The sequence below is a fragment of the Staphylococcus sp. 2S1 genome, assembly GCF_046721335.1.
Classification (GTDB): Bacteria; Bacillota; Bacilli; order Staphylococcales; family Staphylococcaceae; genus Staphylococcus; species Staphylococcus equorum_A.
Window position 1 is genome coordinate 749,730 of record NZ_JBEUUJ010000003.1, and the last position, 57,671, is coordinate 807,400.

The following is a 57,671-nucleotide window of genomic DNA, read 5'->3' on the forward strand; positions in this document are numbered from 1 at the left end:
CCAGTAAAAAGTTTACCTATCCATCACGTTATTGAAAATGCTGATGTCGATGGTCCAGTTCAAGCATTGGCAGAAAAAGTACACACTTTACATTTAAAGTTACACAATAGATAATTAAATTTCTCGCTAAAAATTTTAAAAAAGCGTCTTAAATTGGATGAAAATAGTTCTCCTCAATATTTGATGAATATTGAGGAGTTTTTTTATGTCTCAATTAGTCGCTGTTGCTATTACTCGATTTAGAAAGATGAAACTTTACTTAACTACTTTTGATGCTAATCCATTAGATTTTACTTTTTTAATAATTCAAACCACCTAGGATAAGTTTCTGTTTATCGACTGGTGATGAGATTTTTTCATGGGATACCATTTATTTATTTGATCAATTAATTCTCAAATTACTTATCTAACTGTATAAGTACTAGTTTATTTATTAAAAAATTCTTCCACCACTTCAATTTACTGGGATAATAAACCTTATAAACTTCATTAATTTCACTCAGACGCTTTGTTGGAATAAAACCTAGTTTTTCGTAATATCCTTCTATATATTCTATACCATCATACAGAGCCAGAGGGATTTGACAATTATCCGCAATCCCTTTTAAATACTCTAATAATAATTTGCCATATCCTTTTTTATAGGAGTGTAATTGATCTATTTCAATAAAATATTCATATTTTCCTATCAAAGTATTACTAACCTCTTCTGTACCGGTTCCGACTACTATAAAAAGACTAACAGAATTAAAATTCCTATCTATTACTAAAAACTCAAAAACATTTTTATTTTCATTAATAATCAAGTATACTTTCTCTTCTATAATTAAGTTCTTTAAGTGAAGAAATATACTGTTTGGTTTTTTTAAATGTGAATTTTTTGAAATAATATTATTAAGTACTTCTATTGAATTATTTTTATGACAAACGTAATTTTGAAAATTTATATCTTTTAAGCATTTTTGATATTTCTCATGAAAATCAATTGTATATTGGTTCACCATATTTTTCTCCCTATATTTTTAATTATTATTTTGTTCTATCTTACTCAGTTTTTTTATATACTTATCCTTTTCTCACCTCATTGAAGTAAGTATTCAAAAACATCCATTCAAAGTTCCGCAATCTTGCGTCTACTTTGAATGGAATATATAGAACTATTCAAAAGTGTTATCTATGAAATATAGGTGATTTTGAATTATATTATATATTAACTAGCCTATAATATATTCCACATTATAGCTAAATCAATTCATACTTTATGGCATTTTTATTTAACAAGTTAATCCCTGGATATTTGAAATCTAAGTTTAATCTTCCTATTAATGCTATTTGATATATACTATCTTCGTTTACTTTATCTTTTATATTATGTCTATATACGGTTGCACGAAACTTCCATTCTCCAACTTTGTCTTTTGTAAAAATCGTTAAAATGTAGAATTTGTAGTTTTTGTTATTTTTGCTGATTTTTTCTTCAACTGATAATTTTGCTTCACCATAGAATAAATATAAATCTGCTTCATATGATTTATCAATCCATCCTTGTAGTTTCTTTCTTCTAATTGCTTTTAAATCTCTTTGTTTTTTTGTTATATCCGAGATTAAATTAGGATTAAAAAATTTATTATTCTTTTTAATATAAGCATTGTTTTCAATATTTTCATTATCTTTATTATTAAACAACATATTCATAATAGCATTTAATTTATCTTGAACTTGATTATAGTTTAAGCTTTCAATATATTTTATTAGTAATTTTTGATTTGCGTATTCATAATTATAAGTACAATTTTCATAATGATTTGCTGATGGAATTTTTTTAAATGTGCTCGCCTAGTAGTTGTTTTACTAACATAAGTCAATTTAGCAACTTTACATTCTGGGCAGAACATCTTCCCTCTATATTTATTTATATTCCTATTATTTTTTTCAATATATGTATTTAATTCTTCAATATCAACTGTTTCATTATCTACATTATAAAAAAATTCTTCAAAGATTTTTGGTTTATTGACCATAAATTTCACCCTTTTATAATTTTAATAACTTGTCATTAAAATGATTTTTGAATTCTTTTCTTTTCGCCGAATCATCTGAATAGAAACATAATCCTACTAATCTAACATCTTCATTTTCAGCAAGTACTCCAATATCATTTCTTTCATTGATTGATAACATAAATTGCTCTTTCAATTTATCATTTGATAATAAATGTTTACCTTTAGGTTCTAAAAACACTTGGTAAGTATTTTCATTGTCTTTTAAGTACAATAAAAAGTCTGGCATAAAGCCTCTTACACCATCTATTTCTCTATACTTAATTTTACGTTCATTACGTATTAAATAAACTTCCTCGTATTTATTTTGTAAATCTTCCATTCCATTTAGTATCTTATTGATTTCATCTAATATGTTTGTACTTATGTTATCTCTCCATACATCGAATTTTAATATATATCATTATGATAATAGACTTTGTAATATAAATACACAGAGAATGTAATATTAATTAAACCTTTTATGATAAAAACCTCAACTAAATATAATGGTCCGACTTAATAAACTGCATCACTTATGATACGCTTCCCCTTATCAGTGATTTTGCTAAAATTTTTATATCGCTTAAAAAATAGGCAAGTTAGTATTTAAATAACTCGCCTATATGTTTGCAGAAATATCATTTAATTCAAAAATTATGTTATTTAAATTCTAAACTAATATTAAATGATAGGTTTCTGTTTACAATAGATTTATCAGCACCTTGCTTGGTTCCTCTATTTTTATGGGATGCTTTATATTCCTGAGACTCTTGCCAATGTTTGTAAGTCGCTTCGTCTTGCCAAAACGTAATGATAACATGATGTTCATGTGTACTATGTGGCTTTAGAAATAATAGATTTTCAAACCCTTCAGTATTCTCTAGATGTTTATCTCTATTTAAGAACACACGCTCGAAGTCTGCCTCTAAACCAGGATTAGCATATAAATGGTTTAAAACTGCATAACCATATTGTGGCAAATCATTAATTTGTTCTAATATAGTATAGTGATATGTCACATTAAATCTATTAATAGTTACCTCATTATTATTTTTGTCTAAATAAATACGATGTATTTCATTTTTCAACAAATGAATCACTCCTTTTTATTGGATGATATGTCAAAATTGCTTAAATTTATCCATAACATAATCTCTACTATTTTTATGATTCACGATAGTCTGTGGATAATCTTTTCCAATTTCAATATGATAAATTTCTTGTAACTTGTCTTTATATTTAGTTGGATCATGAATGTATTTACTGCTCACATCATTAAATATTTCTAGCTGTGTTTTAATAAAATACCCTTGCGCATCAAAACGCTCACTTTGACGTATAGGATTAAACATTCTGAAATAAGGCACTGCATCTGTTCCAGTTGATGCTGACCACTGCCATCCATGTACATTAGATGCATTATCATAATCTATCAAATACTGTCTAAAGTACTCCTCCCCCCAAGTCCAATCAATAAATAAATTTTTCGTTAAAAATTGTGATACGACCATTCGTAAGCGATTATGCATATATCCTGTACGATTCAGCTTCTTCATTGCGAGCATCAACGATTGGGTAACCAGTTTGACCTTTTTTCCATACTTCAAAATGTGTTTTATTATACGACCATTGCATGTTTCGATATTTTTCAGAAAAAGATTTAGTTGCCGTTTCTGGATACTGTGTCATTAACACATAATAAAATTCACGGAATAGAACCTCTCTTATAAAAGCTTCATAATTTTTTTCATCGCTCTCATAATCTTCAAGTAAATCATTTATAATTTCACGAATATCGAGTAGTCCATATGCTAAATTTTTACCTAATCCACTTACAAAATCCTGAGACACATCGTCAGTCAATTTATCATAATGAGCTATGTCACCATTTAAAAAATCATCCCAAGCTTTACGCGCTAACTTTTCTATATCTTTATTATTTTCAAATTTTAAGTCACTTTGATTTGAACCCTTTTCCGCAATTTGAGACAACTGCTTAAATTGATAACTTTTTTTAGGGGTGTGTACTAAGTCCTGACGATTTGCTTTATAAAAACTAGTAAATACTTTATAAGGCTGTTGCTGTTTATTAAAAGTCTTTGTTGGCTCAAAATAATGATTCACGCGCTGTCCAATTACTGTAACTTGGTGATTTTCAAAAGCCTTTTTTACATGAGGATAGTCATATATTTCTTTGTGATAACTCATAATATCTTTTGCTACTAATACGTGAGATAACGCCAATGTTTCTGCTAATTCACCTAGCTTTTCATATGTGACAATATAAGGTTGTATATCATGCTTATCTAAAGCATTTACAAATCCTTTTACAACTTTATGGTAATAGTCACGTTTTACTTCTGATGCGTCAGTTAAATCTTCTAAAGGTAAGATAAAATACAATTTATTTATCTCATTTTGATGCTTCACTATATATTGAAAAAGTGGATTATCTTTCGTTCTAAAAACTCTGTTAAGTATGACTCCTAAATGCATTTTATTGCCTCCTGACTTGTTTCATACAAATTCACTTTATAATTGTCCTTTAACTTAAGATTGTGTTTTCAATCATATACCCGTTTTAACTTTTGTATAATTCACTAAAAAATAAAATAAATTTTAATACCTTACATATTATAGGCAACTTCAGGGTATATTATTATCAGAGGTGATTAAATTATGAATAACGAACAATTACAAAATGAAATTGAAAATATATTAAATACATCAAAAATAGGTGTCCTATCTACTGCACATAACAATACACCTAATAGTAGATACATGGTATTTTATAATGATGGACACACACTTTATACTAAGACAAGCATTGAGTCTAAAAAAATTGCTGAATTTAAAGATAATCCCAAAGCTCATGTACTTATAGGTTACGATGAAACGAATAATCGTAGTTTTCTAGAAATTGATGCTAATGTTGAAATACTGAAAGATCAAGAGACTATTGATTGGATTTGGAACAAACAAGATAAGTCCTTTTTTGACTCTAAGGATGATCCAAACTTGTGTGTAATTAAAGTAATACCAAAATCCATAAAAATTATGAACGATAAAAAAATAGACACACCACAAACCATTACGTTCGATTAGTTAAAAAGGCGCTTAAAATCACTTTATCAAAAAGTAATTTTAAGCGTTTTTTATATACCATTATTAATATCTTCTAACATAGCATCAACTGTAATTTTAGCACTCGTCAGTACAATTGGCACTCCTGCCCCTGGATGAACACTAGCTCCGAGCAAAATACAAATTTTTGTAATCTCTGCTCACATTAGGCGGTCTGTAATAGTTACTTTGCGCTAAAGTAGGCATTAAACCAAAGGCTGCTCCAAATTTAGCATTATAATCTCCTTCAAAATCCTTAGGCGTATAAATAATTTCTGTCACAACTTGCTTTTTCAAATCTTTTAACGCTTTAATCGTAGAAAGCTTATTGTAAATAATATCTTTCACTTGTGTGATTGTTGACTCATCAGACCAATCCGTATCACCTGTTTTCAATTCTGAAACGGGCATCAGCACATAAATACCTGTTTGACCTTCTGGCGCTAACGACTGATCTTCCACACTAGGAGCGTATACATATATTGATGGATCTTGGGATATTTCCCCGGAAAATATTTCATTGATATTACTATCAAAATCCTTTGAAAATATAACATTATGTAACAAAATTTCTTCGGATAAATCTTTATCAACCCCTATATACATTAAAAAGGCAGAACAAGAATAGTCCATATTATCAATTTTCTGTGTCGTATACTTCTTAGGATGACGTTCATTTTTAATTAAAGATGAAGTAGCATATGGAAAATCAGCAGTACAAATCATTTTGTCATACTTTTCTATATGTCCGTTTACTTTTAGTCCCTCCGCACGCTTATACCTACTATCAATGATAATTTCTTCAACGTTTGCGTTGGTATAAATTTGAGTACCTAATTCTTCATTTAGCGTTTGAAGCGCTCTGACAAAGCTATACATACCACCTTTTATAAAGTGAACGCCAAACATTAACTCTATCATGGGTATAATTGAATACAATGACGGGCTTCGTTTAGGGTCGATACCTATATATAATGTTTGAAACGCTAAAATCTTTTGGATTTTTTCATTATCAACATATTTTTCAATTAAATTATCTGCTTTATCAAATGTTTTGAGTTTCATACCTTGATATATAGTAAAAGGATTATAAAAATCCGTAGGTTTCCTAAACGTACGTTCTAGAAAATATTTTCGTGCTATTTCGTATCTTTCGTATATATCTGTTAAAAAGGACATAAAACCATGTGTAGAGTTAGGTTCAATACTTTCAAGCATATCTCTTAATTGAGCAAGATCTGTAGGAACGCGAATTTGATCTGTTTCACTAAAATAAACATCATATATATGTGATAATTGTTTAATTTCCAAGTAATCATTCATATTTTTTTGAGCGTAATTAAAAACGTCTCGATAAATCTCAGGCATCATTACGATGGTTGGTCCCATATCAAATGTAAATCCATCTTGCTTGATCTGATTCATCCTGCCACCTATTTGTTGGTTCTTTTCATATAAATCTACTTGGTGACCGTTTGTTGCTAATCTTGAAGCTGCGGCTAAACCTGAAACACCGCCGCCTATAACTGCAATCTTCATAATGTTTCACTCCTATTATATTTCGCACTAAGTTCACGATAAATTTTCATTTTTTTCAATTTGCTTACATATACTTTCTTATGCAACGTATAGTTTGCCTTCCTTACTTCCACAAGTATTTCATGATAAGCTATCGCGACTAATTCGATAATGTAACGTACCTCTTCGTCAAAATAATTAATACCGTTTAATGCAATATCATATAACCTAACTGCCTCTGTAGCGTAACTTTCCCACAGTTCTATATAATTTGGCGTAACTCCTTCATAATATATAGAATATAGATTAACTCGATATTGAGCTAATTTTTCTACACTTAGATAAATTCTTCCATTTTGAAAATCTTCGCCGACATCTCTTAAAATATTAGTTATTTGCATTGCCTTGCCTAAAGCAATCGCGGCTTCTTCAGCTTGCTCGAAATTATTTTCATTTGATGAAGTTAATATAGGAGTTAACAATTCACCGACAGTACCTGCCACACCATAGCAATACTCATATAAATCTGAATCAGTTTTCATTTCTTTTAAAACTAAATCTTCCTTCACATATTGAATTAAAGATTCAAAAGGTTTTTTAGGTATTGAATATGTATTCAATGTATTACTTAAAGCATTCATAATAGTCGCATCACTTTGATACGCTTGAATATAATCACAATCGCTATAAATCACATCTAAATCTCTAGCTATGCCGTTTAATTGCTCAAGGTCTTTGTATTTATCAATACTGTCATCTATAATTCTGCAAACTGCATAAATAGCCCAAATTGCTTTTTTCCTTTTTAAATCCAAAAAATCAAAGGCATATGAGAACGTTTTTGAATGTTCTTTCATTATATTGTGACAATGGTTATAATCTCTCTCTAATTGATTCATTTATTGGCCTCCTCAGTAAGCCTAGAACTTCTTGACATTTGTATAAAAAACTAAGCTATAAATCTATTCTACGGCCTTTCCAATATATACGTTTGAATACATTGATATCTAACCATGATTTAAAAAATATCACGACAAAGCATATGAAGAGCAGTGGATGACATAAACTCGCAACGATATTAAAATTTCCTGTTCTTCGAATAAATATATGAAATTGTATCGCATATATAAAATATAGAGTAATAGCTAATAATATATATAACGAGCCTAAATTAATTGAAAAAATTATCGCTAAAACTGTTGTAAGTGAACCAAATAGCCATAAAAATACAAACGTAAGCGTAGACTTTTTAGTTACTTGAGAGCCAAGTGCAAAGTGTTTACTCCAACCCTCTAATAGCGCTTTATATCCTTGAGAATACATTCTAAAATTCACTACACCTTGGCCTTCATGCAAACTAACTGGCAAACCTTGCTGATTATATGCTTTACTTATTGCAAAGCCTTCAATGATTTGATTTTTAGCTTTCAAATGTCCTTGTGTCAATTTATAATCTTGCTTATTTGTCACAAGGACTGGTCCAAACGCGCCTTGCTCATTATTTGCTGATTTCGTGATTGAAAATTGATTCATACCTACGATTGTCATTAAATTAAAAATCGCCGATATATTTTCATATAGCTTTTTTATCTTGTGATAAGGTTGTATTGATAACAAACCTTTACCACCTTGTAAATCATATTGATTGGCTATATTTTGAATACTATCATCACAAGCAAACTGAACATCGAGCATCAACAAACATCAATAAATCATGCGTTGCATATTTGCTACCTTGCCAACAAGCATGTGACTTACCTTGCCATGTAGTATCATTTTCAACAGTATATACGCTCGCACCATAATATCTAGCAACAACTTGTGTCTCATCAGTTGAACCATCATCCATAACAATTACTTCTATTTCTTGCTCTTTACTTATACTGTTAAGTAATTTAGGTAAGTTCTCCGCTTCATTTCTAGCAGGTACAATAACACTGACGGCTGTCTGACCTCTTTCTTTTCCGGAGTTATTTATAATCGCTCGACGCGCATACATACACATTCCACTTATTAGTGATAGTATCGTCAATACTATTGCTATTATATAAAGTATCATTCAGCCTCAACTACTTTCTCCATTAATAATAGCTTCTGCTACTTGCATACCACTCAAAGTGACCATAGGCATACCAGCGCCAGGATTTACAGAACCACCTACAAAGTACAAATTTTTGAAGTACTGACTTTTTTTAGGAAACTTGAAACCTTTATTTTTCTTCTTATTAGAAACTACGCCATATATAGCTCCTTTATTAGAATTGTATGTATTTTCAATGTCAAGTGGCGTCCATATATCTTCATATACAATGTGCCTTCTCAAATCTTTTAAGCCCATAGACTCTAATTTATTCAATATACGTTCTCGGAATTGCAGATATTCTGCTTCACTAAATGACTTATTCTGAATGTATGGTATGTGTGGCAATATTTTTATATTCTCGTGTCCTTCTGGCGCCTGTGTCTTATCTGTTTTATTTGTATTCACTACATAAATAGTCGGATCTTCAGGCAAAACATACTGGTGAAAAACTTGATCATAATTAACTTTAGAATTACTTGAAAAGAAAAAGTTATGATGTTGAAGCTCTGGATAACTTTTGTCCACACCAAGATGCATGACATAACCTGAACTAGCTGGCTCAAATTTACGTTCCAATTTGTTTATTTGCTTTGCATCAAAATTCAATAAATATTTATAAACAGGGATTACTTCCATATTAGATATAATGTAATCTGCATATATTTCCTCATTACTTTCTATTGTTATCCCTGTCACCTTATTTTGACTATTATAATTGATATGTTTTACGGGGGTGTTAAAATGTATGCCCACACCTAATTTTCTCGCTAATTGTTCCATCGCTTCCGCTAACTTATGAATGCCACCATCTACGTACCACAAACCTTCCTCATGTTGCATTTGAGGTAATAAACTCAATACAGCCGGAGCATCATAAGATGAGGAGCCTACATATTTTATGAAATAACCTAGCATTTCTCTTAAATATGGGTTATCCACCCTTTTATTAATGGCTTGTTGCATTGTACGAAAATAATCGAATTGCTTTAAAGCTGAAAACGGACCATGATAACGAATAATTGCAAACATCGTATCTAATCCCTTACCAAAGTAGCTTTTTTCAGCAACTTGATGTATCTTTTGTGCGTAACTAAAAAACGAAGAAAGTTGCTCTATATCTTTATTTGTTAACGATTCATTATTTGTTAACATATCTTCCATGGATTCATATAAATCTAAAATTTGGCCATCTGGATAAACGTTTCTAATCTGTAAACTTAACTTACGAATGCTAACATAATCTTCTAGCCTTTCATCACATCGTTGAAATAGGCGTTGAAATACTTTAGGCATGGTTAAAATTGATGGACCGAGATCAAATCCATAGTCATCTATGTCTAACCTATTTACCTTTCCACCGATATGCTTATTTTGTTCATATAAATCCACTTGATAGCCTGCTTGAGCCATACAAATTGCGCTAGCAATCCCTCCCAAGCCACCCCCTATGACAACCACTTTCTTATTTCCCATTTAATCACCTTTTCTTTTTTGTAATTTATTATAAATACGTATTAACTTAGGGCGATTATAGCGCTGAACAATCATACAAGGCACATTAGCTATAATGACATATATAAAATTAATTATTTTAACGCTTTTTGACGCTTTAAAAAACGCAATAACAGGAAATATGGATAGCAGATGAACCACCTCTGCACGTCTAGTTTCTAATATAAATCGCTGTATATCATTCATATTTTTAGATAAATCGAAAATCGCTTTACTACTGATATTAGGGTTAAGATTTTGACCGTCTGGCAAATGATCTTTCCAATATTGCACTTTAACTAATTGTTGCCATAATTGACCCTCTTGCTCAATATTCCAACTTCGAAAATACTTATTATCTTTTTCTAAGAACTTATAACTAATACGAGTACCAAGTTGAGCAATAATCATTTGAACTATAAACCAATATAGCGCAATATATATAATCTTTTTCATCAATTTAATGCTCAGATTTCGCTGTATAGCTTGGGTTATCTTTATTTAAATACCAATTACCGGCTGTTAAATAAGTAGCAAAAGCGCTCCAAAGCATATATGGAACTAGTAAAATGCCGGCAACTTTTTTTACATTGAAAAATTTTACAGTTGTTGTAACTACCGCGCCCAGTAATACAACACTCTCTATCAACGCACTAAAGCGTAATTTATATTTGAAGTATAATATCGACCATAGATAATTCAGGCTTAATTGCGTGTAATAAGCACCTTTCAAATCCTTACTAGTAGATTTATTAGTCACTAATGCATAAGCTACGCCCATCGTTGTATAAAGTATTGGCCACACAATTGGAAAGACATAGCCGGGTGGTGAAAAAGGTGGTTTAACATTATTTTTATAATCTTTTCTCGCGTTTTTCACTGCAAATTTCCCTATAAATTTACCGCCTGTAATTGGTGTTATAACTTTTATGATTGATTTAATTATTTCATTTGTTTTCATAGTCAATCTCCTCTTTTTGTAAAAGTAACTAGCCTTTATTTTAGCCTTTACAATTCGGCATTGGACATGTTATTTTTTCTAGCTAAATACTTTTTCAATCCATATACTTTCAAAACAATTGCACCTGTAATAACAATTGGCAAAATAAACTTCTTCATATTAAAGTATTCTCCTTTATTAGTTTTTTGGCTATTAATCTTGAATTTAAAAAGATTCATTACACTTTTATGAACTTTTGCTTGGGTATACTTATATACCCACCAAGGTAACGTCGGTTCATATTCTTGTAACGCTATGATACATGCGTCACTATTAGGTAATCTTCTAAACTCTAATCTCGCATTACCACCATCTGAATCTAAAGCGAAATCTCCACCAACAATTCGATATAAAATTCTCTCATTATCAGAAGCTTTAAAATCTTTAATTAATAATAGTAAGTCCTTATTTAAACACGGCACACTAATCGTAAAGTTATCTTCATTAAAATCACTATTAACGACATTTAATGTGATTTTATTTAAAAAATTTGCATAGGATTCTGCCAATTGAATCATATTTACATCTTTAGGTAAGACTACCCTCGATATTGCTCTAACATCTTTAATATCGCCCTTACGTGATGGCTTCCCTTTCTTTTGTGTCTTAGTTTCTTCTTCCAAGGCATTACGCACACTTTCCTTATAATCAATCTTGCCTATAGAAATGTCTTTCACAATATTTTCATCATTTCTAATCATATCATGAATTAAGCTATCCATTAACGGATAAACCATTTCTTTTGGTACCCCAGAAATAAGTTTCACCCAATATTTACTTAACCAAATGGGAATAATAGGCAAATCTATCGTAGGTAATCGTTTATCTAGTACCTCTGCAGTTTGCTTGAATAAATCTTTATAAGTCATATGACTAGGTCCACCAATATCTATCGATTCGTTCTCATTTGGATTACGCTCTACAATTTTATATAAACCGTCAATCACGTCGTCTATTGCAACTGGCAATGTTGTATTATAAGCCCATTTTGGCAACAACAGGCCAGGTAATCTTTCTACTAATTTTTTTAATATAGGGTAAGAACTTCCTTTAGATCCTATAATCAAACCAGCTCTTAAAGTACTTACTGGTACACCATATGATCCTAAAATCTGTTCGCACTCTAAACGGCTTCTTAAATGTGGTGATAATTCACTTGTATTAGGTATCAAACCACTCATAAATACAATATGCTGAACTTTGTTATAACTTGCGGCTTTAGCAAAATTATCAGCTAATAATGCATCCATATCTTCAAAGCTCGCACGCGTCAACTTAGCTGAAGGCATCATAGAATGGACAAGATATATAGCGATATCAATGTCCTCCATTACCCCAGTGATTTCATTTAAATCAAACAAGTCAGCTGCCTTCCAAGTAACATTGTGTTCATTTGATTTATTTTCTATATTTCTAGAAATAGCTATAATTTCATAGTTATCTTTTAATTTATTCATTAAGTGACTACCGATATATCCCGAAGCGCCTGTTAATAATATTTTTTTCATATATTTAGCCTCCAAATAGAAAAAGATGAGCGAGGTAAACTTTACCTCAGCTCATCTTTTACGTAACGAGCTCACTTGCTCATTATCTTAATTGACAAGAGCTCCAAGTCTCTTACTTAATGTTGTACCCTTTTTAAAACTTTTCAATCTTTATTAGCACGAATTATGAAATAACTCTACGAAATTATCACAATTGTCTAAAAAAGGGATAATACTTGCTTTTTATCTATAGCAAATATTACATTAATATCATCTTTTTCTAACACTTCAATGTATTGCTTCTGATATAGCCTTTGTGCTTCATCTATTAATACAACATCATAATCATCTAAACTTACATTATAAAAATCCCTTATTGACCTAATTTCAAAACCTATAATATCAGATAAGATTTTAGAATTACTTAATTTAGCACATATAAACAATATAACTTTTTTATTTGTATTATAATGTTTTGCAATATCAAATAGAAGTAATGATTTACCTGTTCCTGATTCTCCTTCAATACATATCTTATTAAATGCAGAATTTAATATATCCTCTTTAACTTTTGATTGTAATTGATTTAAATAGTATTTATGATTAGAAAATTCATCTGGTTGACTGTATGGAGAAATTATTAACTTTGATAAATCTATATTTTCTAATTCATTAGACTGACAAAAACTCTCATCTAATAAACTTGATATTTCATTTTCGTTAGTTATTTCTAAAATCCCTTTACTGCTTAATTTATAAATTTCGTTACAATCCAATATGTAAACAAAAGAGAATATTTCCTTGCCTAAAGCTTTTAATACATACCTATGTCTTTTAAGTTGCTCCTCAACTTTTTTCATTCCATTTTTTGGTATTTCACTTTTTAATTCTATATTCAATACAGACCTTTCATTAAATCTTAGCAAATCAAATTCTTCATCAATATTATTGTTAATTTTGTAACCTAAAAAGAAACCAGATAATTTAAGGTACTCATTTTTCCCTTTTAATATTTCAACTAAATTATACAAAGCTTTTAGCTCTCTATCATCTCTACTAATTCCATTTTTTGTATAGTAACAATAGTGATACATTTTAAGAAATGACTTTAATAAATTTTCATTTTCTGTTTCATAAATAGTACTAAAGTACTTAAGATTAAATGGTTTAATAGTAAGCATCTCCTTTTTAAATATTACACAATCTATTTTTTAGTTTTATTTGTGATACGCTTCTCCCCTCATGATCTTAAACGCGCGGTAGACTTGCTCGATTAGAATGACACGCATCATTTGATGTGGAAAAGTCATTTTACTGAATGACAGGGCGCAGTTGTCGCGGTCTAAAACCTCTTGGTGTAGACCGTTTGATCCACCTATAATAAATGTAAAGTCGCTTTGGCCACGCGTCATGCGGCTTTCTATTTCTTTGGCTAATCCTTCTGACGTCAGCATGTTTCCTTTAATCTCTAAAGTAATCACTGTGGATTGTGGTTTTACTTTTGCTAGTAAGCGCTGACCTTCTTTCTCTTTAACTTGCTCTATCTCTTTATCACTCATATTTTCGGGTGCTTTTTCATCAGGTACTTCAATGATTTCTATTTTAGAATAAGCTCCTAATCTTTTTTCATATTCTGCTATAGCTTGTTTCCAGTATTTCTCTTTTAGTTTACCTACTGTGAGTATCGTAATCTTCATAGTTATCCTCCAAAAAATTGTGTAGTAGTTGATAGTTATTATACTTATCCACAAGTTATACACTTATTCACACTATTCCCTCTTATTATAACAGGAATGCATACTGTTTTTTAATAATGTTTACGGTTTCTACACAAAAATGAGTGAATAACCTGTTTATTTGTGGATAACTCTGTGTACAATGTGGGTACTTCCCTGTGAATTGTGCACATCTCTGGATAACTATGTATAATTCCGTGGATAAGTTCGAGGTTGTCTTACATACTTATTCACAGGATTTACATTATCTTCATACTATTTTTGCTGAATCCTTACTACATAACCATTCCACCAATTGTTATAATTATCCGTCAATTGCATATAGTTATTTTCAGTTAAGACATAGGGTTGTATGCCCATATATTCCTTCTTTTATCGAGTAAATTTTCCTATAAAAATACTCTCATTAAATGTTTTTCATCTAACATGTATGCTAGAAAAATGTAAAAAAAAACCGATACCTCCTATTGAGATGTCGGCTAATTCGCTTTGATATTGATCATGGATTACAGTAGCTTCCACTACTGCATTAAGAAAATCTAAATTTCAAAGAAGTTAAGATTTTCTATAATGTATATATCGGTGTTGCTTTGGCTTTATCGGTATCGCATAGCAATACTTCTTTTTCTGTGTCGATGTCATGATCATTGAGCACTTGTCCAACGCTCATGCGTGCCAAGTCTTTCATGTTGTTGTCTTGTGATAAGTGAGACAGGTAAATGCGTTTTGTGTTGCCTGTGATGACGTCTGTCATTGCTAAGCCCGCATCTTCGTTTGAAACGTGTCCCATATCACTAAGTATTCGTTGTTTCGTCTTCCATGGATAACCGCACATGCGTAACATATCCACATCGTGATTACTTTCGAAGATAAAAGCATCACTACCTTGAATCATACCTTTCATGCGGTCCGAAACGTAACCTGTATCTGTTAAAATCGTAAATTTCTTATAATTATTATGGAAAATGTAGAATTGCGGATCTATCGCATCATGTGAAACATTAAACGATTCGATATCAAATCCGGCAATTGATTTCGTTTCATATGGATTAAAAATGAATTTCTGATCCATTGGAATCTTACTATCTTTCTTTTCAATGGCTGTCCACGTTTTCTCATTCGCATAAATCGGCAAACCATATTTACGTGCTAACACACCTAGACCTTTAATATGATCTGTGTGTTCATGTGTAACTAAGATGCCGTTTAAATCTTTAATTTGTTTGTCTATTTGTCCAAATAGCTCTTCCATTTTTTTCCCTGTCAAACCCGCGTCGACAAGAATACTACCTTTATCACTTTCCACATAAGTGGCGTTCCCTGTACTGCCACTCGCCAATGCGCTCATACGTATCAAGCGATTCACCCTTTCTAATCTATTGCTTCTATTACTTATGGGGCAGTCTCCGGTTTATGTGCCATCAACATGCCCTCTGTCTAATTATTTATTATAATAAACTAATTTATTTAAGTTTTTGAGAATATGAAACGAGCTCTTTTTCAAAAATTAGCTTAAGCTATCTGCAAAATTCTAAGTATATGATACGCTTATGAACCATTTCATACTTCTTTAATAACTCTCATTAACAGTATTTAATTTTAACATACTTTTAGCTTTCGAGCATGTCCAAATTGTTTATTTAGATACTAATCTATCTTTTAAATTCCATTAATCACGTTCTAAAAAGTTATTTAATAATGATGCGTGACTTGTAAAAATTTTTGGCGAGACACCTGAGGAAACAACACGAGTCGAAGCTACAGGCTAAGGCAGTGTCCGCGGAAAGCGTGCATAAAAAAACTGCCAACAAAGTCGGAGACTTTGTTGGCAGTTTGAGCACACCTTACTCAAAAGGGTGTGCGTTTTAATTTCATTCTCAACTTATCCACAGTTATCCACAAGATTATTCTTCAATAATTTTCGGACTGTCCGCTACGGCTTCGACATAATATGTTTTAATCTTGTCGCCGTGTTTTACTTTGATTTCCCAATTGGCTTCAAGCACTTGAACGTTCGGCTCTTTAACAACAGTATAGTAGCCCAGTCTTGCATTGGTTACTTCGTCATTGCGTTTGAGATAACGATTATAGTAAAGGTCCTCGATGGCACTTCGCGCTGTGTTCACTTGCTTTTTATCGTTATTCGTACCTTCTGAAGGCTCGATAGATTTCATAGCAGTTTGTTCATAACTTGAAGCTTTGCCATTTTCAACGTTAAATTCCAATTTCGCTCTACTATTATTCATAATTGGATAATCATTATATGTTTGTTCAAATGTAACTTTTTCATCATCAATATGGCTCATTTCGTAGTCTTCACCTTTATAGACAGCGCCTTTGACATACGATTTAAGGTCGGTGAATTGATCATTACTGATGTTAATTGGGTCACTAATATCGCCTTTGGCTACTGCGCCTGAATGCTCGCTCGTAATACTTGGACGTGTCTTCGCATAAGATGAGAAGTCATTCGATCTTGCTGTCAGTAATTGCATTTTCAAACCATTCACACTTGGGAGGTTTTCTGGAATTTTAATTTCTTCTTGTTTAAAATTCACTGCATTTTCGTCTTCACTATCGCTAATTTGTGATTTATTCACTTTATCCACGTAGATAATAATCAGGCTAATGTTGACTAGAATAAATACGATAATAAATAATGTTTTTGCGCGTTTCCAGTTCATTTATTCTAGCCCCCCATCGTTGTATGCATGCCATTCGCCTTTATACTCTACATACCATTGTGGTTTGAATTCACTATTACGTTGAATTTCGATGTCGCTACCATCATCTTTATGTTCCATGTTGTATCCAATCGTCATGTTTGTTACTTCTTCAAAGTCGATTTCAGGATTATTTGCCAGTTCTGAACGGACTGTTTCAGCACCTGGTAAATCTATTTCATCTTCCCCGCTATCTATCGTGACATTTGATTTTAACAATGCACGTGCATAGCTGAAGACGCCTTTGTCGCTCCATGAGACTTTAATATTATTCAAGTCGTCATCATTGAAGGTTGGACGGCCGTTTAAGAACATTTGATATGTTAGTTCGCCGCCTTTATTATCTGTGCTTGAACAGTCTGTAATCGTCTGTAAAGCCACCATGATTGTTGATGTAATCATAAGTACTTGGAATACTGTCTTGCATGTTTGTTGAACGATCCTCATCTTCTGAGAGATTCGTGTAACGATATTTTTCATTATCTTCACTGTAGTTGGCGACGCCGGTGTTGTTATTGTATGTCGCTGTACCGCTTTTCGTGCTACGTACGACTACAGAGTCATTGAAGAGTATAGAATTCATCGTATCGACACTAATGCGATTATAAATCGTGTGGTATGATTTTAAACCTTTAGGTGCCTTCGGTGCAAAGATATGCGTAGCCTTATCGATGGTATCTTTATTGGTAATAATCTCTGTATATGGCTTCATACTTTTCTGTTGTTCTTTCATTTGTTTAGCCAATGAACTGATCTTCGCCGTCGTCGTCATACGTACGACATTATGACGATCTTTACTAACAGCATAGAGTTTAACTTTGCCATCTTGATTGTCATCAATTAATAAACGGTCGAATTTAAAGTTATTTGGTACTTTGGCATCGATGTTTAATACTTGGCCTAAATAGGTTGCTAGTGGCATGTCATAACTGAAATCCAGTACTAAAAATTCATCGCTTAAGTCTGGAATAATCAAATTATGATTACTATGCATTTGTTCGGCATGTAATACACGTTGGTTTTTCAAGGGACTAATCGTCTCTTCGACGTTGCCACGTGTTGCTTCCATACCTTCTGTATCTTCACCATTAGAGTGAATGACTTGATAAGGGGCAACAACTTTACTCATGCCTTGCTCGAGCGGTTTACCTATCGTATTTGCTTTTGCATCTTTATTGCTACTATCTTGTTGATCTACGCTCGCTAAGTCTGGTGAAAAGTTCCACGTCATGTATGTCAGCACAACACTCATTAATACTAAAAGGTATAGGATGATGGATTTGATTAACTCTTTACTCCGCATCCCAATCACCATCTTCTAGTACTTCACATGGCAGTGTAATGAAGATTGATGTGCCTTGTCCTTCTACACTGTTTGCCCAAATGCGACCATTATGTGCTTCAACAATTTCTTTGGAAATGGCTAAGCCTAAACCTGTACCACCCATTTTACGCGTACGTGCTTTATCCACACGGTAGAAACGGTCAAAGATTTTATCTACTTTATTGATTGGAATACCAATACCATTATCTTTCACACGTATCGTCATACGATTGTATAACGCGTTCTGTTTCACGTGAAACTCTACACGTTTATCGCCGCGAGAATACTTCATCGCATTGGTAATGACATTATCAAATACTTGTGTCATTTTGTCTGGATCGATTTCTGTGAAAATCGTATTATTAGGAATTTCACGGACAAATGTCGTTTCTTTATCGGACATTTCGTGACGGTTAATAATTTTGTTAATAAACATATTAAAGTCTATGATTTCTTTCGTAATTTGATCGGATTCGTTATCCATTTTAGATAATTGTAAGAGGTCATTTACGAGACGTATCATACGTTCTGTTTCTTCACGTGTTACGGATAGGAATTGTGGTGCAAGTTCTTTATCTTCCCAAGCACCGCTTTCTAACGCTTCGATGTAGCTGTTCATAGATGTCAGTGGTGTACGTAATTCATGTGAAACATTTGCTACGAACTCACGACGTTCACGTTCTACTTGTTGTTGCTCTGTAACGTCATGTAGTACGGCAATGTAACCTGTCACAAATCCTGTTTCTTGAACGATTGTACTAAAGTTCACACGTGCAATAATACCTTCGTTTTCATTAATATCTAATAAGAAACTATCATTATTCTCTTGAATTTCATCTAAAGAGAATTCTTCCTCTAATTTAAGGACGTTTAACATGTAGTCTCCGATAATATCTTCTTTTAGTGAGCCCATCATCGTCAATGCCATATCGTTAACAATACGTACACGACCACGGCGATCGGTCGCAATAATACCATCACTCATATGTGTGATAACTGAGTCTAAACGACGTTTCTCACTTTCGGTATTCGCTTGTGCTTCTTGTACACGTTTCGATAGATTATTAAAGGCAAGTGCCGGCTCACCAATCTCATCGTTACCGTATATTTTTACGCGTTGCGTATAGTTACCTTTAGACATCTCTGCGGCTTGGTTACGCATATCTGTAATAGGTTTCGTAATCGTACGCGCAATGAAGAAACCAAGGATGACAGTAATTAATAAGGAAATCCCTGTACCCACGATAAAGATTTGGTTGATGCTTGCTAAGTTGTTTAAATACATCGTTAATATCCGCTTCGATATAGACGTTACCTATTGTTCCGTCGTTCGATGTTTTAACTGGTAAGTTATATACCCATACACGTTGTTTGCCGTTACCGTAATCTTTTAACACGGTATGGCTATTAATTTCGCCTAAAGATAAAGCTTTTTGGATAGAGTTATCGTTTGCTTTTTGATTTATTAGACTACGCGTAGACTGCTTTGAAGTGGCCATAATAATCTGATCTTTATCAATAAAGCGGATTTCTTCTATTTCTTGTCTATTCGCATACTCATTTAATAAGTTTTGAACTTCTTTTTGAGCATTAACCGAATTGTCTTCGTCATAGACTTTTTCTATATTAATTTCGATTTGTTTCGCGTATTGCGAAATATTATTTTTAAATGTTTGTGTTAATTCTTTTTCTAGACTATTGGTAAAATATAAACCGATAATTTGCATACCGATTACAATGAGCAACACATAGACAATAACAAGTTTCGTGTGTAAAGACTGAAAATATTTAAGCCATTTCATTTATAAGCGTCCCCTAGTCATGTTGTTGGAGGAAATATCCAACGCCACGACGAGTTACTATATATTCTGGATGAGATGGATCATCTTCGATTTTTTCACGTAAGCGTCGAATTGTTACGTCTACTGTACGCACGTCACCAAAATAGTCATAACCCCAAACAGTTTGCAATAAATGTTCACGTGTCATTACTTGACCCATATGTTTAGATAAGTAATGGAATAATTCGAATTCACGGTGTGTTAAGTCAATTTCCCCACCACGTTTTTTGATAGAGTATGCATCTGGATAAATAACAATGTCTTTAATAGAAATTTCATTGGATGCATTATCTACTTCTTGTGCTTGGTTGTGAATAATGACGACGTAAGTTTGCTTTCACACGTGCAATTAATTCGCGTGTACTAAACGGTTTTGTTACATAATCATCTGCGCCAAGCTCAAGACCTAATACTTTATCAATTTCTGAGTCTTTTGCTGTAAGCATAATAATCGGCATTTCGAATTTTTTACGTACTTCACGACATACTTCCATGCCGTCACGTCCTGGTAACATAATGTCTAATAACACGATGTCGGGTTCTTCTTCATATATTAAATCAACTGCATCGTCACCGTCGTAAGCACAAAATACTTCGTAACCTTCTTTTTTTAGGTTAAATTCTAAAATATCAGCAATTGGTTTTTCATCATCGACTACAACAACTTTTCTAGCCATATTTATAAACCTCATTTCTAAATTGTAGTACGTTCATTTTTAAAAATTCTACGTCTTTCTCTCTAGTATAATTTACCATTTATAACCTATTAATTCTATTTTTCTAAATAGAAAATTATATTTGTATATTGTAAAATTATAACATTGTTCGTATTAAATGGGTACTTATCGATAAATCATAGATGCATCAAGTGTAAACAATATCAGCGTATCAATCGAACTTCTTGCCTATAACCCATATACAGCCTACATTTAAGCTCCATTTTAAGAAGCATGTAATACGCATACATCATCCATACCAAAATCAAAAAAAGTGATACATATATGAAGTAACGGGTCATGTATTCAGATTACAGCGAATAATGATTCATTCGCTCTAATTTCTACATGTATGCGTCGCTTATTTATATGTATCACTTATTATTTTTAGATTGTTTTCGTTTTTTTAACAAATAGAGACAGTATAAATCCAATTATCGTTAAACCTACTATAAAGAAGAAGGTATATTGGACACCATGTGCTAGTACAACTTCTTGTGCGGCATTTGGGTTAGTTGAACCGAATGACTTCATTGCCGTTGTATAAATTGTAATGGCAATCGCTGTACCGAGCAGAACCGCCTACTTGAATTAATGTCGTAATCGTTGCTGAACCATCTGCATAAAGTTGATGTGGCAACTGATTTAAAGCGTTGGTTTGTGCTTGGCATCATAACCATGGATATACCAAAGAATAGCACCATGAATGCGAGAATGATTGCCCATACAGGTGTAGACGCTGAAATCATGAACGCAAATGAGATTGCTGAGATAAACATAAGTACGAAGCCTATAATACCAAAGTATCTCGCGCCGAAGCGATCAAATAACGAGCCTATAACTGGTGACAATACTAAGTTCACGGCGTTACCTGGTAATAAGATTAAACCAGCGACAGCAGAACTAAATAATAGCGCACCTTTTAGATAGAGTGGTAATAAAATACCTGTAGATAATATACATAAAATCGTTATGAACACCATTGCCGCACCTAATATAAACATTGGGTACTTAAATACGCTTAGGTTAAGCATCGGTGAATCGATTTTAAACTGACGCACGATGAAGATTGCTAATCCAATGAGACCAATCAATAATGGTAACCAAACGATTACATCTGTAAACGCCGCTTCTGCCATTGAACTTAGTGAGAATACAAGACCTGCAAAACCAATCGTCGATAAGAAAATCGATAAAATATCAATTCTAGGTTTCGTAATTTCACCAACATTTTCAACATGTGAAAATGCCATCAATAATACGACAATATATAAAATTGCGCTAATCCAGAAGATGAAGTGCCAACTTGATGCTGAAATAATAATACCTGATAACGTCGGCCCAAGTGCTTGGACCTGCTGTGATAACAAGTCCCATAATACCCATCACTGCACCACGTTTTTCAATTGGGAAGATTAACATCAGTACGGTCATCATAATCGGTAACAAAATACCTGTACCTAATGCTTGTATAATACGTCCTAATAATAACAAACCAAAGTTAGGTGCAAGTGCGCCTACGATGACGCCTAATAAAGATAATAATATGCCTGTAATGACTAGAGACTTTGTATTAAACCATTTGATTAAATACGAAGATGCGGGAACTAAACAAGCCATGACGAGTAAATAACCTGTTGTTAACCATTGTACAGTTGTCGCTGAAACTTGAAAATCAGCCATGATATCTGTTAAAGCCATATTTAATGCTGTTTCACTAAACAGACCCATAAATCCACCAATCATTAATACGAGTGCGTACATTTTTGGATTTTTCACTATTACTTGTGTTGCCATTTGATATACTCCTTTTTATGGTAAACGAAGTATAAGTATAATTAAGAGATAATAAAGTGAGTGTTACCTTGAAGTACATATTCAAGTGTATAGCAATCGTGCTTTGTCGCTCATTTTATTAAATTCATCTCCACGCTTTACTACTTATTCCTATATTTCCATTTCATTTTAGTCTATATAAATTGAACATCGGTTTAGTATCACCCAGGAAATAATTTAAATCATGATGACAACAAACAACGTCCGCTCAATATGAACTTACTTACTGTACCAAATTTTCTGAAAAAATGTCAACCCAGTTGACAAATTTATTTTCGAAAAAATTAAGCATCAAACAATTGCTTCTGTTGTCTGACACCTAAGTATCTATTTATTCAATATCTTCTAAACGCCAATCTTGCTTTAGTACTTGTTTAAGTTGCTCTAACTGTGTACTACCAATCATTGTTTCTATATGCGCAACGAGTTGTAATTTATGTTCTACATACTGTTCAAAACACTGCAGACCTAATGTAGTTAAGTTTACGCATTTTTCTTTTTTATTGTTGGGCACAGCTTCAACTTGAACGACACCTTTGTGCTCTAATTGTTTAATCGCTTTATGAATAGCTTGGCGTGTAAGATGAATTTTTCTAGTAAGTTCGGCAAAAGTTGGTTTCTCATAATTGATTTTATCAATCAGATACCATTCTGAGTCGCTGAAGTGAACATCTTGTATTTGCTCTGAAGTTGTGGATTCCAAGGTTTGTCTAAGCGCACTGTGACGTTCACTAATTAAATCTATGAGATCCAATCCCTCTATACTTTTATCATTTGCCATACTTACACTCCTCACATTAATTTCATATGATGCTATGCCAATAAATGCTCATCGTCACTGGGACATCTCGTTATGTTTATGCTGAATATTGATATTGGTCTACCATATGCTCATTTATCATAAGCAATTTTTTTATCAAATTCAAATTAAGCTCATTTTATAGCTTCTATATGTAATAACACTAGTATAATCAAATGATAATGATAACAAAAAATGCCCATCCTATTGGATGGGCATTATACGGTCTCGACGGGAATCGAACCCGCGATCTCCTGCGTGACAGGCAGGCGTGTTAACCGCTACACTACGAGACCTAAAAAATGGTGACTCCTACGGGACTCGAACCCGTGTTACCGCCGTGAAAGGGCGGTGTCTTAACCGCTTGACCAAGGAGCCTGTCTTAAGCACAAGTTAAATTATACCAAGTCTCTAGAAGGAAGACAAGCTCTTTTTTTAATTTTATTAGTATAATTTTCTATATTAATTGTATAAAGTTAGTATTTAAAGATTTATTTTGAAAAAACTGCTATAAAGCCATTAATGAAAATGCAAAAAACTTCAAATTGATTCAATGCCATGTAAATAATTTATATTTTAAAACAAAACTATTCAACTTAAAATCTTTTTTGTTTTCAAAACTTTTTGCTAAACTTGTGTAATAAAATATATTAGGAGGCTTATCCTTGGCAAACGTATTATTTATCAACTCAGGATCACCCGGACATTTTAATCCAACTATTGCAGTATGTAAAGAACTCGTTGAACGCGGTGAAAACGTCGTTTATTATATATGCGATAAATATAAAGAGAAATTAGTCGGTACAGGTGTAGAAGTACGCACGTTACCTACTGATGCTATACTCGATCGTTTTAGATCTTATGGTCAACATCATTTATATAATGTAATGAACGGTTTATTGAAAACTGCGGATATCATTGTGCCTCAAATTTTAGAAGAAACGAAAGATGAGCATTATGATTATATGATTCACGATTCTATGTTTAGTTGTGGTCATATCATTGCGCAAAAATTAAATATCCCTTCAATATCTTCTATTACATCATTTGCACATAGTAAACAAAGTTTTAATGCATTTACAGAAAAATTAACAACAATGGTTGATGCCAATGAAATTAAACAAGCAGATGAAACATTTAATGAATTGAAACAACATCTTGAATCTACATATAACGTTGAGGTGCCCTCACGCTTTGAAGTGATGAATAATCCTGGAGATTTTAACTTATGTTATGTAATGAAAGGTTTCCAAATGAATTATGACCTGTTTGATGCGCAACGTTATGTCTTTACTGGTCCTTCAGTCATTCAACCGCAACCCTCTGGATTTATGGATGACATTGATCAAACACGACCAATCATTTACATTTCTTTAGGAACTATTTTTAATCAAAATATCGCTTTTTTCAATAAATGTTTTAAAGCATTAGCAGACATCAACGCATCAGTCGTTGTTTCTATCGGTGAAACAAACCATCTCAACGATTTCGATGAAGTACCGGATAATTTTATAATTAAAAATTATGTACCACAAACTGAGTTATTACAGCATACAGCGTTATTCTTAACACATGCGGGCATGAATAGCACGAACGAGGCTATGATGATGAATGTGCCAATGCTAGCCTTCCCACAGAGCGCAGACCAACCTATGGTAGCTAAACAGATTGCAGACTTAAATTTAGGTCATCACATTGATGCTTGAGACCATTACGCCTGAACAATTAAACTGTGCTGTATCAGAAATGTTAGAAAATCAAATGTATTATCAAAGACATATCGAAAAAGTAAAAAACGTGCAATCTGTCGATGAAGCGGGTTATGCATATGCAGTAGATCAAATACTCGCTTTTCGCAATAAAGTTTGCCAATTCAATTAAATAACAATTATTTATAAATAAAAATACCTTGTAGACGCACCCTTAATGGTGAACGCTACAAGGTATTTTTTCATCATTAGATTAGCGACCTAACTTGGTATTACTTTCCTACCATAAAGATTTTAATAAGTTTGTTTGATTACGGTCTGGACCTACTGAGAAGATTGAAATCTTCACATCACATAGCTCAGAAATACGTTCTAAATATCTACGTGCATTTGAAGGTAATTCTTCTAATGAACGACAACCTGTAATATCTTCAGTCCAACCTGGTAGTGTTTCAAAGATTGGTTTACAACGATTTAAGTCTTTCAAGTTTGCTGGGTATTCAGTAATTTCTACGCCGTCTAATTCATAAGCTGTACAAATTTTCACTTCTTTAAGACCAGTCAATACATCAATAGAGTTGATTGATAAGTCTGTGATACCACTTGCACGACGAGAATGACGTAATACGACTGAGTCAAACCAACCGATGCGGCGTGGACGACCAGTTGTTGTACCGTATTCACGGCCAACTTCACGGATATGGTGACCATCTTCATCGAATAGTTCTGTTGGGAAAGGACCATCACCTACACGAGATGTATATGCTTTACATACACCGATAACTTTAGATACGAATGTTGGACCAACACCGCCACCTACAGTAACGTTACCTGCTACTGGGTTACTTGAAGTTACATATGGGTATGTACCGTGATCAAGGTCTAACATAACGCCTTGAGCACCTTCAAATAATACTTTTTCTTCTGCTACAAAGGCATCATCTAATACTTTAGCAGTGTCTACTACGAAAGGTGCGATACGTTGCCCTGCAGCGTAATATGTTTCAAAGATTTCATCAAAAGTTGGGCATGCTTTACCAAACATACCTTTGAAGTAATCATTTTTATATTCAATGTTATTTTTTAATAATTGTGCAAATGTTTCTTTGTCCAATAAATCTGCCACACGGATACCGATACGTTGCGCTTTATCTACATAAGCTGGGCCGATACCTTTTTTCGTTGTGCCAATTTTATTGTCTCCACGGCGTTCTTCTTCATATTCATCTTGTTTTAAGTGATAAGGTAAAATAACTTGTGCACGATTAGAAATACGTAAATTATCTGTTGAAATACCTCGTTCATTTAAAGCATCTAATTCTTTTAATAGTGCAACTGGATCTACGACTACACCATTACCAATCACTGATAATTTTTCTTTATAAAAAATACCAGATGGTACTAAGTGCAATTTATAAGTTTCTCCACCAAATATAATTGTGTGGCCCGCATTATTACCGCCTGAAAAACGTGCAATAACATCTGCTTGTTCTGCTAGAAAATCCGTAATTTTACCTTTACCTTCGTCTCCCCATTGTGTCCCAACGACTACTATTGATGACATATGAGCACCTCCAAGTTTTTCTCAATTAACCAATGAGTATTCTACCAATACCACAACGATATTGCAAACAAAAATCGAACATTGATTTTTCGTCATTTTTCTAATTCTCATCAATATTCAAACGCTCCAATAAATGTGATAAACATAGTAACACCAATGTTTTCATTGTATTTTACATTAAAAAAAGATACATACTTACATTATGATTCAAGAATAAAATACAAACAAAAACCGTACAATAAAACAAAAGTTTGTATTATTGTACGGAAAAATTAATTTTATCTTTTTTCTAACCCATCATATCCGCATGGGCATAATCTATATCTGTAAACTTATTATATTGTTTCATAAAGTGAAGCTTCACAGTTCCTGTAGGACCGTTACGTTGTTTGGCAATAATAATTTCGATATCACCATTATCATCATTCGTTTGTGGTTCATAGTTCGTGTCATCATCGTCTTCTTCATCTTCGCCTTGATTGTAATAATCATCACGATAAAGGAAGGCAACGATATCGGCATCTTGCTCAATCGAACCAGATTCACGTATATCACTCATCATTGGTCGTTTGTCCTGACGTTGTTCAACGCCACGTGATAGCTGACTTAGTGCGATTACGGGACACTCAAGTTCTCTGGCAATTGCTTTTAATGTACGAGAAATCTCAGAAACTTCTTGTTGTCTGTTGTCTGAAAAACGTGAACCACTACCTGAAATTAATTGTAGATAGTCGATCACTATCATGTCTAGGCCGTGCTCTTGTTTCAAGCGGCGACATTTCGAACGAATATCTGTAATACGGATACCTGGTGTATCATCAATAAATATCTTCGTACGCGATAATTTACCTACTGCAATTGTAAAACGATTCCAGTCTTCTTCAGTCATTGCACCTGTTCTTAATCGGTTGGAATCGACGTTGCCCGAACTACAAATCATACGTGTCGCTAATTGGTCAGCACCCATCTCAAGCGAGAAGATACCAACTGAATAATTACGTTCATTTGTAGCTACTTTCTGCGCAATATTAAGCGCGAAGGCAGTCTTACCTACAGAAGGACGAGCAGCTAAAATAATCAAATCATTACGGTTAAACCCTGCTGTCATCTGGTCTAAATCACGATAACCTGAAGGAATACCTGGTGTCTGACCACTGTTTTGATCTAATAATTCTGCCGTCTCGTATACTTCACCAAGTACGTCTCTAATGTCTTTGAATCCATCACTTTCACGTGTGGATGATAATTCTAATATGCGACGTTCCGCGTCGTTTAGTATTACATCTAGTTCCAGTTCATCATTGTAACCATCATTCGCAATACTATCAGCTGTTTGTATTAATTTACGCTTGGTTGCGTGTTTAAACACGATTTCTGTATAGTACTGAATATTACGTGTGGTTGGCACATTACTAGATAGTTCAGCTAGATATTGTGGACCACCCGCTTCATTCAATCGTCCTTCTTGTGACAATTGATCCATGATTGTTACCACGTCAATATCTTTGTTGTCTTCGTTGAGGTTCATCATGGCTCTAAAGATGTGTTGATGTGCACCTCTATAAAAGGACTCAGGAAGTAATACTTCCTGAGTTGTGTTGATCAATTCTGGATCTATGATAATGGCACCTAAGACAGACTGCTCAGCCTCATTACTGTGTGGCATTTGATTTTGTTCATACATTCCATCCATTACGATTACACCTCATATCTCAATCCGTTATTATTGTTCAACTGTGTGTACACGAATAGTACCTTCGACTTCTTTGTCTAATTTAACTGGCACGTTTGTGTAACCCAATGCATGGATACCATTTGGTAAGTCCATTTTACGTTTATCAATCTTGATGTCGTGTTGTTTTTGTAATGCTTGCGTGATTTGCTTTGTACTTACTGAACCAAATAATTTGCCGCCTTCACCTGTTTTAGCAGATACTTCGACTTCAATATTACTTAATTGTTCTTTCAATTGTTTAGCGTCTTCAATTTGTTGTTGACGCTCAGCTTCAACTGCTTTATTTTTTTGTTCTAATTGTTTTAAGTTACCTGGTGTTGCTTCCACCGCATAATTTTTCTTTATTAAGAAGTTATTTGCATAACCTACTGGTACATCTTTAACTTCGCCTTTTTTACCTTTACCTTTTACATCTTGTGTGAATATTACTTTCATGAATTTTCACTCCTACTCATTTGTTCTGTTATAGCTTGTTGTAATTTTTCGATTGCTTCATCGACAGTCACATCTTTCATTTGTGTAGTCGCATTTGTTAAATGACCGCCACCGCCAAGTGCTTCCATCGTTAATTGCACATTAACTGCACCAAGTGAGCGGGCAGACATACCTATGAGATTATCTTCTCGTCTCGCTATTACATATGAAGCCTCTACACCATCTAAACTTAACAGTTCATCGGCAGCTTGTGCAACTGTAACAGGATGATAGATTTTGTCATTAGAGCCATGGGCAATTGCTACCCCATTCTCTTGCAGTTTCACCGTTTGAATCAACTCAGTACGATTGATATACGTATCAAGATCATCTTTCAAGAAATGCTGAGTCAATATCGTATCGGCACCATGTGCACGTAAATAACTTGCGGCATCAAATGTTCTAGACCCTGTACGCAATGTAAAGTTACGTGTATCTACGATGATACCGAGCAAACATAACTGTTGATTCTAAACGTGTCAGACGTTGTTCTGTCGGTTGATACTCTAGTAATTCTGTAACAAGTTCAGCTGTCGAACTTGCATAAGGTTCCATATATATAAGCAATGGACTAGAGATAAAGCTTTCACCACGTCTATGATGATCAATCACGACTTTACGGTTTGCTTTATTTAAAATATTTTCATCAATGACCATTTCAGGTTTATGCGTATCTACGATGACTAATGTAGTCTTAGATGTCATAATATCCCATGCTTCATCTGAAGTAATGAAACGATCTTTTAGTTCTGGCTTTTCATTTACTGCATCCATGACACGACGTAACGTTGGATCGATATCTGATTCATTTAATACAATGTAGGCATCTAAATTATTCATCATTGCAAAACGGGATACACCAATTGCTGCACCGATTGCATCTAAATCAGGACGTGTATGTCCCATAATGATTACTTTGTCGCCTTCCATCAAGATATCTTTTAAAGCATGTGAAATCACTCGTGCTCTTACACGTGTGCGTTTCTCCATTGGGTCAGTCTTACCGCCATAGAAGCGTACATTACCATTCATGCTCTTAATCGCTACTTGGTCGCCACCACGACCGAGCGCTAAATCTAAGCCTGACTGAGAAAGTTCACCCAGGTCGACGAGATTTTCAGAACCTTCACCGACACCAACACTTAATGTAAGTTGGGCACGGTAACCAACACTCTTTTCACGGAGCTGACTTAAAATACTAAAATTAGATTCTTCGATATCTTTTAAAATACGTTGATTCAAGTACGCCACAAATTGATCAGAACTATAACGTTTGAAATAAATGTTATATTCTGTTGCCCATCTACTGATTACACGTGTAACCATAGAGTTGATTTCTGATTTTTGTGTATCGTTCATATTTTGAGTGATTTCATCGTAGTTATCTAAGAATAGTGTCATGATAATCGGTTTAGATTCTTCATATAATTCTTGCGTCTGAATTTCTTCTGTAATATCAAAGAAGTATAAAACATGTTCTTTTTCAGAATAGCGAACACGATAATGGTATTCATTTTCTTTAATTTCAATTTCTTGTGTTTTTTCTAATTGCTTTAAGATATTAGGATATACTTCGTTTACTGGGTCGGAAATGACATTACGATCTAATCGTTCCGACATAAAATGGTTCATCCACTCTATGTTTTCATTTTCGTCTAAGATAATCATCCCAATAGGTAAATTCTTAATTGCGATGTTGCTACCTTCAGAAATATGACCACTCAGATCATCTACATAGCTATCTAGTTTTTGTAAAGCTTGTCTTACCAAAAATACTGTCCCTATAATTATAACCACTAAGACAATCGCGGCGATGCCCGCCATAATTTGGTTGAAAACGAACCATATTACAACAAGCGCAATTGCTGTGAGCGCCATTATGATAAATGGCAAGAGCAAGGCTTTTTTAGTGGATTGACGATTCATTTTTCCACCTCAAATCATTTTTTAATGATACGTTTTAAGTTAATACATAAATCTATAACACCCAGGAGGCTTACAATATGTGTAAGTGGCATTAGAATTGTCCCTATTGCCATTAAAATCACAGTAAGTGTGAGCGGCATTGATTTTGCCTTTCCGAAAAAGTGAATCACACTTAACCCCTGAATATACATACATAATGATAACACAATTTCGAAGTTTAATACGATACTTTGGAACGCACTCGGTTCGGCAGTAAACATAACACAAAGTAGGACAATCATATACATCCATAGCAATGAACGCTTCATTTGCCACGCATATAATGGTTTGAATATTGGTGTAGCAATTTTGAATTTACGTAAAATTGGAAAAGTAACTAGTAAATTGATTAATATAAGTATAAATACTGCAATGATTACATAACTTGGTAATTGAACTGATAATTGACGGAATGTTTCTTCAAACATTTGTTTATAATCTGCACCAACACCTGCATTAGAAATATAATAATGTATTTGATCTTTCACAGGTTTCATTAATGTTGTTGATGTTGGTATTTTATCAAATGTTTGTAATGCCATAAATGCAATTAACGAGATCATACTCACGTATGTAGTTGTAATATAAAGTATACGCTCTTTAGATGTACGTTCTTTTAATAATTGGCCAACAACGAAACTCACTAAGAGTACGAGGACCATGATACTTAATACGAATATATTACCTAATAAAGTTGTTAAAACAACTGTTACGACTGCTGTTAAACCAAATGATTCTACAGACTTATGCCATAAAATAATGCCTGGAATTGTCGCAAACAAACTCAATACAAGCCCAAGCGGTGGTAATATATGTAAAGCTAAAGCTACTACGACTAGCGTGATTATACTAAGTATAGTTGCCTTAGGATATATTTTTGAAAACAAATTCGCCACTCCCATACTATTTTTGACTATAACTTTTATTTTAACCTCTTTAAAACTTTTATACAATTATTGCCAACTCATTTCTATAGAAGTTAAACATACGCTACACATTCAACTATTCGAAGATAAACTAATATTCATCCTTTCAGTTGATATTGAGACAGCTAAATCCCCTATTACTTCACAAGATCACAGCTATTTCCATGTGTTTTCCCAGAAAAAATAGGACCTACAAAGCAGTCAGTCTACTTTGTAGGTCCTATTGGTTATTCTGATTCTGCTGTGTCGTCCTAAATTTAACATTCTATAGTACAGTCACGCTCATTTACGCTTGATTTTATAAACCTTTAAGAAATGGTATAAATTAGGTGCCCAATCATTAAAATTAACTAAAAACCCATCATGCCCTACATTGTCAGGTACAAAGAAATGTTTATGGTATTTGAATCGTTGGCCAACTGCATAAACAAGATCATCAGGATAAAGTAAGTCATCCGCAAAGCCCATTGTCATAATCTTAGTATCCAGTCTGCTGAACACTTCGTCCACGTCATCACGCCCTCTATCCACATCGTGGCTGTCTAAGACGTCAAGCAGTGTTAAATAACATGCATAACTAAAGTGTTTCATAAACTTATCGCCTTGGTGCCTTTGATATGCAACCACTTGATCTGGCGAGAAGCGTTGTTCATAACTTTTAGACGAACGGTATGTTAAGAAGCCGAGTTGTCTTGCGATACTCATACCTTGTTCATGGTCTAAATGAATCGCTTGTCTCGCAATTTCATTAAATGCACGACTATATGAAGATGTTCTCTGTGTAGCGACAAGTATAACTGCTTTATCAACCTCAAATTTACGGTTATATAATAACTCTACTGCTTGCATGCCACCTAAAGAGCCACCTATAAGTATATTAATACGTTCAAAGCCTAAATGCTCAATACCTAATTCAATTGCACGCACAATATCACGCAAAGTCAGTTGTTCTGGGAAGTCTTCATCCGTAAGCGCAGAACTAGAGCCAAATGGACTACCAATTACATTGAAAGTTAAAAACTGATAATCATTAATCGGCATATAACCACCATCAATAATACCTCTCCACCATCCAGGTTGTTCATTTGTGCCATATGTTAAGTGATTTCCTGTCAAAGCATGACACACGACCACAAGAGGTTGACCTTTCAATCCAACATGTTCGTAACGTAATTTTAAGTTTGAGATCGTTTCTCCTGACTCTGTTGTAAATGGTCCTAATTCTAATGTATCAACCGTATAATTCGTCATGACTTACCTCCTACTTAGTAAAAAAACTCCTCACTATTCAATAAGTAAGAAGTTGAAAATTACTTATCATTCGACTATATCGTTGGTTTTAGCACCGTACTTTATTTAGCCGGTTGCTGAAGCATCATTGGGCCAAATCCCTTAGCTTCTCGAAATAAGATTTATTTTAATTGTATTGCACTACATTACTACTATTGATGTTCCAACAATCCATTCATTTTTAAAAAATGTCGGAATTTTCTAATTATTGTCATTCTAACGGATAAAATGATTTACATCAATGAAATAATTAAAATACCCATCTTAATGCGACCATAATAATAATGCCACCTATGATTGTAATTGTTAAACTACGTGTGATAACTGCAATCACTATTGTCGGGACCATCGTAATTAGAAACGGCACATTAATGCTATAACCCATCATGCCATCTTGTTGTTCAATCAAACCATCAATAACTAAAGCAGTAAATAACGTGATTGGTATAAACGACAACCATTTTACAACTCTTTCAGATAGTTTAATTTTAGATATAAGTAAAAACGGTATAATCCGTGTAAACCATGTCACAATACCACAAAGCAAAATAATAATAAGCATATGCGTCGTTGTTGTCATCGTTCCATCACCACCCCGAGTCCAGTTGCTACCGTAGAAGCAAGAATAATTGCCACGTAAGACGGCATAAAGAGACTTAGAAGAAGCATCATCACAATTACAGTAATGATCAATACAAAATACGTCTTGATGCGAGAGCGTTGAACTGATTCAAACTGTGACACAGCTAAAAAGATAAACATCGCGACAATAGCGAAATCTAAACCTAACGTCTCTGGGTTGTTTATGTATTTTCCAAATATAGCACCAATAACACATGCAAATGTCCAAAACAAATAAGCTGTGATATTTAAACCATATAACCAACGATCGTTAATTTTTTCTCCTTTAAGATGTGGCGTAATTGCTACACCAAACGTTTCATCTGTAATAAGCGTTGAAAGTCCTATTCGATTTAATAAGCCGTATGATTGGTAACTCGGTGCAAGCGTCATACTTAGTAGAAACATTCTGGAATTTACGATAAATGCTGTTAACACAATCGCAGAAATCGGTGTACCTGCGATGACTAATGCACAAATGATGAATTGTGCGAGCACCAAGCATATACAAGTAAGCAGAGTAAGATAATTTCAAGCAAACTAAATCCTGAGGCTACAGCAACAATTCCAAAAGACAGCCCTACCCCGACGTATCCTAATAATGTAGGAACACATTCTTTCACACCTTGCTTAAAAGTTACATGCGCTTCCATTACCTCACTCCTTTCATTTTTAATTTTAAAAAACAATAGCTTAAGTTTAATATAAATTAGGCGTTATATTCAATCACTTTAGCATTCCGTTTGTGTGACGGAATACAACCCTCTGTTTTAAAAATCTTATTTATCAACGTTTTAAACTTTTCTGAATCTTATGAAATATTTTAGACTTACCTGTTATTTTTCACATGAAAAACCATTGATGTTACTTACATAATTTTATAAATCCACTTAATTTTACCCCTCCCCTACCCCACCTCGATATAAATAAAGAGCGCAACAAAGGTCTTTGCTACGCTCTTTTAGCCATACTTATTTAATTTTATTTTACAGGACGGATCTCTGTTTTACCGCCCATAAATGGAACTAAAGCATCAGGTATTGTAATAGAACCATCTGCGTTTTGATAGTTTTCAACGATTGCCGCAAATGTACGTCCCACTGCTAACCCACTACCATTTAGTGTATGCACTAATTCTGGTTTAGCATTTTTATCACGTTTGAAACGGATATTCGCACGACGCGCTTGGAAGTCAGTTATATTTGAACATGAACTAATTTCCTTATAATCATTATAGCTTGGTAACCAAACTTCTAAGTCATATGTTTTACTAGCTCCAAATCCAATGTCACCTGTACACAGATTCACACGACGATAAGGTAGCACAAGTTCTTCTAAAATCGCTTCTGCATGATTTGTCATTTCTTCAAGCGCATCCCAAGAATCTTCTGGTTTTTCAAAACGAACCATTTCAACTTTATCGAATTGATGTAATCGAATCAGACCTCTTGTATCACGTCCGGCTGAACCCGCTTCACTACGATAACATGCTGATTGTGCTGTGAATTTAGCTGGTAAGACATCAGGACCTATAATTTCATTACGGTAATAATTCGTTAACGGTACTTCAGCTGTTGGAATTGTGTACAGCCCTTCTTTTTCAATTTTGAATAAATCTTCTTCAAATTTAGGTAATTGACCTGTTCCATACATTGAATCAGCGTTTACTAATTGTGGTACCATCATTTCTGTATAACCATGCTGTGTTGTATGTTTCGTTACCATATAGTTCATTAACGCTCTTTCTAATTGTGCACCTTCACCAGTTAAGAAGACAAATCTAGCACCTGATACTTTAGCACCACGTTCAAAGTTAGCCATTTTTAAATCTTCTACAAGATCCCAATGTGCTTTTTCTTCAAAATCAAAGTTTCTTGGTGTGCCCCAACGTTTAAGTTCTACGTTTTCTTCATCTGACGCGCCTACAGGAACATCATCTTGAATTATATTCGGAATACGAGATAATTTATCATTAAGATCTCTGTCTGTTTGGTTTAAATCGTCATCTAAGACTTTAATTTCATCTCCAAGTTTACGCATCTCTGCAATAACGTCATCTGCATTTTCTTTATTACGTTTTTTCTGAGCAATCTCTCCACTTACTTTGTTACGTTGCGCTTTCATTTCTTCAGCTTGGCTAATTAATTGGCGACGTTTTTCATCTAATGCTAAAATATCGTCAACTACTTGGACATCCATACCACGCTTTGTTACTTTTTCTCTAACTAAATCAGGTTCGTTACGGAATAATTTAATGTCTAACATATCGCATTCATCCTTTCAATTTTTAAAAATGTTTGGATAATAACACAAAAAAGACCACATCCCCTCTACAAGGGACGTGGTCTACGTGTTGCCACCCTATTTAACAGCCTAATGAGGTCGCACTCTCCATAAATAACGGCCAAAGCCGATTGTTCTTCTAATAGTAGGTAGATTCACACTAACGTTGATTACTTGTTCACACCAACCACAAGTTCTCTGAAACCAAACAATTAATACTACTTAGCCTACGAACAATAACTTATTAACTTGTTTTAAATATAGCAAATAACCTTATATTTTTCAAGAGTGACAGTGCTGACGTCTATTATATCTCATTCATATACGCAGTATCGTGTAAATATTGCGATACCGTCGCGATATCTTTATGAAATTGTCTATCTTCTGTGATTGAAGGTATGATTTGGCGTAACGTTTGATATTTTTCATACGTTTTTGGTGATAGCTTATCAATATCTTTATATTCTACAGCTTGTAATGCAATAATCGTCTCTATCGCTAAGACACGTCGTGCATTCTCAACCATCATATAACCGTGACGAGAAGCGATCGTTCCCATAGATACATGATCTTCTTGATTCGCTGACGACGGTATAGAATCGACACTGGCTGGATGTGCAAGTGTTTTATTTTCTGAAACTAAACTTGCTGCCGCATATTGCATAATCATTGCACCACTTTGTAAACCTGGTTGTGGACTTAAAAATGCGGGTAAGCCATTATTCAATTGTGGATTCACAAGTCTTTCTAGTCGACGTTCTGAAACATTAGCCAGTTCGCTGACTCCTAATTTTAAGAAATCTAAGGCAAAAGCAATCGGTTGTCCGTGGAAATTACCACCTGATATCACTAGTGTTTCATCATCTTCATCAAATATAAGTGGATTATCATTTGCGGCATTCATTTCAAATTCTAGTTTTTCTTTAACATAATTGAACACTTGGAAACTTGCCCCATGAATTTGTGGGATACAGCGTAAAGTATAAGCATCTTGCACGCGTACTTCACCTTGTGTCGTTGTTAACTCAGAACCTTCTAACCAATCTAGCATACGCGCGACTACATCAATTTGTTCTTGGAAGTTACGTGCTTTATGTACCTTTTCATTGTAAGCATCTGTAATACCATTGAGTGCTTGATGTGTAAGTGAAGCAATCCATTCTGCTTGATAGCCTAGACTCTCTGCTTCTATATAGTTAATTACACCCTGGGCAGTCATCGCCTGTGTACCGTTAATTAGTGCTAGCCCTTCTTTTGCTTGTAATTCTAGTGGTTTACGTTTCAAGTTATTTAAGACATACCGACTGTCTACCTCTTCACCTTGGTAAAACACGTTACCTTCTCCAATCAAGGCCAATGCTAAGTGAGATAATGGTGCTAAATCTCCAGAAGCACCAAGTGAGCCTTGTTGAGGAACTACTGGCACAATTCTATTATTAATGAAGTATACGAGCTGTTCTACTAAATCTACTGTAGTACCAGAATGTCCTTTAAGTAGGGTATTTAATCTTAATACCATCATCACTAATGACACTTCCTCTGAAAATGGGTCCCCCATACCACACGCATGAGAACGGATAAGATTCACTTGTAATTGATTATATTCCCCTTCATCAATACGCACATCACTGAACAAACCAAAACCTGTTGTAATACCATAGACTGTCTCTTTATTCGCTATAATATTCTCTACTGTTTGACGGCTCTGCTTTACACGTTCAAAAGCTTCTTCAGTCACTTCCACCGTATCTTTCTCGTATAAAAATTTCTTGATATCTTCAATTGTAAGCATTTCTCCATTTAATTGTAATGTCATTTCTCCATCTCCCTACTTATGAATTTAATTCGATTAATTCGAGTATACGCTTACATTTTCAGCAGAACAATAGCTTTTGACACATCCGTAACATGGTATCAAATCACTGTTTTAATAGGGTAAAGGAGCATTAATCTTCATTTTAGAAAAGTTAATAATTTCTTAACAGGTTTACCTATTGACTTAAATGCAATGCGGGTTTATTATTTTCTATTGTATTAAAAAACAGTTTAAAAATTTCGAAAATAAAAACACTTCAATAGATAGCAATATTTTGCACACATAATTGAAGATTTTAAAGTAGATTTATAATTACTTTGGTAATTTTAAACTCTGACTTTTACGCATATTATTCAAAAATCAATAGCGTTAAATTATCATGAATTTTAAAAGGAGGTTTCAATATGGAAACTTTATCATCGGTAAGCATTCCTAAACGTGAAGATGATACACATAAAGGTGATTATGGCAGAATCCTTTTAATTGGAGGTAATGCTAACTTAGGTGGCGCGATTATGCTTGCGGCGCGTGCATGTGTTTATAGTGGCAGTGGACTAATAACAGTAGCTACACATCCAACGAACCATGTCGCACTACATTCTCGTTGTCCTGAAGCAATGGTTATTGATATTAATGATACAAAAATGTTAACAAAAATGATTGAAAACACAGATTGTATCTTAATCGGTCCTGGCTTAGGTTGTGATTTCAAAGGTAATAACGCAATTACATTCTTACTACAAAATATCCAACCGCATCAAACGCTAATCGTAGATGGAGATGCTATAACGATTTTCAGTAAATTGAAACCTGAAATACCCGCTTGTCATGTCATTTTCACACCACATCAAAAAGAATGGGAACGTTTAAGTGGTATTCCTATTGAGGAACAAACATATGAACGCAATCGTGAAGCGGTAGATCGTATCGGAGCAACTATTGTCCTGAAAATGCATGGTACGGAGATTTATTTCAAAGATAAAGATTATAAATTACCAATCGGTACGCCCGCTATGGCGACTGGAGGCATGGGTGACACCCTAGCTGGAATGATTACGAGTTTCGTCGGGCAATTTGATGACACTCAGGAAGCTGTCACAAGTGCAACATACGCACATAGCTTCATTGGTGAACAGTTAGCAGAGAAAATGTATGTCGTTCCACCATCAAGACTTATAAGCGAGATTCCACATGCAATGAAATCATTAGAAAGTTAACTTATAACGAAAAAAGACCTACCTTAGTGAGGTAGGTCTTTTTATATGTGTATTTATCTTTAATCAAAGATTATTCTTCTTCGTTGTCGTCGCTATCTGCATTATCGATATCTTCGTTAACACGATCCATAAAGTCTTCTCTTACTTCTTTACGGCCATCTTCTTCAGAGTTGTCATCTTCAACTTCTGTATGGATACCATTACCTGGTGTGTTATCTTCTACAACCGCTTCATCACTTGATGACGCATCTTGTGATTCAGAATCCGTTGTTTGGGCATTTGTTAAACCTGATTCAGTTGTTCCAGATTCTTCAGTTGCTTCAACTTCTTCTTCATCTTCTTCGTTTACTATAGCTACAGTAGATACAAATTGATTATCATCTAATTTGATTAATCTCACACCTTGGGCCGCACGACCATTTTGTGAAATGTCATTTACATCAATACGAATAATAACACCAGAGTTTGTGACAACCATCAAGTCTTCTTCTCCTGTGACTGATGTTATACAAACAATATTACCATTACGCTCAGTAATCGTAGCAGTCTTAATACCTTTACCACCACGGTTTGATAATCTGTAATCTCCTACAGGTGTACGTTTACCGTAACCATTTTCAGTAACGACTAGGATTTCATCATCTTGTTCCGCTTTAGTAACATCTAAGCCGACAACTTTATCGCCTTCTCTAAGCGTAATACCTTTCACACCTGTTGCTGTACGACCAAGTGGACGTAATGCAGTTTCGTGGAAGCGAATTAATGACGCATGCGCAGTACCGATAAGAATATCAGTTTCACCGTCTGTAAGACGTACTGCAATCAATTCATCATCATCTTTAAAGTTGATAGCAATCTTACCGTTTCTGTTTATGCGTGAGAAGTTGCTTAACGCAGAACGTTTAACTCTACCTTTCAGTGTTGCAAATACAAGGTAATCTTCTTCACTTTCTAAATCTTTAACGGCAATCATTGTACTGATAGATTCATCACTATCTAACTCTATGGCATTGACTACTGGAATACCTTTAGACTGACGTGAGAGTTCTGGTACTTCATAACCTTTAAGTTTATAAACACGACCTTTATTCGTAAAGAATAAAACGTGATCATGCGTGCTTAACGTTACAAGTTGGCTAACGAAGTCTTCTTCGAGCGTATTCATACCTTGTACACCACGACCACCACGGTGTTGTGATCTATATGTTGAAACAGGTAGACGTTTAATATAGTTATTATGACTTAATGTAATAACAATTTGTTCTTCAGGGATTAAGTCTTCATCCTCAATATTATCAAGGCCACCAAGTTGAATTTCAGTTTTACGTTCGTCACCAAAACGATCACGAACATCAATGAGTTCATCACGCACGATTTGTAAAAGCTTTTCTTCATCCGCAAGAATTGCTTTTAACTCTTCAATATAAGCAATTAAATCATTGTATTCTGATTCAATCTTATCGCGTTCTAAACCAGTTAAACGTCTTAAACGCATATCTAATATTGCTTGCGCTTGGCGTTCAGTTAACTTAAATTGCTCTTGCAAGCTTGCCATCGCAATTTTGTCGTTATCTGATTCACGTATTACTCTAATGATTTCATCAATATGATCCAGTGCAATTCTTAAACCTTCTAAAATATGTGCACGGTCTAATGCTTTTTTCAAGTTGTATTCAGTACGTCTTCTTACAACTATTTTTTGATGATCTAAGTATTCAACCAATGCTTCTTTAAGCGTGATAAGTCTCGGTCTACCATTTACCAATGCAATCATGTTTACACCAAATGATGTTTGTAATGGCGTTTGTTTATACAAGTTATTTAGAACAACACTTGCGTTTGCGTCTTTACGAACATCAATTACGACACGTACACCTGTACGTAAACTTGTTTCATCACGTAAATCTGTAATACCTTCTATCTTTTTATCTCGAGCTAATTCAGCGATTTTTTCTATCATACGCGCTTTATTGACTTGATAAGGTACTTCAGTCACTACGATACGTTGACGTCCGCCACCGCGCTCTTCTATTTCGAGCACGAGAACGCATTATAACTGAACCACGTCCAGTTTCAAATGCACGACGGATGCCACTTTTACCAAGAATTAAAGCGCCTGTAGGGAAATCAGGACCTTGGACATCTTCCATTAATTCAGAAATAGTGATGTCAGGGTTATAACTTAAACTTAATACGCCGTTAATAACTTCTGTTAAGTTATGCGGTGGAATATTAGTAGCCATACCAACAGCAATACCCGAAGCACCGTTAACTAATAAGTTCGGGAACCTTGATGGTAAGACTGACGGCTCTCTTTCATTACCATCATAGTTATCTATGAAATCAATTGTATTTTTGTTAAGGTCTCTCAACATTTCAAGCGTGATTTTAGACATACGTGCTTCTGTATAACGCATCGCAGCGAGCACCATCGCCATCCATTGAACCAAAGTTACCTTGACCATCAATTAAAGGATATCGATAGCTGAAGTCCTGCGCCATTCTTACCATTGCTTCATAAATCGATGAGTCACCGTGTGGGTGATATTTACCCATTACGTCCCCAACGATACGTGCAGATTTTTTATATGATTTGTCAGGTGTCATACCTTGTTCATGTAATCCGTATAATATACGTCGATGTACTGGTTTTAATCCATCTCTAACGTCTGGCAAAGCACGTGAGACAATAACGCTCATCGCATAATCTAAGAACGATTCGCGCATTTCATTGGTTATATTTCGTTCATTAATTCTTGATTCAGGTAGTTCAGCCATCAAGATATCCTCCTTCAAAAATTCAGTTCATTGTATTAGAAATCTAAGTTCGCATAGACTGCGTTATCTTCAATAAACTGTCTACGATTCTCAACAACATCGCCCATCAACATTTCAAATACTTGGTCTGCTTCTATCGCATCATCTAGTGATACTTGTAGTAACGCTCTGTGTTCAGGATTCATTGTAGTTTCCCACAATTGATCCGCATTCATTTCACCGAGACCTTTGTAACGTGAAATCGACCATTTTGGACTTGGGTCTAGTTCTTCTTTAAGCTTATCTAATTCACGTTCGTTAAACACGTAATATTTTTGTTTACCTTGCGTCAATTTGAAAAGTGGTGGTTGCGCAATATACACGTATCCCGCTTCTAATAACGGTCTCATAAAGCGATAGAAGAATGTTAAAAGCAATGTTCTAATGTGCGCGCCATCGACATCGGCATCTGTCATAAGGACAATCTTGTGATAACGTGCTTTACTTAAATCAAATTCTCCGCCAATTCCTGTACCAAAAGCAGTAATCATTGAACGAATTTCATTGTTATTTAGTATTCTATCTAATCGTGCTTTCTCAACGTTTAAAATCTTACCACGTAACGGTAAAATCGCTTGTGTTTCTGAATCACGGCCTGATTTTGTAGACCCTCCGGCAGAGTCACCCTCGACGATAAAAATTTCACTTCGAGACGGATCTTTACTAGAACAGTCTGCAAGTTTACCAGGTAGACTTGAGATTTCCAAAGCAGATTTACGACGTGTCACTTCACGTGCTTTTTTAGTCGCAAGACGTGCATGTGATGCCATAATACTTTTCTCAACGACAATACGTCCGACTTGTGGATTTTCGTATAAGAATCTTTCAAATAGTTCAGAGAATAATTTATCAACGACTTGACGCACTTCTGAGTTACCAAGTTTCGTCTTAGTTTGTCCCTCAAATTGTGGATCACTATGTTTGATAGACACGACCGCTGTTAAACCTTCACGTGTATCCTCACCTGAAAGTCGCTCTTTATCTTCTTTGATTATTTTACTGTTTATACCATAGCTGTTTAGCACACGAGAAAGGGCACGTTTGAATCCTTCTTCATGTGTACCACCTTCGTATGTGTGGATGTTATTCGCATATGTTAATAAGTTAGTTGCATAACCTTTGTTATACTGTAATGCGATTTCAACCTCAATATCATCTTTTGATTCATGTACATAAATCGGTTCATCATGAAGTGGTTCTTTCGTTTCATTCAACATTTCTACGTAAGATTTAATACCACCTTCATAGCGATAAGAGTCTTCTCTAACTTCCTCTTCACGTTCATCTCTTAACGTAATTGAAATACCTTTATTCAAGAAAGCAAGCTCTCTTGTACGTTGTTGTAACGTTTCATAGTGATATTCTGTAGTTTCAGTGAATATTTCAGAATCCGCTTTAAAACGAATTACCGTACCAGAAGCCTCATCAGTTTCTCCGATAACTTTCAAATCGAATTGCGGTATCCCTTTTTTATAGGCCTGATGATAAATTTGGTTATCTTTGTAAACGTACACTTCAAGATCTTCAGACAACGCGTTAACTACTGATGAACCTACACCATGTAAGCCACCAGATACTTTGTATCCGCCGCCGCCAAATTTACCGCCGGCATGAAGCACTGTCAAAATAACTTCTACAGCAGGACGTCCCATTTTTTCTTGAATACCTACTGGAATGCCTCGTCCGTTATCAGTAACTTTTATCCAATTATCTTTTTCTATAACAATTTCAACTTCGTCGGCATATCCAGCAAGTGCCTCATCGATACTATTATCGACGATTTCCCATACAAGATGATGCAAACCTCTTGCTGAAGTTGAACCTATATACATACCTGGTCGTTTACGAACCGCTTCTAGACCTTCTAATACTTGAATCTGACCAGCACCATAATCTTCCGTGTTGTTCACATCTGACAATGCTTCCACCTTCACTTTCTATTACTTTATAATTTCGCCTTGGTTAATGCGATAAAGTTTAGCGTTCTTCATAATTTCATGCTCTATACCGTCGACTGATGTTGTAGTTACAAAAGTCTGCACTTTATGTTGAATTGTGCTTAATAAATGCGATTGACGTGAATCATCTAATTCACTTAATACATCATCTAGCAATAAGATAGGGTACTCTCCTACTTCGATATTCATTAACTCGATTTCTGCGAGTTTTATCGATAAAGCAGTAGTCCGTTGTTGGCCTTGAGAGCCATACGTCTGAGCATCCATATCATTTACATTGAAACCTAAATCATCTCTGTGAGGGCCGTATAAACAAACGCCTCTATCTTTCTCACGTTCCATATTGTCATTGAGTAAAGTTAAGACTTCTTCTAAGCGTTCCGTCTCACTTTTCTCTTCATTGTCGAGTTTTATACTAGGCAAATATTTTAATGACAACGTCTCACGCTCGTCCGTTATTCCAGAATGGATAGGCTTAGCTAGTGATTCAAGTTCTTTAATAAAATGTTCACGTCTGAGCGTAATTTTGAGTGCATACGCTGCAAATTGTTGATTTAAGACATCTAGCATTGTGCTGTCTGTCTTTTGACCATATTGCAGTTGCTTCAAATAATTATTTTTTTGTTTTAAAATTCGCCGGTACTGGGACAAATCATTTAAGTATACTGCAGAAATTTGTCCAAGCTCCATATCTATAAATCTGCGTCTAATTTGTGGTGATCCTTTGACAATATTTAAATCTTCAGGCGCAAACAATACGACGTTCAAGTGACCAATATATTGAGTCAGTCTACTTTGTTCCAAGTGATTAATTTTAACTTGCTTACCTTTTTTGGTTATAAACATCGTTAAAGGCATTTCACCGTATCTATAACTAAGTTCACCTTCTATTTTAGCATAGTCCATACCGAAACGTATAAGTTCCTTGTCATTGGACGTTCTATGACTTTTAGCCAATGCTAATGTATAAATAGATTCAAGGAGGTTTGTCTTCCCTTGTGCATTCTCGCCAATCAATATATTGACCTCTGGATGACAATCAAGGGTAACTGAATCATAGTTACGATAATTTTCTATCTGGAGTGTCTTTAATCTCATTCTTCACCTTGATGTAAAATAACAAATGAACCGACTTCTGGTATGACAATGCTATCTTGATGGTTTAACTTTTTACCGCGACGTGTTTCACGTTCGTCATTTATCAAGACATCAAAATCTTGTAAGAACCATTTTGCTTGTCCGCCAGATTCGATAATACCTTCTGTCTTTAGAAATTGCCCTAAAGTAATGTCTCCATCAACGATTACCTCTTCAACCAAATCAATCACTCCGTTTCTTTTAAGCTCACTAATATATTATACCTTTTTTCACGAAAAATTTCATGTAAAATACAGCATGTAAGCGTATTCTTATAACTAATTTTCACTTCTTTTTAATAATTATGTACAAAGCCCGTTATAGCGGTTGTTTTACATGTAATATTATATCAAATTTCGAGTGATTTTATTCTGTTTTTTTGATTCTCTATCAATAAGTTCCAAATTTAATATGAAATTAGAGCAACATTTTTAATATGTGCGATTTAAAATGACATTTAAAGCGTGTTTTAGACGCGTTATAAAATTTTATTGAAATACCCTAACAATTAACAATAAATGCTTATATTTAATCGCTCAGTGCCTTTAAAAATGAAATATACCTCTTAAAATACTTCTGAAATTTATTTTTTTCGTAAAAAGTGTCCCCTGCTTTATTTATATACACGTATATAGACAAGCGATTACTTTTGAATTTAAAAATTAAAAGAAAAAACCCCAGACAAAATAAATTGTCTAGGGATAAGTTATTAAGTTCTAATATGTTCTGATTGGCAGAATTAATTGTGTTACTGAATCATCGTCTTTGGGTTTTAAAATAAATGGTTTCATTGTGCCAAAGAATTCTATTTCGACTTCGTCATTATCGATTGCTTTTAATGCATCCATCATATATTTCGAGTTGAATGAAATCTTCAAGTTACCACCATCAACGTTACTTGCTTTAACGTCTTCATTTACGGTACCAATTTCAGGAGATGTTGAAGATAATTCTACTAATTCATTACCAGTACTTAATTTAATAACGTTATTGCCGCCTTCACGTGCTAATAATGATGCACGATCGATTGCATGATAGAATTCACCGTTATTAATGCCTAATTTAATTTCGTAATTCTCTGGGAATAAACGAGATGTATCAGGATAATGACCTTCTAATAAACGTGAAATAAAGTTCACATTGCCAACTTTGAATAGTACTTGGTTTGATGCAAAGAAGATATCAATCTCTTCTTCACTATCTGTCATTATTTTATTTAACTCTGATAATGCCTTGCCTGGAATGATGACATTTTTATTTTCAGACTCGTCTTCTAATGCCACTTTTCTTACAGCCAAGCGGTGTGAATCAGTAGCCGTGCATATTAATTCACTATCTTGTATAAGCCAGTTAACACCAGTGAGTACTGGGCGTGTTTCTGAGGTGGACACTGCGAAATTCGTCTGTGCTATCACGTTTTTAAGTACTTTTACAGATAATTGAATTGCATCATCGCGAGAAACTTGTGGTAACAATGGGTATTGATCTGGATCTAAACCACTTAAGTTAAATTCAGAATGACCTGAAGTAATTAATGTTTGAAATTGTTCATTTGTAGAAAGTTTTACTTCTTTACCAGGTAACTTTTTAATGATGTCTACGAAGAAACGACCAGGGAGTACGACTGATCCAGTTTCTGCAACTTCTATAATGTCTTCACCATCAACTTGTTTAGGTATAGTGATTTCGATAGATATTTCTGAGTCAGAACCAGTAAGTATCACTTCGTTATTTTTAACTTCAATTTTTATACCAGTTAATATTGGTAATGTAGTTCTTGGTGAGATGGCTTTTAATGTGTCATTTAATTGAGCAATAAAATAATCTCTTCTTATTGTGAATTCCATCTAATTTTCAAACTCCTTCCAGTCGTTTATATATAAATTATATAGGTTTTAAAACAGTAGTAATAGTAGTAGGGCTTGTGGATTACGGGATAACTTATATGAATTCAGGTATGGCATTATTTAACGACTGTGGATAACTTGTGCACAGTGTGTATGACTTTTACACATTATCCACAATTCTCCAAAATTTATCGTTACTACGTTATTCCTCAATTTTCCTACAATTAATCTGTTATAGTACAGTTTTTTATTGATTTCTAATTTCTTTTTCCAAGTTTTCAAGTTCTTGTTTAAAAGTTGAATCACTACTTACTTCTTTAGCTATTTTCTCATGCGCATGAATAACAGTAGTATGATCACGGCCACCAAACTCTTCACCAATTTTAGGTAATGAGAAATCAGTTAGCTCACGTGATAAGTACATTGCAATTTGGCGCGGATAGGCAATGGATTTTGTACGTTTTTTAGCACTAAAATCTTCAATTCTCACGTTATAGTATTGTCCAACTATCTTTTGAATATCCTGAATCGTAATTTTTTTCGATTTTGGCGCTTGGATAATATCTTTTAACAGCTGCAGCAGTTAATTCAGTTGTAATCGGTTGGCCTTGAAGTTTAGAAAATGCTAATACACGAGTGAGTGCACCTTCAAGTTCACGAATATTAGACTGGATTTGATTAGCAATATAAGTTAATGCTTCAGTTGGAATATTTAAATTTTCTTCTCCAATTTTTTTCTGCAAAATAGCCATTCTTGTTTCGTAATCAGGAGGCGTAATATCAACGATTAATCCCCATTCAAAGCGAGAACGCAAACGATCTTCTAATTTAGCAATTTCTTTCGGCGGTCTATCACTCGAAATAACAATTTGTTTGTTTGCTTGATGTAATTCATTAAAAGTATGGAAGAATTCTTCTTGTGTTTGCTCTTTATTTTGGATGAATTGAATATCATCTATTAATAAAACGTCAATATTACGGTATTTTTCTCTAAAACGCTCAGTTTTATTATCACGAATAGATTTAATAAATTCATTAGTAAATTTTTCACTAGACGTGTAAATAACTTTAGCATCAGGATTGTTTTCTAATACATAATGACCAATCGCATGCATTAGATGCGTTTTTCCTAAACCAACGCCACCATAAATGAAAAGCGGGTTATAGGCTTGAGCAGGTGCTTCGGCAACAGCGAGACTTGCCGCATGAGGAAATCTATTGCCAGGTCCGATCACAAATGTATCAAAAGTGTTGTGTGTATTGAATTGTTCGCCGCCAATGACAGCTTCATCTACACCCGGTGTATACTTTTTCTTTTGTGGAACGTCTGGATTCGTGTGTTGATTCTCACCTGATTTTAAACTCTCTAATTGATCTTCAGAATAGAAAACTGGCATAATTTCATGACCGATTGCCTCATATAATGCAGTTTGAATAATTTCAACATAATGCGTTTTTAACCAATTGGCAACAAATGGATCATCGATAACAACAATGGCTTCATCATTTTGCAATGAGTAAAGCTTAGTATCTTTAAGGAAAGTTTGATAGCTAGGATAACTTACTTTCTCTTGAGCCAAGGTTAGGACTTTTTCCCAAATTTCTTTTTCTGACATATGAATAAACTCCAACTTTCATAAATTTTAAAAGTTATACACAAAAACAACAGGTATAAATGAGACTAATCACAGCATGTTGATAATTATCCACAAGTTACACACAATCGGTGGATAACTATTTACTCGCTATGATTTATACACAGCTGTTTAGTATATAATTCAATAAAGTAAACCCTGTATCTATCAATATTTACATGACTTATCCACACAATTATACTTTTTAACAATGACCAATGTCAAATGACTGTGAATATGTTGTTAAAACGTAGATGAACTTGTTAATAACATATATATTATCCACAAAAATAGAAACCGTAACTGTGCATAAGTGGATAACTTTGAGGAATAAACAGTATAACAAAAATCGAACCATTTGTGAGCTTGGGAAATAATTTATAAAGATTGTATGGAAAATGTATAATGAAAAATGAAGGATAATGCGGATTGTTTTTTAGATAGTAATGTTTCTACTATAATAGGGGAGGTTAGGCAATTTATAATCCAACACTTCCTTATATGTAATTAAATTGGGAAGTATTTTTAAATTGCCTATAAAATTGCAAAGACTCAAATTGATGCTTGCTTTATAAAATATATTTTGTTATATTGTAGAAGTTGCTTGAATTATGACTAGAAATTAATAACAGTTAAATCAAGACTTAAGAGCAGAAGCGTATATTAATTTATCTATTATAATAGTTAGATAACCGAATAAAGATGGAGGTGTTTTTGCATGGTAAAACGTACTTATCAACCAAATAAACGTAAACATAGTAAAGTTCATGGTTTCAGAAAACGCATGAGCACAAAAAATGGTCGTAAAGTTTTGGCGCGTCGTCGTCGTAAAGGCCGTAAAGTACTATCAGCATAAGATCACTGACTCATCAGTGGTCTTTTTTTGGTTTTAATGAAGGAAAATGACAGGAAATTACGTTAATTTTCGTTAGTAATTTAAGAAAATTAATGATATAGATTAAACATATATATAACATAATACATCTAATGAAGAGATAAGTGAGTGATGGTTGGTGGAAAAAGCGTATCGAATTAAAAAGAATGGTGATTTTCAATTTATTTATAAAAAAGGGAAATCAGTCGCTAACAGACAATTTGTAGTATACACAAAACCCAACAAAAATTTAGAGCATTTCCGCTTAGGAATAAGTGTTTCTAAAAAAATAGGTAATGCTGTGGTTAGAACCCGTATTAAAAGAGCTATTCGTGAAAACTTCAAGATACACAAAGAAGATATGCTACCATTAGATATTGTGGTAATAGCGAGGCAGCCAGCTAAAGATATGGATACGCTACAAATTCAAGCGAGCCTTGAACATGTACTTAAAATAGCAAAGGCTTTTAATAAGCGCATCTAAGTAGGGTAGGGGAAGTGGTTGATTAGACTACCGTTAGTCTAACTTCAGACAACCCTAAGACTTACTGTGTATTTTTTCGATCAAGATATTCGCTTTTTGATAGGAAACTCTTTACAATATTATAATGATAAAATTTAGACAATAAAGGAGGCGAGATGGATGATGGATTTAGATACAATAACGAGTATATCCACGCCAATGGGCGAAGGTGCGATAGGTATTGTACGTTTATCTGGTGTCGATGCAGTTAACGTTGCTGACAAGTTATTTAAAGGAAAACAAAAACTTGCAGATGTAACATCTCATACAATTAATTATGGTCATATTATTGATCCAGAATCAGAAGAAGTTATAGAAGAAGTAATGGTTTCTGTGCTACGTGCACCGAAGACGTTTACGCGTGAAGATATTGTTGAAATCAACTGTCACGGTGGTATTTTAACAATTAATAGAGTGCTTGAATTAACAATGAGTAATGGCGCACGTATGGCTGAACCGGGAGAATTTACAAAACGTGCATTCTTAAATGGACGTATTGATTTGTCCCAAGCAGAAGCAGTGATGGATTTTATTCGTTCTAAAACCGATCGTGCATCAAAAGTTGCAATGAATCAAATAGAAGGCCGTTTGAGTGATATGATTAAACGACAGCGACAATCCATTCTCGAAATCCTTGCACAAGTCGAAGTTAATATAGATTACCCAGAATATGATGACGTAGAGGACGCTACTACAGAATTTTTATTAGGTAAATCAAATGAAATTAAAGAAGAGATTAATAAATTATTAGAAACTGGTACGCAAGGTAAGATTATGAGGGAAGGCTTATCTACAGTAATTGTCGGTAGACCGAATGTTGGTAAATCATCAATGCTCAATAATCTGATCCAAGATAATAAAGCTATTGTTACAGAAGTGCCAGGAACGACACGAGATACATTAGAAGAATACGTTAACGTTCGAGGCGTACCACTAAGATTAGTAGACACAGCAGGTATTCGTGAAACTGAAGATATTGTAGAGCGCATAGGTGTTGAACGTTCCCGAAAAGCATTAGGCGAAGCAGACTTAATCTTATTTGTACTAAATTATAACGAAGCACTTTCTGAAGAAGACCGTAAACTTTATGAAGTGATTAAAAACGAAGATGCGATTGTTATTGTAAATAAAATGGATTTAGATAAACAATTAGATATAGATGAAGTTAAAGCAATGATTGGAGATATGCCGTTAATCCAAACTTCTATGTTGAAGCAAGAAGGAATAGATCAATTAGAAATACAAATTAGAGATTTATTCTTTGGTGGCGATGTTCAAAATCAAGATATGACGTATGTATCTAATTCAAGGCATATTTCATTATTAAAAGAGGCTAGAAATACAATTCAAGACGCAATAGATGCTGCAAAATCAGATATACCAATGGATATGATTCAAATTGACTTGACGAGAACTTGGGAAATATTAGGTGAAATCATCGGAGAATCCGCAAGCGACGAATTGATAGATCAATTATTTAGTCAGTTCTGTTTAGGAAAATAATAAGGAGGAAAATAGTATGGCTCAAGAATATGATGTAATAGTAATAGGAGCCGGGCATGCTTGGTATTGAAGCAGGACTTGCTTCAGCTCGACGTGGTGCAAAAACGCTTATGTTAACAATTAACTTAGATAATATTGCGTTTATGCCATGTAATCCATCAGTTGGTGGACCGGCAAAAGGAATCGTCGTGCGTGAAATTGATGCTTTAGGTGGACAAATGGCCAAAACGATTGATAAGACCCACATTCAAATGCGTATGTTGAATACGGGCAAAGGCCCAGCAGTGAGAGCATTACGTGCACAAGCAGATAAAGTATTGTATCAACAAGAAATGAAAAAAGTAATTGAAGATGAAGATAACCTTGATATTATGCAAGGCATGGTAGACGACTTAATGATTGAAGATGATGTGATTAAAGGCGTACGTACTAACATTGGAACAGAATACTGGGCAGAGGCAGTTATTATTACAACAGGTACATTTTTACGCGGTGAGATTATCTTAGGAAACATGAAATATTCAAGTGGCCCTAACCACCAATTACCATCTATTTCATTAGCCGATAATTTAAGAAATCTTGGCTTTGAAGTTGTTAGATTTAAGACAGGTACACCACCTCGTGTAAATGCGAAAACAATTGATTATTCTAAAACTGAAATCCAACCAGGTGATGAGGTAGGTAGAGCGTTTAGTTTTGAAACTACTGAATATATCTTAGATCAATTACCATGTTGGTTAACATATACAAATGCTGATACACACCAAGTAATTGATGATAATTTACATCTTTCAGCAATGTATTCAGGGATGATTAAAGGTACAGGTCCAAGATATTGTCCATCAATTGAAGATAAATTTGTGCGTTTCAACGATAAACCACGTCACCAATTATTCTTAGAACCAGAAGGACGTAATACGAATGAAGTATACGTACAAGGATTATCTACAAGTCTTCCAGAACATGTACAAAGACAAATGGTAGAAACAATTCCTGGTCTAGAAAAAGCAGACATGATGCGTGCAGGTTATGCAATTGAATACGATGCACTCGTACCTACACAATTATGGCCAACACTTGAAACTAAAAAAATCAAAAACTTATATACTGCTGGTCAAATCAACGGTACATCAGGTTATGAAGAAGCGGCTGGACAAGGTATTATGGCTGGTATTAATGCAGCAGACTAGAGTACAAGATAAAGATGAAGTTGTCTTAAGTCGTTCTGATGCATATATCGGTGTATTAATTGATGATCTTGTTACGAAAGGCACAAATGAACCTTACCGTTTATTAACATCTCGTGCAGAGTATCGTCTATTGATAAGACATGATAACGCTGATTTACGTCTCACTGATTTAGGTCACGAATTAGGAATGATTTCTGAAGAGCGTTATGCACGTTTTAATGCAAAACGAGACATGATAAAATCAGAACAAGAACGATTAGGTAGTATCCGAGTGAAACCACATGATCGCGTTCAAGAAATTATTGAAGCCCAAGGCGGTTCTCGCTTGAAAGATGGTATTTTAGCATTAGAGCTGTTACGTCGTCCTGAAATGACTTACGATTTAATTCTTGAAATTCTGGATGAATCACATGTACTTCCATCTGATGTTGAAGAACAAGTGGAAATTCAAACGAAATACGAAGGCTACATCAACAAGTCATTACAACAAGTTGAAAAAGTAAAACGTATGGAAGAGAAAAAAATTCCAGAAGACTTAGATTATAGTAAGGTAGATAGTTTAGCGACTGAAGCGCGTGAAAAATTAGCAGAAGTTAAGCCATTAAACATTGCGCAAGCTTCTCGTATTTCTGGTGTGAATCCAGCTGATATCTCAATTTTACTTGTTTTTCTTGAACAAGGAAAAATCCAAAGGGTGAAAAATTAAGATGAGTGTAGAATGGTTAACTAAGCAACTCAGTACACAAGGTATAGAACTTTCTGAAGAACAACAACGACAATTTCAAACGTATTATCAAATGCTTGTTGAATGGAATGAAAAAATAAATTTAACAAGTATCACTGAAGAACATGAAGTGTATTTGAAACATTTTTATGATTCAATTGCGCCAAGTTTTTATACGGATTTGACTAAAGAATTAACAATTTGTGATGTAGGTCTTGGTCTTGGTTTCCCAAGCATTCCTTTAAAAATTATTTTTCCGAATTTAAAAGTTACAATTGTAGATTCGTTAAATAAACGTATAAACTTTTTAAATCAATTAGCAGAGGCGCTAGACCTTGAAAACGTAAATTTCGTGCACGATCGTGCCGAAACGTTTGGCAAAGGAGTCTACAGGGAGTCTTATGATATCGTAACTGCACGTGCTGTTGCTAGACTTTCAGTATTAAGTGAATTGTGTCTGCCTTTAGTTAAAAAAGGCGGTCAATTCATTGCTTTAAAATCTTCTAAAGGTGAAGAAGAATTAGAAGAAGCACGTTTCGGTTTAGGTATTTTGGGTGGTAAAGTGCGAGAAACAATTTCATATGAATTGCCAGAAGAAGCGGGCGAGAGACAAATGATGATTATAGACAAGAGAAGTCAGACACCTAAGAAGTATCCTAGAAAACCAGGAACACCGAATAAGTCTCCATTGCTTAACAAGTAAATGCAAATCAATACAATTAATTTAGAGGGAGCGCATGGAAAATGAAGAAACCTTTTTCTAAATTATTTGGTTTAAAGAACAAAGATGACATTGTTGGTTATATTGAAGAAGATCATAATAATAGCGTTGAATCTATTCATATCGAACGTATTGTGCCAAACCGTTATCAACCAAGACAAGTATTTGAGCCAAATAAGATAAAAGAACTCGCAGAATCAATAGAAGAACATGGTTTGTTACAGCCTATCGTCGTACGTCCAATTGAAGAAGATATGTTTGAAATCATTGCAGGTGAACGTAGATTTAGAGCGTTTCAATCACTTGGTAAAACACACGCAGAAGTCATTATTAGATATTTAGATGATGAAGAGACTGCTGTGGTTGCACTTATTGAAAACATTCAACGTGAAAACCTATCCGTCGTTGAAGAAGCGGAAGCATATAAAAAGTTATTGGAAATCGGGGATACCACACAAAGTGAATTAGCTAAAAGTGTTGGTAAAAGCCAAAGTTTCATAGCTAATAAATTGCGTTTATTAAAATTAGCACCTAAAGTCATCGAACGTTTACGTGAAGGTAAGATTACTGAACGTCACGCTCGTGCAATGTTAAGTTTATCAGAAGAAGATCAAGAAATAATGGTTGAAACTGTTATTAGCCAGAAGCTAAATGTAAAACAAACAGAAGCACGAGTGAAACAAAAAGTTGGCCCTGAAAAGGTGACGGCTCAAACATTTGGCTTTGAAAAAGACTTAACTGACGCACGTGATGCAGTTGGTAAAAGTCTTGAAAGCATTGAAAAAAGCGGCATTAAATATGAACATCAAGCTAAAGATCATGACGACTATTATGAAATAAAGATTAAATTATACAAACGTTAATATAACCAAAATGAAACAATCTGGGAAATAGATCCTAGATTAAATCACTGACTGTTAGAATCCTCATTGGAAATCTAACAGTCTTTTTTAATGTTTAAATTTTATTAAGTTAATATAAAAATTCCATTGTAATATTGTGATAAATCAAAAACTGTGATTAAATTAAGAAAACGCTTACACATTATCTAAAGGGGGGATGATAATATGATTACGTTTATCGTGTCTATTATTTTATTAGTTGTAGGTTATTTCACTTATGGTAAATATATCGATAAGATGTTTGGAACGAAAGAGGAACGTCCGACGCCAGCATTTCATCAGAGGGACGATGTCGATTACTTACCGATGAAGACATCATCTAATTCACTGATTCAATTATTAAATATTGCGGGTGTTGGTCCAATTTTCGGACCAATTATGGGAGCACTTTATGGACCTGTCGCATTTATTTGGATTGTTGTGGGTTGTATTTTTGCGGGGGCGGTTCATGACTATTTAACTGGGATGATTTCAATCAGAAATAAAGGGGCTCATTTACCTGAGCTTGCTGGTAAGTTTTTAGGAAAAGTGATGAAACACTTTGTTAATATTTTCTCTATTTTATTATTACTCTTAACAGGAACAGTATTTGTGACAAGTCCGGCATTATTATTACATGATTTATTAGACGGACGTATTGCATTAGGCATCATTATTCTTGTTATCTTTATTTATTACATTCTTTCTACGATTTTACCTATTGATAAAATTATTGGCCGTATTTATCCAATATTTGGGGCATTATTATTAATTAGTGCGGTTGGTATTGGTTTCCGTCTTATTCAAACAGGCGCACCGATTCCAGAGATTAATTTAAAAAATATGCATCCTGATGGGGCATCTATTTTCCCATTATTATTCTTCACGATTACTTGTGGGGCGTTATCTGGTTTCCATGCGACACAAACGCCAATTATTTCTAGAACAACGAAAAAAGAAAATAATGGTCGTTTTATCTTTTACGGTATGATGATTGCTGAAGGAATTATAGCTATGATTTGGGCAGCAGCAGGTATGAGTCTATTTAATGGTTACAATGGACTTAGTGATGTATTAGCGCGTGGCGAAGCAGCTTTAGTGGTAAGTGAAGCTTCTCATTTATTATTAGGTTCTGTCTTAGGGACCATCGCAGTGTTAGGCGTAATCGTCTTACCGATTACGAGCGGGGATACATCTTTCCGTAGTGCCAGAATGATTATTGCTGATTACTTAAATTATGGTCAACGTAGTGTTGTAAAAAGAATTATCGTAGCCGCACCATTATTTGTAATTAGTTTCGCTTTGACTCAAGTAGACTTCACAATACTTTGGCGTTATTTCTCTTGGGCTAACCAAACCACTGCAACTGTTGCTTTGTGGGTCGGGGCTATGTACTTACTCATGGCTAAAAAGAATTTCTGGGTGGCGAGCAATACCGGCCGTGTTCATGACATGGAATATATTTACATACATTCTCAGTCAGCCAATCGGTTTAGGATTAGATCTTACATTAAGCTATGTGATAGCATTTGGTCTGACAATACTATGGGTTCTGTACTTTGGTTATCAATATAAGAAAATCACTGAAGGTGAAGAGTTTGAATTAGATCACCAAATTCAATATCAGCAACAAACGACTTAAGTTTTTATATTGGCAGTACTTGGCCGATAGCTAGTTAAACTTGTGGGGTGGATATGAAATCAAATTATGATTTCTATCTTGCCCTTTTTTGTGCTGTCTAAAGGCAGTCTAAAAAACGTTGGTATCATAGGGTGTAAAAGCATTTTGACAATTGAAAAGGTGCATATGTCAAAGAACTTTGGTAGTCTAATAATGATTTCCATATTAATCTCTAGTCAAAGGAGCACGACAAATGAATTTAGGTTCTCAAATTAAGTATTTCAGACAACTCGATTATTTATCTCAAGAAGATTTAGCAGAGAAATTATATGTTTCACGTCAAACAATTTCTAATTGGGAGAATGATAAGAGTTATCCAGATGTTCATAATTTACTTATGCTCAGTTCATTGTTCGATGTTTCTTTAGACGATTTAGTCAAAGGAGATGTGGAGATTATGGAACAGAAATTAAAGCAAACAAACTTTAACTTGTGGTCACATTTAATGGTGTGGCCGATGTTATTAGTAGCAATTTTATTTGGTCCGAGCGCTTTATTATTGGGGAACGGTTGGCATTGTCATTGAGGTTGTACTATTTATTATTGCGATGTACGCTTCTATTAAAGTAGATTTAATTAAGAAGTCTAATAATATGCAAACTTACGATCGAATCGTAGCATTTATGAAGGGTGAAGATCCTAATGAGGTTAATACTACAAAACTAAGAAATACCCTGACATTTATATATAGCTTCATATTAATCGTAGGCGGTTTTTTAATCATTTTGCTATTAAGTATGTATTTTTTCAAATAGAAAATATAGTAAAAAGCATCTTTCAAATTTTGAAAGATGCTTTTTTATGTAAATGGGACTGAATGAACTTTTTATTATTTTTAAAACTTTTATTAAAAAATATCACA

General features: G+C 34.2%; 39 protein-coding genes, 2 tRNA genes, 13 pseudogenes and 1 riboswitch (1 of these 55 only partly in view). Of the genes and pseudogenes, 13 read left to right on the top strand and 41 right to left on the bottom strand.

Translation table 11 applies throughout. The features are described 5' to 3' along the window. Window positions 1-114, top strand: the final stretch of a protein-coding gene (locus tag ABLV90_RS04015; protein ID WP_427705723.1) for a nucleoside deaminase. It extends 363 nt beyond the left edge of the window; only the last 114 of its 477 coding nucleotides appear in the window; its start codon lies beyond the left edge, outside the window; the stop codon is at window positions 112-114. Window positions 115-398: 284 nt separating this feature from the next. On the opposite strand, the gene ABLV90_RS04020 is transcribed toward ABLV90_RS04015, so the two are convergent. The 6 genes and pseudogenes from ABLV90_RS04020 to ABLV90_RS04045 form a co-directional block, all read right to left on the bottom strand. Continuing rightward, window positions 399-1,001: a hypothetical protein gene (locus tag ABLV90_RS04020; protein ID WP_460872217.1), complete on the bottom strand. Its 603-nt coding sequence runs from the start codon at window positions 999-1,001 to the stop codon at window positions 399-401. 241 nt (window positions 1,002-1,242) lie between these two features. Next, on the bottom strand, window positions 1,243-1,695 hold the full coding sequence (locus ABLV90_RS04025) for a hypothetical protein (RefSeq protein ID WP_460872218.1): 453 nt from the start codon (window positions 1,693-1,695) through the stop codon (window positions 1,243-1,245). 56 nt (window positions 1,696-1,751) lie between these two features. Then, complete coding sequence (locus ABLV90_RS04030) at window positions 1,752-2,021, bottom strand: hypothetical protein (RefSeq protein ID WP_460872219.1); 270 nt, start codon at window positions 2,019-2,021, stop codon at window positions 1,752-1,754. Window positions 2,022-2,034: 13 nt separating this feature from the next. Continuing rightward, window positions 2,035-2,382 carry a hypothetical protein gene (locus tag ABLV90_RS04035; protein WP_427705717.1) on the bottom strand — a complete coding sequence of 116 codons (348 nt, stop codon included), beginning with the start codon at window positions 2,380-2,382 and terminating at the stop codon, window positions 2,035-2,037. 319 nt (window positions 2,383-2,701) lie between these two features. Further along, window positions 2,702-3,133, bottom strand: a complete 432-nt coding sequence (locus ABLV90_RS04040; protein ID WP_316673006.1) for an antibiotic biosynthesis monooxygenase family protein — start codon at window positions 3,131-3,133, stop codon at window positions 2,702-2,704. A gap of 30 nt (window positions 3,134-3,163) precedes the next feature. Further along, window positions 3,164-4,538: pseudogene (locus ABLV90_RS04045) on the bottom strand (cryptochrome/photolyase family protein). Between the two features lie 183 nt (window positions 4,539-4,721). Between ABLV90_RS04045 and ABLV90_RS04050 the strand changes: the two are divergent. Further along, complete coding sequence (locus ABLV90_RS04050) at window positions 4,722-5,147, top strand: pyridoxamine 5'-phosphate oxidase family protein (RefSeq protein WP_427705715.1); 426 nt, start codon at window positions 4,722-4,724, stop codon at window positions 5,145-5,147. A gap of 50 nt (window positions 5,148-5,197) precedes the next feature. Here ABLV90_RS04050 and ABLV90_RS04055 read toward each other — a convergent pair. The 19 genes and pseudogenes from ABLV90_RS04055 to ABLV90_RS04145 form a co-directional block, all read right to left on the bottom strand. After that, window positions 5,198-6,704: pseudogene (locus tag ABLV90_RS04055) on the bottom strand (phytoene desaturase family protein). Continuing rightward, entirely contained in the window at window positions 6,701-7,582 is an 882-nt protein-coding gene (locus ABLV90_RS04060) for a phytoene/squalene synthase family protein (protein WP_460872220.1), read from the bottom strand. The pseudogene ABLV90_RS04055 and the gene ABLV90_RS04060 overlap by 4 nt, the downstream one beginning before the upstream one ends. Before the next feature lie 55 nt (window positions 7,583-7,637). Continuing rightward, complete coding sequence (locus ABLV90_RS04065) at window positions 7,638-8,378, bottom strand: hypothetical protein (RefSeq protein ID WP_460872221.1); 741 nt, start codon at window positions 8,376-8,378, stop codon at window positions 7,638-7,640. Next, entirely contained in the window at window positions 8,353-8,742 is a 390-nt protein-coding gene (locus tag ABLV90_RS04070; RefSeq protein ID WP_460872222.1) for a glycosyltransferase, read from the bottom strand. The genes ABLV90_RS04065 and ABLV90_RS04070 overlap by 26 nt, the downstream gene beginning before the upstream one ends. 6 nt (window positions 8,743-8,748) lie before the next feature. Continuing rightward, a complete protein-coding gene (locus ABLV90_RS04075; protein WP_427705709.1) occupies window positions 8,749-10,239 on the bottom strand; it encodes a phytoene desaturase family protein in 1,491 nt (496 codons plus the stop codon). Then, window positions 10,240-10,713 (bottom strand): glycosyl-4,4'-diaponeurosporenoate acyltransferase CrtO family protein, encoded by a 474-nt coding sequence (locus ABLV90_RS04080; RefSeq protein WP_427705707.1) that lies wholly within the window; start codon window positions 10,711-10,713, stop codon window positions 10,240-10,242. A gap of 4 nt (window positions 10,714-10,717) precedes the next feature. Then, the gene (locus tag ABLV90_RS04085) at window positions 10,718-11,218 is read right to left on the bottom strand and encodes a TspO/MBR family protein (RefSeq protein WP_427705705.1); all 501 of its coding nucleotides are present in this window, start codon (window positions 11,216-11,218) and stop codon (window positions 10,718-10,720) included. 47 nt (window positions 11,219-11,265) lie between these two features. Continuing rightward, window positions 11,266-12,765 (bottom strand): NAD-dependent epimerase/dehydratase family protein, encoded by a 1,500-nt coding sequence (locus ABLV90_RS04090; RefSeq protein WP_460872223.1) that lies wholly within the window; start codon window positions 12,763-12,765, stop codon window positions 11,266-11,268. Between the two features lie 197 nt (window positions 12,766-12,962). Beyond that, window positions 12,963-13,925 (bottom strand): AAA family ATPase, encoded by a 963-nt coding sequence (locus ABLV90_RS04095; RefSeq protein ID WP_460872224.1) that lies wholly within the window; start codon window positions 13,923-13,925, stop codon window positions 12,963-12,965. 36 nt (window positions 13,926-13,961) lie between these two features. Then, on the bottom strand, window positions 13,962-14,441 hold the full coding sequence (gene rlmH, locus ABLV90_RS04100) for a 23S rRNA (pseudouridine(1915)-N(3))-methyltransferase RlmH (protein WP_460872225.1): 480 nt from the start codon (window positions 14,439-14,441) through the stop codon (window positions 13,962-13,964). A gap of 604 nt (window positions 14,442-15,045) precedes the next feature. Then, window positions 15,046-15,846 (bottom strand): MBL fold metallo-hydrolase, encoded by an 801-nt coding sequence (locus ABLV90_RS04105; RefSeq protein ID WP_460872226.1) that lies wholly within the window; start codon window positions 15,844-15,846, stop codon window positions 15,046-15,048. Between the two features lie 538 nt (window positions 15,847-16,384). Continuing rightward, window positions 16,385-17,164, bottom strand: a complete 780-nt coding sequence (locus tag ABLV90_RS04110) for a two-component system regulatory protein YycI (RefSeq protein ID WP_460872227.1) — start codon at window positions 17,162-17,164, stop codon at window positions 16,385-16,387. Next, window positions 17,165-18,506, bottom strand: a pseudogene (locus ABLV90_RS04115) (YycH family regulatory protein). Further along, window positions 18,496-20,329, bottom strand: a pseudogene (gene walK, locus ABLV90_RS04120) (cell wall metabolism sensor histidine kinase WalK). Before walK ends, ABLV90_RS04115 begins: the two co-directional pseudogenes overlap by 11 nt. Before the next feature lie 13 nt (window positions 20,330-20,342). Further along, a pseudogene (gene yycF / locus ABLV90_RS04125) lies at window positions 20,343-21,045 on the bottom strand (response regulator YycF). Window positions 21,046-21,471: 426 nt separating this feature from the next. After that, window positions 21,472-22,881: pseudogene (locus ABLV90_RS04130) on the bottom strand (DHA2 family efflux MFS transporter permease subunit). A 370-nt stretch (window positions 22,882-23,251) separates the two neighbouring features. After that, window positions 23,252-23,701 (bottom strand): MarR family winged helix-turn-helix transcriptional regulator, encoded by a 450-nt coding sequence (locus tag ABLV90_RS04135; RefSeq protein WP_460872228.1) that lies wholly within the window; start codon window positions 23,699-23,701, stop codon window positions 23,252-23,254. A gap of 241 nt (window positions 23,702-23,942) precedes the next feature. Beyond that, window positions 23,943-24,015: transfer RNA gene (locus tag ABLV90_RS04140), tRNA-Asp, on the bottom strand. A gap of 7 nt (window positions 24,016-24,022) precedes the next feature. Further along, window positions 24,023-24,097: transfer RNA gene (locus ABLV90_RS04145), tRNA-Glu, on the bottom strand. 287 nt (window positions 24,098-24,384) lie between these two features. Here ABLV90_RS04145 and ABLV90_RS04150 point away from each other — a divergent pair. Further along, window positions 24,385-25,425: a macrolide family glycosyltransferase gene (locus ABLV90_RS04150; RefSeq protein ID WP_460872229.1), complete on the top strand. Its 1,041-nt coding sequence runs from the start codon at window positions 24,385-24,387 to the stop codon at window positions 25,423-25,425. Further along, complete coding sequence (locus ABLV90_RS04155) at window positions 25,418-25,600, top strand: hypothetical protein (protein WP_460872230.1); 183 nt, start codon at window positions 25,418-25,420, stop codon at window positions 25,598-25,600. The genes ABLV90_RS04150 and ABLV90_RS04155 overlap by 8 nt, the downstream gene beginning before the upstream one ends. 108 nt (window positions 25,601-25,708) lie before the next feature. On the opposite strand, the gene ABLV90_RS04160 is transcribed toward ABLV90_RS04155, so the two are convergent. The 10 genes and pseudogenes from ABLV90_RS04160 to hutH all read right to left on the bottom strand — a co-directional run bounded on the left by ABLV90_RS04160 (window position 25,709) and on the right by hutH (window position 38,102). Further along, window positions 25,709-26,992, bottom strand: a complete 1,284-nt coding sequence (locus ABLV90_RS04160; protein WP_069817310.1) for an adenylosuccinate synthase — start codon at window positions 26,990-26,992, stop codon at window positions 25,709-25,711. 289 nt (window positions 26,993-27,281) lie between these two features. Next, a complete protein-coding gene (gene dnaB / locus ABLV90_RS04165) occupies window positions 27,282-28,685 on the bottom strand; it encodes a replicative DNA helicase (RefSeq protein ID WP_069817312.1) in 1,404 nt (467 codons plus the stop codon). A gap of 30 nt (window positions 28,686-28,715) precedes the next feature. Then, the gene (gene rplI, locus ABLV90_RS04170) at window positions 28,716-29,162 is read right to left on the bottom strand and encodes a 50S ribosomal protein L9 (RefSeq protein WP_057511524.1); all 447 of its coding nucleotides are present in this window, start codon (window positions 29,160-29,162) and stop codon (window positions 28,716-28,718) included. Next, a pseudogene (locus tag ABLV90_RS04175) lies at window positions 29,159-31,127 on the bottom strand (DHH family phosphoesterase). Before ABLV90_RS04175 ends, rplI begins: the two are co-directional and overlap by 4 nt. A 14-nt stretch (window positions 31,128-31,141) precedes the next feature. Then, a complete protein-coding gene (locus ABLV90_RS04180; RefSeq protein ID WP_277580018.1) occupies window positions 31,142-32,068 on the bottom strand; it encodes a DUF2232 domain-containing protein in 927 nt (308 codons plus the stop codon). A 306-nt stretch (window positions 32,069-32,374) separates the two neighbouring features. Continuing rightward, window positions 32,375-33,343 carry a homoserine O-acetyltransferase MetX gene (gene metX / locus ABLV90_RS04185; RefSeq protein ID WP_460872231.1) on the bottom strand — a complete coding sequence of 323 codons (969 nt, stop codon included), beginning with the start codon at window positions 33,341-33,343 and terminating at the stop codon, window positions 32,375-32,377. 60 nt (window positions 33,344-33,403) lie between these two features. Further along, a riboswitch (SAM riboswitch) is annotated at window positions 33,404-33,504 on the bottom strand. A gap of 128 nt (window positions 33,505-33,632) precedes the next feature. Next, window positions 33,633-33,962 (bottom strand): AzlD domain-containing protein, encoded by a 330-nt coding sequence (locus tag ABLV90_RS04190; protein WP_460872232.1) that lies wholly within the window; start codon window positions 33,960-33,962, stop codon window positions 33,633-33,635. Then, window positions 33,959-34,656: pseudogene (locus ABLV90_RS04195) on the bottom strand (AzlC family ABC transporter permease). Before ABLV90_RS04195 ends, ABLV90_RS04190 begins: the two are co-directional and overlap by 4 nt. A gap of 328 nt (window positions 34,657-34,984) precedes the next feature. Beyond that, window positions 34,985-36,268: a serine--tRNA ligase gene (gene serS, locus ABLV90_RS04200; RefSeq protein ID WP_069826406.1), complete on the bottom strand. Its 1,284-nt coding sequence runs from the start codon at window positions 36,266-36,268 to the stop codon at window positions 34,985-34,987. 325 nt (window positions 36,269-36,593) lie between these two features. Continuing rightward, the gene (gene hutH, locus ABLV90_RS04205; protein WP_460872233.1) at window positions 36,594-38,102 is read right to left on the bottom strand and encodes a histidine ammonia-lyase; all 1,509 of its coding nucleotides are present in this window, start codon (window positions 38,100-38,102) and stop codon (window positions 36,594-36,596) included. Between the two features lie 404 nt (window positions 38,103-38,506). Between hutH and ABLV90_RS04210 the strand changes: the two genes are divergently transcribed. Next, the gene (locus ABLV90_RS04210) at window positions 38,507-39,319 is read left to right on the top strand and encodes an NAD(P)H-hydrate dehydratase (RefSeq protein WP_460872234.1); all 813 of its coding nucleotides are present in this window, start codon (window positions 38,507-38,509) and stop codon (window positions 39,317-39,319) included. A gap of 70 nt (window positions 39,320-39,389) precedes the next feature. Here ABLV90_RS04210 and gyrA read toward each other — a convergent pair. The 6 genes and pseudogenes from gyrA to dnaA form a co-directional block, all read right to left on the bottom strand. Continuing rightward, window positions 39,390-42,097: pseudogene (gyrA, locus tag ABLV90_RS04215) on the bottom strand (DNA gyrase subunit A). A gap of 35 nt (window positions 42,098-42,132) precedes the next feature. Further along, window positions 42,133-44,064, bottom strand: a complete 1,932-nt coding sequence (gyrB, locus tag ABLV90_RS04220; RefSeq protein ID WP_460872235.1) for a DNA topoisomerase (ATP-hydrolyzing) subunit B — start codon at window positions 44,062-44,064, stop codon at window positions 42,133-42,135. 12 nt (window positions 44,065-44,076) lie between these two features. After that, entirely contained in the window at window positions 44,077-45,192 is a 1,116-nt protein-coding gene (gene recF, locus ABLV90_RS04225) for a DNA replication/repair protein RecF (RefSeq protein ID WP_460872236.1), read from the bottom strand. Further along, window positions 45,189-45,422, bottom strand: a complete 234-nt coding sequence (gene yaaA, locus ABLV90_RS04230; protein WP_172793137.1) for a S4 domain-containing protein YaaA — start codon at window positions 45,420-45,422, stop codon at window positions 45,189-45,191. Before yaaA ends, recF begins: the two co-directional genes overlap by 4 nt. A gap of 525 nt (window positions 45,423-45,947) precedes the next feature. Continuing rightward, window positions 45,948-47,078 carry a DNA polymerase III subunit beta gene (dnaN, locus tag ABLV90_RS04235; protein WP_002506215.1) on the bottom strand — a complete coding sequence of 377 codons (1,131 nt, stop codon included), beginning with the start codon at window positions 47,076-47,078 and terminating at the stop codon, window positions 45,948-45,950. Window positions 47,079-47,325: 247 nt separating this feature from the next. After that, window positions 47,326-48,694 (bottom strand): annotated as a pseudogene (gene dnaA / locus ABLV90_RS04240) (chromosomal replication initiator protein DnaA). A 736-nt stretch (window positions 48,695-49,430) separates the two neighbouring features. Here dnaA and rpmH point away from each other — a divergent pair. From rpmH to ABLV90_RS04280, 8 genes and pseudogenes are all read left to right on the top strand, one after another. Further along, a complete protein-coding gene (gene rpmH / locus ABLV90_RS04245) occupies window positions 49,431-49,568 on the top strand; it encodes a 50S ribosomal protein L34 (RefSeq protein WP_000240855.1) in 138 nt (45 codons plus the stop codon). Window positions 49,569-49,725: 157 nt separating this feature from the next. Beyond that, entirely contained in the window at window positions 49,726-50,070 is a 345-nt protein-coding gene (gene rnpA, locus ABLV90_RS04250; RefSeq protein ID WP_069817419.1) for a ribonuclease P protein component, read from the top strand. 162 nt (window positions 50,071-50,232) lie between these two features. Next, complete coding sequence (gene mnmE, locus ABLV90_RS04255; protein WP_460872853.1) at window positions 50,233-51,612, top strand: tRNA uridine-5-carboxymethylaminomethyl(34) synthesis GTPase MnmE; 1,380 nt, start codon at window positions 50,233-50,235, stop codon at window positions 51,610-51,612. A gap of 16 nt (window positions 51,613-51,628) precedes the next feature. After that, window positions 51,629-53,508, top strand: a pseudogene (mnmG, locus tag ABLV90_RS04260) (tRNA uridine-5-carboxymethylaminomethyl(34) synthesis enzyme MnmG). Between the two features lies 1 nt (window position 53,509). Continuing rightward, entirely contained in the window at window positions 53,510-54,229 is a 720-nt protein-coding gene (gene rsmG, locus ABLV90_RS04265) for a 16S rRNA (guanine(527)-N(7))-methyltransferase RsmG (RefSeq protein WP_460872237.1), read from the top strand. Window positions 54,230-54,270: 41 nt separating this feature from the next. Beyond that, window positions 54,271-55,110 (top strand): ParB/RepB/Spo0J family partition protein, encoded by an 840-nt coding sequence (locus ABLV90_RS04270; protein ID WP_002506209.1) that lies wholly within the window; start codon window positions 54,271-54,273, stop codon window positions 55,108-55,110. A gap of 204 nt (window positions 55,111-55,314) precedes the next feature. Continuing rightward, window positions 55,315-56,770 (top strand): annotated as a pseudogene (locus tag ABLV90_RS04275) (carbon starvation protein A). A 232-nt stretch (window positions 56,771-57,002) separates the two neighbouring features. Beyond that, window positions 57,003-57,564: pseudogene (locus ABLV90_RS04280) on the top strand (helix-turn-helix domain-containing protein). Window positions 57,565-57,671: the final 107 nt, after the last annotated feature.

Excerpts from the sequence above, each read along its gene's own strand:
- ABLV90_RS04025 (WP_460872218.1), bottom strand. The coding sequence starts at position 1,695 with ATGAATATGTTGTTTAATAATAAAGATAATGAAAATATTGAAAACAAT.
- ABLV90_RS04030 (WP_460872219.1), bottom strand. The coding sequence starts at position 2,021 with ATGGTCAATAAACCAAAAATCTTTGAAGAATTTTTTTATAATGTAGAT.
- ABLV90_RS04035 (WP_427705717.1), bottom strand. The coding sequence starts at position 2,382 with ATGGAAGATTTACAAAATAAATACGAGGAAGTTTATTTAATACGTAAT.
- ABLV90_RS04050 (WP_427705715.1), top strand. The coding sequence starts at position 4,722 with ATGAATAACGAACAATTACAAAATGAAATTGAAAATATATTAAATACA.
- ABLV90_RS04060 (WP_460872220.1), bottom strand. The coding sequence starts at position 7,582 with ATGAATCAATTAGAGAGAGATTATAACCATTGTCACAATATAATGAAA.
- ABLV90_RS04065 (WP_460872221.1), bottom strand. The coding sequence starts at position 8,378 with ATGCTCGATGTTCAGTTTGCTTGTGATGATAGTATTCAAAATATAGCC.
- ABLV90_RS04070 (WP_460872222.1), bottom strand. The coding sequence starts at position 8,742 with ATGATACTTTATATAATAGCAATAGTATTGACGATACTATCACTAATA.
- ABLV90_RS04075 (WP_427705709.1), bottom strand. The coding sequence starts at position 10,239 with ATGGGAAATAAGAAAGTGGTTGTCATAGGGGGTGGCTTGGGAGGGATT.
- ABLV90_RS04080 (WP_427705707.1), bottom strand. The coding sequence starts at position 10,713 with ATGAAAAAGATTATATATATTGCGCTATATTGGTTTATAGTTCAAATG.
- ABLV90_RS04085 (WP_427705705.1), bottom strand. The coding sequence starts at position 11,218 with ATGAAAACAAATGAAATAATTAAATCAATCATAAAAGTTATAACACCA.
- ABLV90_RS04090 (WP_460872223.1), bottom strand. The coding sequence starts at position 12,765 with ATGAAAAAAATATTATTAACAGGCGCTTCGGGATATATCGGTAGTCAC.
- ABLV90_RS04095 (WP_460872224.1), bottom strand. The coding sequence starts at position 13,925 with ATGCTTACTATTAAACCATTTAATCTTAAGTACTTTAGTACTATTTAT.
- rlmH (WP_460872225.1), bottom strand. The coding sequence starts at position 14,441 with ATGAAGATTACGATACTCACAGTAGGTAAACTAAAAGAGAAATACTGG.
- ABLV90_RS04110 (WP_460872227.1), bottom strand. The coding sequence starts at position 17,164 with ATGAACTGGAAACGCGCAAAAACATTATTTATTATCGTATTTATTCTA.
- ABLV90_RS04135 (WP_460872228.1), bottom strand. The coding sequence starts at position 23,701 with ATGGCAAATGATAAAAGTATAGAGGGATTGGATCTCATAGATTTAATT.
- ABLV90_RS04155 (WP_460872230.1), top strand. The coding sequence starts at position 25,418 with ATGCTTGAGACCATTACGCCTGAACAATTAAACTGTGCTGTATCAGAA.
- ABLV90_RS04160 (WP_069817310.1), bottom strand. The coding sequence starts at position 26,992 with ATGTCATCAATAGTAGTCGTTGGGACACAATGGGGAGACGAAGGTAAA.
- dnaB (WP_069817312.1), bottom strand. The coding sequence starts at position 28,685 with ATGGATGGAATGTATGAACAAAATCAAATGCCACACAGTAATGAGGCT.
- rplI (WP_057511524.1), bottom strand. The coding sequence starts at position 29,162 with ATGAAAGTAATATTCACACAAGATGTAAAAGGTAAAGGTAAAAAAGGC.
- ABLV90_RS04180 (WP_277580018.1), bottom strand. The coding sequence starts at position 32,068 with ATGGGAGTGGCGAATTTGTTTTCAAAAATATATCCTAAGGCAACTATA.
- metX (WP_460872231.1), bottom strand. The coding sequence starts at position 33,343 with ATGACGAATTATACGGTTGATACATTAGAATTAGGACCATTTACAACA.
- ABLV90_RS04190 (WP_460872232.1), bottom strand. The coding sequence starts at position 33,962 with ATGACAACAACGACGCATATGCTTATTATTATTTTGCTTTGTGGTATT.
- serS (WP_069826406.1), bottom strand. The coding sequence starts at position 36,268 with ATGTTAGACATTAAATTATTCCGTAACGAACCTGATTTAGTTAGAGAA.
- hutH (WP_460872233.1), bottom strand. The coding sequence starts at position 38,102 with ATGACATTACAATTAAATGGAGAAATGCTTACAATTGAAGATATCAAG.
- ABLV90_RS04210 (WP_460872234.1), top strand. The coding sequence starts at position 38,507 with ATGGAAACTTTATCATCGGTAAGCATTCCTAAACGTGAAGATGATACA.
- recF (WP_460872236.1), bottom strand. The coding sequence starts at position 45,192 with ATGAGATTAAAGACACTCCAGATAGAAAATTATCGTAACTATGATTCA.
- dnaN (WP_002506215.1), bottom strand. The coding sequence starts at position 47,078 with ATGGAATTCACAATAAGAAGAGATTATTTTATTGCTCAATTAAATGAC.
- rpmH (WP_000240855.1), top strand. The coding sequence starts at position 49,431 with ATGGTAAAACGTACTTATCAACCAAATAAACGTAAACATAGTAAAGTT.
- mnmE (WP_460872853.1), top strand. The coding sequence starts at position 50,233 with ATGGATTTAGATACAATAACGAGTATATCCACGCCAATGGGCGAAGGT.
- rsmG (WP_460872237.1), top strand. The coding sequence starts at position 53,510 with ATGAGTGTAGAATGGTTAACTAAGCAACTCAGTACACAAGGTATAGAA.
- ABLV90_RS04270 (WP_002506209.1), top strand. The coding sequence starts at position 54,271 with ATGAAGAAACCTTTTTCTAAATTATTTGGTTTAAAGAACAAAGATGAC.